The sequence below is a fragment of the Ferroplasma sp. Type II genome, assembly GCF_000496155.1.
This window is the reverse complement of sequence record NZ_KI542709.1, coordinates 1-57,671: the sequence shown is the minus strand read 5'-3', so window position 1 is coordinate 57,671 and position 57,671 is coordinate 1. Positions and strand designations below refer to the sequence as shown.

The window sequence follows — 57,671 nt, the reverse complement described above, 5'->3', positions numbered from 1 at the left end:
CTCATGTGTTTTAAAGTAGAATTTTCTTTATAACCCTTTCGGATTATTCGCTGTCATCAGAAACGAAATTGAATAATTTCAATATACTGAACGTGTCCGGTCGGGCCCATTTATAGGTATACATAAGCCCTGTTTTTAATGGAAAAGATACTAAACTCTCTGAAAATGGTTAAAATTGATAGAATAGAGAAATCCTACTGACACCAAAAAGTATTTTTCCAGATTTTATATGTTCTCGCAGTGAGCCACCTCCTGTCAAAGCATGGAGACTTCCTGTTCCACTGGCAGAACTTGCACTTGCATAGGGACTTATACTAAATCCTTTGAGTGTAGAGGTTTCATCTCTCTCAGACCTGAATCCCCGGTGTTTAACAGGTATTTATAGGAGTTAAAGCCTTATTCAAATACCTCTGCTATTCCTCTTATTACCTTTTCTAAGAATAGTATTTAAATATTTCTTCTAGAAATTCGTCCACATCGTAAATTCAATAGCTTTCCCGTAGATTGATATGTGAATCAATATATCGGCTGAATAATTTTCAATAAAAATTAATACAATCAATAGATACCAATACAGAATGCAATGGGAAAACACACTATGAAGGGATTTGACAGTTTATTATCATACAGGGATGCTATTTCATCATTTTCTACTGAAAAATGGAAATTTCCCGGTACAGTTAAAATTCCTATTGATAGGGCATTGGGAAAAATATCATCTGATAATGTTTTATCAGTAAAAAACATACCATGCCATGACAAGTCTGCAATGGACGGATATGCAGTATTATCAAAGGACACAATAAACGCATCATCCTCCAACCCTGCAAAACTCATATTGAAAGGATACACAGCCGCAGGTGATCCCCCTGGAAACGTTATATCCAGCGGTGAATGCATGGAAGTATATACAGGGTCTATTATGCCAAACGGTGCCGATGCCGTTGCAAGGGCTGAAAATGGTGAAACCATTGGAAAATATGTCTATGTTTATTCTCCTGTAAGCCATGGAAAAAATGTTTCTTATACCGGAGAGGATATAAAAAATGGCGACATAATAGTAAACAAAAACAGCATCATATACCCGCAGAATATTGCAGCCATGAAAGCCACGGGAATTCAAAGTGTAAACGTATATAAGAAAATATCAATAGGTATTATAAACACCGGAAAAGAGCTTGTGAACGGACAGATAGAAAACTCAACGGGAATGCTTTTAAGAACATTTTATGAAACTGGATATACTGAAACCATTGACGGAGGAATAGTCGATGATGACATGCCCTCCATAATTGCACAGGTTAAATCCATAATAGAAAAATGCCATATTATCATAATCACGGGAGGAAGCAGCCTTGGACGGAGGGACATGACCACAGAGGCACTTTCAAGTCAGGGCAAAATCATCTTTTCAGGCGTATCCATAAAACCCGGTCGCACAATAGCTTTGTTCAACATAAAGGATAGACCTGTGCTGTCTGTTTCCGGGCTTCCTGTCGCTGCTCTGATATCCTCCATGGTTTTTGTTAACCAGTATATAAAGAATATATATGGAATAGGATACATTCATAAAACGGTTTCAATAATGGATGAGAGCATACACAACAGGGTGGGCGTTACCACATTCCAGATTGCAGAGACATCTGGAAAAAATGGTGAATTGCATTCAGTTCCAGTAAAAACAACGGTTTCGGGCATGATTTCCGCCATGATAAGGGGGAACTCAATAATCAAAATTGATGAGGATATGGAAGGGCTGCCACAGGGTTCAACGGCCACTATTTATATTATGGGTGATATAAAATGGGATTGATATTTCATAATCTGATAAAATTTCATGATGCGGATGACATAATCAGAAAAAATATGAAAGTTCTGGAAGACTATGAGGAAATAAGGCTTTCTGAAGCATCTGGCAGAATCTCTGCTGAGGATGTATACAGCAGGAATAACCTCCCTCTGTTCTCAAGGTCTCAGGTGGACGGATACGCCATCCTTGCATCTGACATCACTGGTGCATCCTATGATCTGCCTGTAAGGCTGGAACTTGCCGGGGAAACAAACATAGGTGAGAAGGCTGTGAACTTCCCCGGACACGGAAAATGCATAAAGGTCCCCACTGGCGGTGTAATACCTGTAGGGGCAGATGCAATGGTACCATTCGAGGATACGAAGGCGGATGGCAATGAAATACTCTTTTTCAGTTCAGTAAACCGCTTCAATGAACTTTCCAATGCCGGGATAGATGTGATAAGGGGAGAAAAGATTCTTAACGCACATTCAATGGTTGATTCAAGAAATATAGCAGTACTTGCATCCACGGGAATAGGTACAATAAATGTGATAAGAAAAATTAGGATAGGCATTATTTCGACGGGAAACGAACTGTTGTATCCAGGTGATCCATACCAGGAGGGAAAAATATACGATTCAAACAGCCTTTCAATCAGTGCTGAACTCTTAAAGTATCCTGCCTTTAATGTGAAAGATTATGGCATAATTGTTGATGATCTCACCAAAATAAGGAATGCCATTGACAAATCAATAGATGAGAACGATGTTACCATTACCATAGGAAGCACATCTGCAGGAGACCATGATATGGTATATAAATTACTTGGGGAAAAAAGACCCGGAATCATTTTCCATGGTATAAGAGTGAAACCCGGAAAACCTGCAATTTTTGCCATGTCAGGGGAAAAAATAGTTTTTGGACTGCCTGGATTTCCTGTTTCATCTATGATGATTCTTCATTCACTTCTAATACCCAATCTGTTCAGGAAAACAGGTTTTGAATTTTCGGAAGTGGTAGTTGATGCAATAACTGGCGGGCGTTTTGAACTTCACGAGGGAAATACAGACCTTCTGCTGATAAAGCTTGTGAGAAATGGCAATGGCTATATGGCATACCAGGTTTTAGGGAATTCAGGTTCAATATCCAGAATAAGCAAAGCAACAGGATATTCCATTATAGATTCCAGGACATCATTCATGGACAGGGTTCAAATATTAAGGTAAGGCTATTTACTCCCAGCATACCATCCATATTGATTTTTGGGCAGTATCTTCCTGCAATGGAGAAACTTCCACATTATATTTCTTCCATTTCTACCTTTGTTGAAGGAGGGTATAATGAAATCCAGCGTTCCATGGAAAATGGAGATGCAGATGCCTATGTCTGGAACTATGAGGAAATTCCGGAATCAACTTCATATGATTCATCAATATGCATAAAAGTGCCATATGGCATTGCATACTCAAAGGAAAATTACCGCACCATGGCAATTTCTTACCGTGGCTCTGGACTCTATGAAGAATCTTTGGAGATTTCAAAGGGTAAAGACATCACATATCTTGATCACCCCGAAATAATATGCGATTATGTAAAAAATGGAAGATGCGATGCAGGAATCACCTATAAACAATATGCAGATATGTATTCTCTGAAATTTATTGAAATGGGAAAAATAATTTTCAGGATTTACATAAACAAAAAAAGCATGAAATTTTCTGATCTTGAGAATTCGTTTAAATCAATAGCAGGTTCACAATGATTGCAATATTATTTGCCAAGGAGAGCAGAAGGCTCAAAAACAAACACAGTATGGAACTGTGCGGGGAAACCATGGTTGACCGTATAGCCAGAATACTTGTTGAATCAGGATATTTTGAAAATATCATTCTTTTCACCAGGGACTATTCACTGAAATCCAGATATGCGGTAACAGACTTTGACAGGACTGATGGCATACTCATAGACTCAATCCTATATTGCATTGGAAAATATCATGAATTTCTTGCTGTGGGTGGTGATATGCCATATATAGACAGAGATATCACAGGCAAAATTGTCAATGGATATGAAAAACACAGCATAGCATATGATTCAGAGGGTTTTTGCCAGCCTCTCTTTGCCATATATTCTATGGATATATATGAGCCATTGAAGGAATACCGTAGGGCTGGAGGAGAAAGCATAAGCAACTTCATTAGGAAATCAGATATGAAATGCATTGTAGGTCTGTCAGGAAAGCTGAAAAGCGTAAATACCGTTGAAGACCTCATGGAAGCAAGGGAAAAACTATGCATCCATTAATATACCAATGATTTTGCTAAACTCCTCCGGATATTTTATACACTCTCCAGTATAAGTTTTATTGTTTGCCTTTATTATATAATCATGGTGAATCGTTAAATAGTCTTCATTTCCCAGAACAAGAAACCCTGTAGATTTTGAATAATCCCTGAATCCCTCTATGAGGTAAATATCCACATCATTATCATTTGTTATTATGTCATCAATATCTGTTTTTCTCCTTAACATGCTGTATGTCCTGCCTGGAGCAAGACCGTATATCCTGTATGCCCCGGAATTTTCCATCTGCCACGTATCCTTATGTTCTGTGTCCAGTGATATGTTGTCATGGGGTATATTCTTGACATAGCCTATTGTCATGCTTCCAGAGAGTTGAGAAATGATGTTCGATATAATCGTGGTCTTGCCAGAAGAGGAAGATCCAAAAAAAGAAAAAATTTTCATGTTTCCTTATATTAAAGTTATATAAAATATTTTTAAAGGAACAGATGGAATCCCAGTGCAAAATTAAGTGTTGCTGCAAATGTAAGGTACATTAGCCATGTTCCAGTTACGAGTTGGAAAAATGCTTTTCCCCTTGCCCATGCGGGAGAATGGAAAAGGCTTGCCGGAATATCGTTTATGTAGACGACTGCAAGGAGGATGAATAATATCATTACTGGTATGTCATGCGCAAAACCAAAGACCACCGCACCAATTATGGAAATCCACAGAAATCCAACTGCCATATATCCATCTACTGTTGTATCAGCATTCTTGTATTTGTTGTATCCAAGTGCAAACCAGTGTACACCATAAGAGGTGAATGCAAGTCCTGCCATGTACAAAATAGGGGTAGATCTAAATGCAGGAAATATTGTAAGTCCCAGGAATATATATGTTCCTGCTAGAAATTGCATAAATCCTGGCATGAATATTCCCCATAGTCCCATTGCGTGGTTTATGTTTTCGTTGCTTTCTTTTGGAAATTTAAAAAAAACGGAACCACCAAAGACAAAATAGCCAATTCCCAGGCCGAAGAAACCAACTGCCAGCGGTGGCAAAGCTGCAGGTATCATAATTAATCACTCTATGAGACGATATAATATTATTGTTGCCTACAAAACTACATTATATCTATATACTTACATTTTGTATTTTATGCATGAATCCAAGTAAAATTCTCATTGACGGAACGCTATTCGATGTCGATAAAGATAAAACAATATTGCAGGCAATGATGGAAAATGGCATTGATATACCCCATGTATGCTATAATCCTGCTCTCGGTGCAATAGAATCATGCGATACGTGCATAGTCAAGGCAGATGGCAAATATGTCCGTGCATGTTCCACCAGGATAGAAAATAATATGAAAATTATTTTCAATGAAGAGGATGTAAAAACTAAGGAAACGGAAGCAGTAAACAGAATACTACACAACCATGACCTTTACTGCACTGTATGTGAAAACAACAACGGTGACTGTGCACTCCACAGTGCAGTGGACACACTTCAGGTCACCAGGCAGAAGTACCCTTTTTCCGGAAAGGGATACGAAGCTGATTATTCAAATCCATTTTACCGATACGACCCCGACCAGTGCATACTGTGTGGAAGATGCGTTGAGGCATGCCAGGATGTGGAGGTCAATGAAACACTTCATATTGACTGGTCATTAGAAAGGCCCAGGGTTGTGTGGGATGATAACAAGGCTATAAATGATTCGTCCTGCGTTTCATGCGGGCATTGTGTCACAGTGTGCCCTGTCAATGCACTCATGGAGAATTCTATGCTGGGGGAGGCAGGTTATTTTACATCACTCACAAAGAAGGCAAAATATAATCTTATAGAATTTGGAAAAGATCTTGAAAAACCTGTTGGCAATGGTCTTATAATGAAGATAAGCAATATTGAGGCAAAGATGAGGGAGGAACAGATAAAGAAGACAAAAACTGTATGTACATACTGTGGTGTGGGCTGTTCCTTTACCATGTGGACAAAGGGCAGAAAGATACTTAAGGTCCAGCCTGAGGTTGAATCGCCTGCCAATGGCATATCAACATGCATTAAGGGAAAATTCGGCTGGGGTTTTGTCAACAGCGATGAAAGGTTGAAATACCCGCTAATTAGAAAAAACGGAAAATTTGTCCAGGTATCATGGGATGAGGCAATTGATTTTGCCGCAAATGGACTAAAAAAAATATCAGAGAAATACGGAAACGAATCTATTATGTTCATTGCATCGTCAAAGGGCACCAATGAAGAATCCTACCTTGTCCAGAAAATGGCAAGGCAGATATTCCACAGCGACAATGTTGATAACTCATCCAGATTCTGCCAGGCACCGGCAACAACCGGTCTATGGAGAACAGTTGGATACGGTGGAGATGCAGGATCCATAGAGGATATATACAAATCTGAACTTGTGATGATAGTTGGAGCAAACACTGCAGAATCACATCCGGTTCTTGCAACAAGGGTGAAGAGGGCGCACAAGCTAAACCACCAGAAGCTCATAGTATCCGATTTGAGAAAAAATGAGATGGCTGAGAGGGCCGACATTTACATACATCCTGCTCCTGGAACGGATATAGTGTTACTATCTTCGATCACAAAGTATATCATTGACAAAGGGTGGCATGACAAAAAATTCATCGATGAAAGAGTGAACAATTTTGATGAGTACTATAAAAGCCTGAATACATTCACACTAGAAAATACGTCAAAAATTACTGGAGTTCCAGAGAAACAGATAATAGAAACTGCAGAGATGATTCACAGCGTAAAAAATATGTGTATATTGTGGGCGATGGGTATAACCCAGCATTCAGCAGGAGCAGACGAGTCCACAGCAATATCAAATCTGCTTCTTGTCACAGGAAACTATGGCAGGCCAGGAACCGGCGCATATCCACTTAGGGGCCATAACAATGTACAGGGGGCAAGTGATTTCGGTTCCATGCCCACATATTTGCCCGGATACCAGTCCATAAATGATAAGGAAGCCGTAAAAAAATTCGAGAAGGCATGGAATACAAAATTACCAACAAAACCCGGAATAGACAATGTGTCATGCATTGAAAACATTGACAATAATAAAATTAAGGCCATGTATGTGATCGGGCAGGAGATTGCATCGACTGGCCCAGATTCAAATATGATCCGTCGCTCTTTAGAAAAACTGGATTTTCTCATAGTACAGGATGTATTTTTCTCTGAAACGGCCAAATACGCTGATGTTGTATTGCCCTCCACTGTAAGCCTTGAGAAGGAGGGCACATTTGTCAATACGGAGCGGCGGATTCAGAGGCTTTACCAGGTTATGGAACCATACGGAGAAACAAAACCTGACTGGGAAATCATACAGAACATTGCCAGGGCGCTTGGATATAACTGGAACTACAGGCATCCCTCGGAGATAATGGACGAGGCAGTTTTACTTTCACCCATATTCCATGGTGTGTCCTATGAAAGATTAGAGGGTTTTAGGAGTCTTCAGTGGCCCATGAATGAGAATGGTCAGGGGTCAGAATACCTTTATGCGGACAGGTTCAATTTCCCTGATGGGAAAGCAAGGCTTTATCCTCTGTCATACAGGCCACCACTGAAAGTTTCAGAGGAATATCCACTGCACCTGAACAACGGAAGGATGCTGGAGCATTTCCATGAAGGCAACGAAACTTTCAAGACCGAGGGCATAAAGGAAAAGGTTCCAGACACGTTCCTTGAAATGTCGGAAAAACTTGCCGGAGAATATGGCATAAAAACCGGAGATTTCGTGCGCATCACATCAAAATGGGGGAGCATAAAGGTCAGGGCACTGATAACGGAAAGAGTCAGCGGAAATGAGCTTTACATGCCCATGAATGCGGCTTCTGACGCTTCAACTGTAAACCTTCTCACTTCCTATACAATGGATCCGGATACAGATACACCGGCTTACAAGGAACTGCCTGTGAAAATTAAAAAACTAAAGGAAAATGGTGGAACTCCTCTGCCCAAAAACAACTCAAGGTATGGAAATCCACATCCACAGATAGGCATAATGGTTAGCGAGAAATGGAAGAGAGATGATTACTCAAAATTAACGGATGATTAAAATGTCGAAGCCTATAGAATTTATTGAAAATGGAAAAGAAAAGGATAGCCCGGTTATAGCTGAAGAGTTTCAGGAAGGCTTCAACAACCTGTTGAAAACAATAAAAAACCTGAACGATTCAGGCTTTCTGTCTCTTTTAAATGCAATATCAGCGAATTACAAATATATAATAGACACATTTTCGGAACAGTTCAATTCCGATTCCACAAAGAAATCACTGACAAATATAATGAGTGTCTTTGATCTGCTTTCCAAGCTTGATCCCGATATGATGGTAAACCTTATGACACGGCTCGGCGATTCAATAAACAATGCCGGAAAACCCAGTGCCAGTGGACTTATGGGTCTTGTCGGGATGATGCATAGGAGCGATGTTGCAGAACCCATATCAATATTGCTGAAAATTCTAGCAGGAATGTCAGAGAAGAAATGAACGGCTACATAAAACGACATATAACCCATTTTCAATCTGGCACAATGGGGAAAATATACGATAATGTGACCTTGGAAGAACCAGTGGAAATAATATTATATGATGGTAATGAAACATATAATGTATCAGTGATTATGCGGACACCTGTGGATGATTTTGCCCTTGCAGTGGGATTCCTGTTTACAGAGGGCATAGTAAAGCCTGAGGATATTGAAGGCATAAAATATTCTGAAAGTGCAGGAATATCCGAAAAAAATAACATTGTGACCATATCTGTAAAATCATTTGATAGGCAATTGATTGGGAACCGGAATTTCTATGTGAATTCCAGCTGTGGTGTCTGTGGGAAAACCAATATAAACGATATTTACCTCAAGGCAGGGCATCTTATAGGCCACGGCAATCCAATTGATTGCAGACAACTATTGAAATTACCTGAGATCATGAGGGCAAAGCAGTCCATATTCCAGAACACGGGGGGTGTGCATGCTGCAGCAATAATGGATTATTCAGGAAATATACTGTCCATGGGCGAGGACATCGGCAGGCACAATGCAGTCGACAAGGCAATAGGAAAAATGCTTCTCAAGGGAATAGCAAGAAGTCCTGAGGCAGTTTTGCAGGTCAGTGGTAGGGCAGGTTTTGAGATAGTGCAAAAAGCTGCAATGTACGGAATTCCGATTGTAAGCTCAGTTTCTGCTCCATCCTCCCTGGCCATAGAGCTTGCGGTTGAATTCAATATGGCGCTTGTTTCATTTGTTAGGCGAAATAGCTTCAATGTATATGCTCATCCTGAAAGGATAAAAATGTAATAAATATTATAAATTATTTGAGTAATTCAGCCAGTCTTTCGTATAATGTGTCCTCGCAGGGATAATTCAGATAGTCTTCAATGAACTTTTCGGGATTGTGCTTATAATCCAGAAATCTCCATATGTACTTTTTCAACGTTGTTTCAGAATACTTATCCGGTTTTTTGTATATTATTCCTGTGGTATTCTCATGAGTGTTTATTTTTCCCCTTATACTTATATATCCTATTGCTGTGTCTATGTTGTCAGAATTTATATTGTTTTTTATGGAGTAAAGAATCTTGTATGCCAGTAGCTGTACCCTGTGATGTGATGCCTTTTCAGTGGTTTTGTCTGTTTTGTAATCAAGTATCACATACTTTTTGCCGTCGCTGAACACAGCATCAATCTTGCCATAAAACATAATTTCATCCGGTTCACTGGAAAACTCTGTAAACATCTGGTTAACCCTGGCTATGGCTGAGACCTCCGCCTCGATCTGTTCCATATTGAAACCTGTCTTTATCTGGTTCACCACCGATTCTATGTTTGAAAGTATTTTTTTATCCCTGTCCATGAGTATTTCCCTTTTTATCTCATCCTTATAGAGCGATTCGGCAAGTTCATGGGCATTGAGACCGTAATACAGTGCATCCGTTTTTTCATTGAGTTTCAGTATATTGTTTTTCAACAGCCAGAAGGGGTTGTCAAGGCTTACCAGCGAGAAGGAAAGGACATTCTTGTTCCTGAAAAATTCATAGACTATGTCCCTGAGCCATTTTTCCTTGGTTGAAAGGGTATTCATTGCGCCATTATAGTCACCGGAAACAAACTGGAAATAAGCCTCATCATATTTTTTAGTCTCAGGAATTTCCGGCCTCTCAGAAAAAGTTTCATCTGTAGAAACCTCAGAATATTCCGGTATCTGGTAGTTCCCCGCCTCTCTGTGCGTTGTGCATACCCAAAGGTTCTTTTTCGCCCTTGTGAAGGCTACAAAATCAATTCTTATGCTCTCATTTCTCAGTTCATCATCCACATTTATTTTCTTTACCTCCTCTATTATGGATGATATAATAATATCTATGTACGTGTCTGATTTTCTTGGTTTTCTAGGCAGATATACGACATTGTCAAACTCACATCCCTTAGCCTTGTGCACAGTGGTGAGGATTATTCTGGAGTCACCCGATTTCCCAGAGTTTTCGGAATATGAAAGGTCAAGGAAGTCGAAAAAATTCTCTCTTGTATATTCATGTTCCGCATCAAAAAATTCCCCTATGGAAGACTTTACCGTGGCAGCTGTGAGAAAATATTCCTTGCTTATGGAGGATGCAATAGGGAGTATCCTTTCATCAAACAGTTTCATTATACTCTCCCTTGAAAGGTTTTTACTCTTCAATGAAAAAAATGGATTTCCCCTATCAAATGAGTCTATTGTGCTTTCTTCATTTCTTATTGATTCAGCCATACTGAATGCTTCCTTCAGGGATATGCCTGAGAAAGGTGTTACGATGGCACTTATTACATCGTCAGGTATATCATAAAGGATGCCCTTAAGAAATGCTGTTATATCCTTCTTTGCCTCGTTCACACTGTGTACGTTTGAATCACTGGAATAGCTAATATTATACCTGTCCAGCATTGCAGATATTTCGTCTATCTGTGCATTGGTTCTTGCTATTATGCCTATATTCCCATCTGATTCTGGGATGCTGTTAATAATCCCCATGACAGATTCTTCTGGAGAGCCAGATTCAATGACCTTTACCTTACTGCCCCTGTCCTTGATTCCCCTAAAATTTTCCAGTTCCGGTACATCATTTTCGAATTTAAGATAATATTGCTTTGCGTACTGTAGAATTGTATCCGTGCTCCTGTAATTGGTTTTCATGTCCTCCTTTAATATTTCACTGTTTCCAATCAGTGAGTTAAAAACTGACAGTGCCCCTCCCTGGAATCCGAATATGGATTGCTTCCTGTCTCCCACTAAAAATTTTACATTTCCAGTAGACATAGCAATTCTGGATTCTATGTCGTTGACATCCTGAAGTTCATCAACAAATACATAATCATATATATTTTTGTCTTTCATTTTATGGAATTCAAACAATAAATCATTGAAATCGGGACTATTTTTATTTTCCTCATAATATTTGAATGCCTGGTAAAAGTAATCAAACAGATATTCCTCCTCATCAAGACTGATATTTTTGACTATTCCCGAATTGTATTTATTCCTTAAGGATTCCATGATTTTGTTCTTATATTCTTCAATGTCTGCTGGGCTTATCCCGAAACTTTTGATATATCTTATTGCATTTTCAAGTTTCGGTACTATGTCGCCTATAACATAGTCCCTGCTATAATTAAATGCCCTGAGGTCTCTGAGTTTTTTGTATATTAGATATCTTGCCAGGTTGTATGATACTATATCCCCGGTGGGCTTAGATGAAAAGATTTCCTGATATGCAAGTGCATGGAATGTATAAATGTTCACATCATATGCAGTTATATTTTTGTTTCCAGCATCTCTAAGTTTTTTGTCTATGCTTTCCTGAAGCTGTGCCACTGCATTATTTGTGAAAGTGATGCATAATATTTTTTCTGGCCTTATTCCCTCACTTATGAGATTAACAACCTCACTTGAAATTCTGGTGGTTTTTCCAGTTCCTGGATTGGATATAACTAATGTATCCCTGCTGATCATTTGGAATATGATTGTGTTTTATTTAATAAAGTATAAGGTTTTTGGCTTTTTTGTGGATAATATAATTAAAGTTAATATATCTAAAAATAATACCCAAGGGCAGAGGTTACCGAGTTAGGACAAAGGCGCTAGATTAAGGGTCTAGTCTCGAAGGAGTTCGCGGGTTCAAATCCCGTCCTCTGCATGATGATAAAAGTTTAATGAAATAGACAAATTCAATTTTTACCAGGTATTTTATTTATGCCAGTGATGCGTCTAAAGTTCAATAATGAGAAAGGAAAGGAAAGGAAAGAAATTAATTATCCTTAAGGAACAATATTTGGGTTCATGGACTAATAGATACATTTCGATAATTTGTTAATCATAACTCTAGATATCTCTTTTACAAGATAGTTAACAAATACATTATTATAGAACAGTTTATTGAAACTTTTAAAATCAATCGAACTAAAGTTATATTTTTATATAACTCTGGTATATTAGGTTATGAAGCTTCCCATTATTAAGCAATTAAAAAAAAGAGATCAAATAGAAACTGCCAAATTACAAGACGAATTAATATTATTACTCTATAATACAGATAATTCATTAGTAATTCATGGAGGAACATCTATCTGGAGATGTTACTCTGGTTATAGATTCTCGGAAGATATTGATTTATATTCAACAGTTTTTCCCAAACATTTAAATTATTTTAGAGACGCATTAAAATCACATGAATTGAAATTACTTAAATTAAAGGATACCGGAAATATACTATTTTCAAATATTTCCGAAAATAATACAAATGTAAAAATAGAGATAAATCATAAATGTTATCCAGAAAATCCTGTTGAAATTGAGTATGAACTTATTGACGGGAATACCCTAAATGTTCTAAGCCTATCCCCAGAAAATCTTATTATAGAAAAAATAGCAGCATATAAAAATAGAAGATTTATAAGAGATTTGTATGATATTTATATACTGATCAAACATGTTAAAGATCAGGAATTAATCAAATCAGATTTATCCAATTTTTTGAATCACCTAGAAAAACCCGTAGATGAAGATGTATTAAAAACTATAGTGTATCTGGGTCTGCCTCCGTCATATAATAAAATAGTTGAATACATCCGACAATATGTAAATTTAAGGGAGTGATATAATGAAATATGTAATGGAATTTTTCCAAAGATTTAATGATAAATACATATTTTCTGCGAATGATGTTAATAGATTTTTATCCCATAAAGGGGCAAATAAAAACTATTATAAGATATTTTTATATAATTTATCTAAATCAAATAAAATTAAGAAGATAAGATATAACTATTACAGTATGCACGATGATATTATGATAACAGGTTATTCATATTATCCGTTTTATTATGGCCTTGAAAATGCATTATCATTGTTAAAACTCTGGGAACAGGAAACAAATCCCGTAATCATTACACCATTGCATGTCAGGACAGGATTAATGCAGTTTGATGGTAGAAATTACATCGTAAGGAAAATTTCTAGGGAAATGTTTTTTGGATATGGATATGTTAAATACTTTGATTTTTATATTCCTGTATCAGACATGGAAAAAACCTTAATAGATTTCATTTATTATAATGAAAAGATTCCTGATGACATATTCAATTATTTAAGAGAAAATGCAAACAAAAAGATATTAAAATCCTACATTTCCAGGATTAATATAAAAGAAACTAAAGATAAAATTTTGAAGGTATTAAAATCTTAATATTATATTGCGTGATTTTGTTTGTGTGAGCGTAATTATCTGTAAATAGTAGTACTAATTATGCATAAGTGGCAGGGCTTGTAAGAAAAGTGGGAGTCAGAATAGTTTCTATGTTTATATACCCATTTTGAGTGATCTTATTAGTTATGGTTTCGGCGGAGAGGCGGTGTACTTCATTTACGAGGTATTAACTTATGGGCTTATGATGAAGATGGTCATAGCCATTGCGGGAAAAAATCTCTTTGCATTGTAAATAAAATTTTCATCAACGTTCCCAGTAAAATCAAGGTCATCCGAAAATCTAGCCAAATCATAAAGTTTGAAAAGGCAAATGCCACCTTTGAATACTATTCTGGAGGATTCCTAATAACCCAAAAATGGGATCTTTTAATTCATTGACTCTTGATTGAAAAAGCCGTATCCATCTGTGTTAGCGGAGACCTATCAAGTTAGAGTTCTCTAAGAAACCGAGGTTTTTAGAAATCGTCTCTGTTATTATTTCTGGATATAAACAATAGTAATAAATCCTGAAAATAATCTTTCTCCATAAACCCTATATTTTTTAGGCCTTTGGAAATACCCCCTCTTTTTAGTTCTTCTACTGAAATCGTTGTCTCACCATCCAATTATTTTTTTTAACTTCATAATATGTATATGCAATATTCCGGTCATTTCCTAGAAAATCCCTTAAAATTTCTGATTCAATTTCATTCATTTCAAGTAGATAGCCAGTTATCCTGGATACCTTTTTTCCCGATCTAACCGCATATCTCTCAAGTTTACTGATATCACAAATTTTTATTGCATTGTTTAATTCATCTAATGGAGTATTTCCTTTTATTATGGAATCTATAACAGCCTTTTCAGGCTCAGCAATGAATATATCGAAGCCGTTATACCTGTCCCTTTTATATCCATATAAATCACTTATTTTTATAAGTTCTATGTCATTTAGTGACCTGTTTTTAAATGTGGCCACCATAATCCTGAATGGTAACTGTGTTGTTATACCATAATATTGGAATGCAGAGGAAAATGACAAATAGGATGGATAGTAAATATTAGTTGCATATATCATTGGGTCATTATAAAAACTATATATTCCATTGGCTATTTCAAATAAAGTATTGTTTTTTCTTAATCGGTGCACAAATAATTTCGCATAACTATATGAATTGAAATATTTAGACACAATATTAAGATTGAACGCAGGTAATTTTTTAAGATCATTTATTACATTAGTTATCTTGTATATATTTTATAATGTTATCATCATTGATAACATTTTCTATTTATTTAATCGCATTGATATTGGATTGATATCGAGTAAAACAAATAATTTTTATGAAATCTAAAAATTAGATCAGATATTAATTAATATCTATAATATCTGTAAAGCAATGCTTTTCCAGCATAAACCTACTTCTTATAAAATAATTAATATGTTATCATTCCTTTTAAATCAATTTATTTTGCAATTTTCCTTAAATTTATTATTGACTGCGGCAATAACATTTATTGATTTATCCTGAACTCTCTACTTTTACCACCATGATGCAGAGTTCAGAATATAATATAAATCGAACACATTTCGGAATTTTATTCAAGAATAAAAAGGATATTGGCAACATGAATATCTATGATTATTGTTGATTATAAACTAAAGGTTTTTCTTTCAATATTATTATTTTTGATAGGTCTTTTTGTTTTATCTAAGATTTGAAACATCTTCAGAACGTTTTCATTCTCGTTTACTTCTTTTACAATTTTATTGCATAAGGATTTGTTTTTTTTATATTGGGAAGCAAAAGAATGTGTTATGCCAATTACATTAGCAAAATCAATTTGTATATTATTATTATCATTACTATTTATAATTTTGAATAAATTATCAGCACTCGTTCTATAGGCAGGATACTTGGAAATTAAATCACATAATTTAATTATCTTCATATTCTTCATAGAATAGAATAACAATTTAACATATAAATATATTTTATATATTAGTTAACAAGCACCTGTTAATTATGTCATTATATGTAATAATTTATTGAAATTGATGTAGGATATCATTTTATAACCATCAATTTTCTTATTTTTCCATATACTCTATCTGATGCTGACACCAGTATCTGTTTATTTTCCATTTCACCAGATAGTGCCATTGCCATGGATGATACATTGTTTATGTTTTCCATTCTGCCTCTGTAATGTACCTTCGCATAATTTTTTATCCTGGTGCTGCCAGCAAAATATAATGGGGGGACAATATCCACAATATATTCATGTTCCGGTAAATCACCCAAAAGAGATTTTATTTCCACTATTCTTTCTACAGTATAATTCCCCCTGTATGCCACCTTGAACAGGTTCCTGTTCATAACCCTTTTAACCAGTTCTGATGATTTTCCATTTAGGAGTTTTTCAATGAACTGGAAATCGGTCATTTTCATGTCATCCACGTTCTTTTTATCGTTGTCTAGATATGCATATCCCAGCATTCTCTGTGCTATCCTGCAGGTTTTATGGAAGTAAACCGTATTATACATCAATATTCTTGTAATAATTATGGACTCTATGGTTGGTATGGATTTTTCAACTCCCACAAGGTCTGAACCATTTACCATTAGTGTGTTGAAAAGCCTCTTATAGTCGATTTGCCCCATTGTAACACCACAGAATAATGCATCTCTTCTGAGATAATCAATCTCATCCACATCAATTGGTCCGCTTATCATCGTGGAAAATAATGGATATTTTTTCGACGAACCAGTAGCCACATCAGCTATGTCAGATGGACTGTAACCGTATTTTTCCAATATATCTGGAATAGTACTATCATCATATGGATTCTCTCCCAGTATAATCTTTCTCGTCAAATCCTCGTGGACAACTTTGTAAAGGCCGTAAAACTCATTTTCGAGTCCATGGCTGAATGGCATATGCCCTATATCGTGCAGAAGCGCTGCAATGGATGGTATCTCATCTTTTATCTCCAGTGCCTCGGAAAGTTCGTGTGCCATAAACATGGTGCCTAAGGAATGCTCGAATCTTGAATGGTTTGCACCGGGAAATACAAGGTTGCAGAGCCCAAGTTGCTTTATATATCTAAGTCTTTGAAAATACTGTGAATCCACAATTTCGCTGAACAGCCCGTCAATTTTTACTGGTCCGTTAACCGGATCCTGAATGATTTTATACATAAATAATCATAATACTGGACACATCTGGTTCGGTCCAGGTGTTTTGGTAGCGTCCTCCACTTCCTCTCCTCCCCGCACCCTCTCAGCATCGATGGTTCGGAATACCAGTGTTCCCTTCCGGGCCTAGTGGGGTTTTCCCGACAAATTGCATATATATCATCCTTTGAGGTTATATATGCAAACCCCCGATCCAAAAGGACAGAGACTCTACGATTCCATGGAGACTGCCAAAGGCCTGGTTGCCCTCGCCAGACAGTCGCCCCCGCATTTCGGCACGGGTCACAGGGAGTGCCTAGCTCCCCGGTCTAGTCCAGTACTACTCAAATGTACACATGTTAAAAAAATTTTGCTATTTTTCTAAATATTCTATTGCTCTTCTATAGTCTTCCGAAAAATTAAGGTTAAAGAAATCTTCTCTTTCGATTTTTATATTCCTGTAAGGAAGGTTTTCATTGCCCGGATTTTTGAAGAATATGGATATTCCGGATAATTTATTATTTACCATCAGGGTCACTATCCCAGTTTCCAGAGAAATACTTTGTTCTATGAAATTTTCAATCATTTCTGGAGAAAATATAACATCAGCTGGAACTACAAGAACGGGTAATGAGCACATACCTACGGCAAAACTAAGATCCTCAGCATAACTCCCCTTTCCCATGACAATTCGTACCTCTGGGTATTCATGGAGAAATAATGTATTTTCACTTATACAGAGGCTAATCCTAAAATTCTGGCTATGGAGTATCCTTACAACCCTGTCTATAATTTTTTCTCCATTTATTTCAAGGAGCATTTTTTTACTTGTACCCATCCTACTCCCCGTTCCTCCTGCCATTATAACTGTATCCACGACCTTACATTATATGTACATAATTTAATTTTTTCATGGCTCAATTAGAAATACAGTTACAAAAATTTCCTGTAAAATCAGTCATGATATAGAATATTAAATATCCAGAGAAAATTATACTGATTGTAAAAATCGGTAAATTTTACCTGCATGAAAATCCATTGAATCCCATATTAAAAGATAGCACAAATATTATAACCAATTTATCCATCAATTATCATAGAAAATTTATAATCCATATTCATTATAAGGTTGCATGAAAGAATATTATCTAGAGGGTGAAGAAAAGTTTGGATTTTTTACAGCATCATTTTACAATCTTATGGCCTGGAGGTTTATTAAGAAACTCTATAATTATGCTCTTGAAGAAATGAATGATATGAAACCTTCATCAATACTGGATCTAGGTGCTGGCCCCGGGAGGCTCTCTGTAATGGTTTCCCAGAAATTTCCAGATGCCAAATTTTTTGCAATCGACCCTTCCAGGTATATGGTGAAGGCAGAACAAAAGAACTTTGCAAAGGCAAATATAAAGGCCCAGTGCCAGCTTGGAAGCAGCAGGGATATACCCTTCGGAAACAATTTTGACCTCATATATACAACACTATCATTCCACCACTGGCAGGACAGGGACAATAATATTAAATACATACTTTCAAAACTAAATACCAACGGGGCATTCCTTATAATAGAATTCATGCAGGAATATTACAAATCTCCAGTATCACAGCATAGAAAGCATTCTATTTCAAAGCAGTATGCAGAATCCCTTAATTTCGATGGATATGAAAGAAAAATAAACATTTCTGGAGAACTTATTTCCCTTAAATTCAGAAAAATATCCTGATCAGCTGTGTGCTTGCTCCAGCTTTTTTATTAATTCATCAGCTTTTCTCTCTATATCAGGTGTCATTGATAATGTATCGGGCCATGGCCTGTTGTAATTTTCTGCTGGAGATTTTTTCGTTGCATCTATACCCATCTTTGAACCTAAATTAAAAAGCCTCGCAGGGTGGTCCAGGGAATCTGTTGGTGTATTGGGAATCATGAAAACATCGTTAACCGGATCAATGCGTGTGGTCATTGCCCACATAACTTGTTTCATATCATGGACATCAATATCATCATCTACAACTACCACAATTTTTGTGAACATCATCTGCCCTGTTCCCCATATGGCAAACATTACCTTCTTTGCCTGCCCTGGATACCTTTTCTTTATGGAAACTACAATCATATTGCTTACTACTGTTTCCTCCGGTATGTTCATATCCACTATTTCGGGTATCTGTATCTGTATTAATGGAAGAAACATCTTTTCTATGGCTTTTCCTATCCTTACATCCTCATGCCACAGTTTTCCCACTATGGTCGTAGCATAAATGGGATTGATTTTCTGTATAACTTTCTTGATATGAAATACCGGAAAAGCTTCCTCAAGGGAATAATATCCTGTATGGTCTCCGAAGGGGCCTTCAATTCTGGTTTCCGAGGGGTCAATGTATCCCTCAAGAACTATCTGTGAGCTTCTTGGGTACTCAAGGTTAACTGTTTCACCCTTGATGAGTTCAAGATGTTTCTTTGCAAGAATTCCCCTGAATGAAAATTCATCAATGCCATTTGGCAATGGAGCTATGGATGAAAAAAAGGTCAGTGGGTCCACACCAATGGCCACAGCAACATCCATTATTTTTCCTTCCTGTTTGTATTTATCCATATGCTCAGCGCCACCTTTGTGTATATGCCAGTGCATTCCCACTGTTTCATCATCATATACCTGCATCCTGTATGTTCCTACATTTCTGGTACCTGTATCAGGATCCTTTGTTATGACAACGGGCATTGTAATATACCTCCCTCCATCCGCAGGCCAGTTCTTTGTTATGGGGTAGCTAGACAGATGGGGTTCCACAACCTCAAATTCAGAGTTTTTCCTGCTGTACACCTTTGGCTTTATCCCGCTCATTTCCTTGAGCATTTCCAGGCCCCGGGATATCATGGATTCTGTGTCATCTGGAATGCGTACTATATTCTTCAATTTAAGCCCTATATTGTATGGAGTATCACCAAGAATAGCCTCTATTTTTTTGTCCGAAGAAAATATATTGCCTATTACCGGCATGCTTGACCCTTTCACATTATTGAACAGCATGGTTCTTTTCTTTCCTATACGCTCCTCTTCGCTAAGTATGTATGTTAATTCCAGTTCCGGATCAACTTCCTCGTTAATTCTTACCAGGTCGTTATTGTTTTCCTGGTATTTTATAAACTCGTTCAGGTCCTCAAAAGTCATAGCTAATAATAACCTGATTAAATATAATTTTTATCTAATGAAATGAATTCTTGGTTCTATTACAGATTCATAGAATTCCATTATTGACATTATTATAAACAGTATGCCTGTTATTAGAGCGAATATCCCTGCTATTATAAGTAAGCCGGATATGGAATCTCCCAGTGCAGCTGGCATGTGGGCCACATTGAAGGAAGCCATGGATGCCCCTGTTATAAGCAATCCTATGCCGAAGATAAATATTCCAAAAGGCTTTGCTGAACTTGATATAAAGTCCGATATCATTGCAGTTGGCTTGAATATGAACGTCAGGACAAGAAGGATTTCCATGGCTACGAATGCCTGTGCCCATAGGGCGGAGTTAAGGTATGACGTTCCAAAAACGTAGATATATGGTGCAAGTGGATAACCCACCATGCCTATATATACAAGCATTGCTGCTATTATTATCATTATCCTTGAAAGAAGTTCATCATTCTTGAAGAAATAGTACATATAACCGAATGCGAGACCAACAAAGCCTATTATAGCAGGAAAAATATTGGAACCTGTGCTTATTTCCAGTATGATCTCGGAAAAAAAGAGAAGGAAAAAAAGGACAAGTGACATGAATATAAATCGATCAGTAATATCAAACTTACCAGACTGGTAAATGCTGAATATTATTGATCCATAGAAAATGTCGAACATGATTACTAATAAAATTCCTATTTTGTATAAAACACTGAAATGTGCCGTTATTGTATATATGCTATTTACAAGGGAAGCAGCGATGAAGAATACCACTGAAACGATTAAAAGGAGTCTTGATATGCCATTTATTCGATCCCTGGAATTGCCGCCGTAATATGAACGTTCTGACATGTAAGGATTAACCAAAATTAGCTATTTAGTTTTTTCTGCTTTCCATTCAGTGATTCAATAGCGTCCAGTGGAGCCATCATGGCTTTTCCCTTTTCAGTTAAGGTATATATGACACGTAGAGGCTTCATTGATACAAAATTCTTATTGATTATCCCGTCCTCAGAGAGAATCCGTAATGCCTCTGTGAGAGCCTTGGGCGTAATATTTTCTATGGAATTGTATATTTCGTTGTATCCCGAACTCCCATTCATGGAGAGATACTTTATTATCAGGGGTTCCCATTTTCCCCTGAGTGGTTTTAAGGCAATGCTTAGCGGGCAATCATCTGTCCTCATGTTTTTCCCTCTGCTGATATCTTGTTACCATCCCATCTTCCAGTATATCCATGCTTGCCCTATAGTCTTTGCCAGCAATGGCAAAAGCTACTCTGGCAGTCCATTTTTTCAAACCTGAATAATAGAAAATATCTTCTGTCTCTATCGTCTCAGGAGAAATATTTTCCATTTTTGTGATCTGGTCTGTGATGATCTGCTTTAAATCTTCCATTTTGTCAATGGTTAATTTAAATTGTATGCTCAATAATGCATACTCTTATTATAATACTTTTTGAACGATTAAGCAACAATATGGATAAGTGTTTTATATTTTTCACTCATCTATAAAGATGGAAGACCGTGAAAAAGCTGCTGCTTTTGTCAGGAAATACATATCCGGCAACTATTCCGGTGTGGAAAATATGCACATAAGGGAAATGAAATATGATACATATACCGGAAACTGGACTGTACATACAAGTTTTAATGATATAAACAGGAGCTACGAGATCGCAATATTGTTCAAGGATAATAAAATTATATTTGTTAAAGAATTTGTGTAGAATAATTTTTAGCAGGTTTTTTCCTCAGAGCTTCAACAAAGATTCTTCTGATAGTACATTTTCTTGCCAGAATTAATTGAAATATTGATCAGGATTTCTCTATCATCTTCACATTTCAACTGAAGAAAATAGTAGTGTTGTGTCTCAACGCTTTGGCATGATGTATTTAGCTCACATCTAGAACTATGTAGTTATCAATAATTTGTATTAATTTTATATATTCAACAGCAAGCCATCGGCGAGATTTGAACTCGCGACCTGCTGATTACGAATCAGCCACTCTTCCTGCTGAGCTACGATGGCTTAAGGTAAATAGCAATTCCTGATGGGATTTTTGGATAAAAATATGTTGATTTCTGTGGGAATATTACTCCCTCGAGGGTCATTTTCAGAAATACATCCTTCTGCCATGGTGGAATTATTATAGCAAAGTCACATTCATGCATATCCACTGCATTTATGGCGTCTGTGGTGTTGTATATATATCCTACTTTAGTCTCAATGTCATTTTTGTTTATACCCAGTGCATCCACAAACAAAATCTGGTTTATTATTTCTGTTGAAATTGGATATTTAGTACCAAATGTCTCATCTATTACGAATTTCTTGGGAACTAACCTGTAAAATACGCCCTTGCTATATACCCTTAAATCATTGTCTTCCACAATTGCCCGTTCTACTGTGACATCAAACAGATTCCTGATTTTTGGAAGATTTTCCTCAAAGTTTATTCTGTATACAAGTCTGTCAACACCACCGATCATTAACCCGTTATCGTAGATTGATGTTATATAGGACATTGCATAATTCCAGAAACTGTCTCCAGTTTCTTGTTTTATATCCTTTATTGCCTGTGTCCGGTGATGTCCGTCTGCAACTATTCCCTGGTCATTCCTTACAGCTTCCCGCAATTTAGCTATCTTATCAGGGTCTTCGAGAAAATACACATGGTTTTCTACTCCACTTGGTTCCTCAAATTTGAATCTTTCTTCAAGGCTGTTAGCATATCTTCTTACAATTTTGTCAAACCCATTGTTAGGTACAACAATAAATATAGGCTCAGGTTCTCCGTTGAGTTCTCTCATTACCGTTTTTCTTTCCATAACCTGTTTTTCAAATGTGTTTTCATGAACCTTTAACATGCTGTCAATTTCTGTGAGGGATATGATTCCATATCTTGTGGTTGCCTCTTTGTTAATATAAAATACCTGTTTCAATATAATTATAATATCCTTATTATACTGGTAAATGACATTTTCAGCGATCCATTTCTGAATTAGCTTTTCCTGGCTCATGCCATTATTCCTGTATTCTGGAAGACTAAGTGCAGTGATATTAAATTTTGAAGAACGTAATTTCTTTTCCTGCTCAACCGTTATTGTATCAAAGGGTGGTGAAACATAATCACTTATGTCACCGGTAAATAAATATGGTTTGAATTCTTTTATATTCATCTAACTCCCCTCCAAGGAGACCATATGCGATAGCGTGGGAAAGAATTGGGTAGTGAACCCCAGTCCCTTGCCGTATTTTACCAACTTTACCTTCTTTATGTTAACATCCATCTTCTTTTCACCATTCCTTATTATTACATAATTTCCATAACTATGAACCCCAACAACGCCGTATCTGCTCTCCCCGAATTCCACTACATCACCGGGTTGTAAGGGGTATCTTCTCCTTCTTATTGATGGCCTGAATCCCTTTCTGTTTATTTGAAGGGAACGGTTATTTCTCCTTCTCTGTGTTACATTAAAAACAGTGGATCTTGCCTGCGTGGTTCCTCCAGCAATCACAAATGCATCGTTGGCATGGCTCTTATCCAGCCCAGGGGAAATACGGTTCTTCTTTGTGATGTACCCGAATGTATGTATTGCTTCCGTAAGCTGAGTGAGCTTCCACCTTACGGTGTTCATGAATGCTGCATCTCTCAATGGCATCGATGCCGTTTTTCTCACTTCAGGATATCCAAACTCTTCTGCGGTAAGGTTGTTCTTCTTCTGGTTGCATTCATGGCATGAGATGGCAAGGTTGTCTACTGTATTGGAACCGCCTCTGGATTTAGGTGTGAGATGCTCAATCTCCAGGGGTACATTGGTCTTTCCACAGTACACACACTTTCTATGGAACTTTTCAAGGAGGTATTCCCTGATTTCATATCCCTGAAGTTCTCCCTGCTGGTATTCTATCCCACTTATCTCAGGATTCTTCATCTTCTGCTGATCGAATGAAGCAACCTCAATAATAACCTTGGATACGGGAAGGATCCTCTTCAGTTTCTCAATCAGTCTTATGTGCGTCTGTAGTTTGTGATCTATGCTGGGCGCAAACCATCCCTCCCTGTTGTTCCCCCGGTTCATAAACCGTGGTTGCCTGTACCACAGCCTGTTTCTCCTGTTCCTGCGGTACATGGATTTCTCCACGTTCAGTTTCGGTATATCCGTTCTCATGACAGCTTCTCCAGAGATCAATTCTCTTTTTTCTGTGACTGCAGAGAATCCAATGTGCTTATATCCTGCATCTATACCTAATGTTACTGGCTGCTTTGTCTCTCCAGTTGCATAGAGGAGCTGAATAGTGAATGGATTGGAACTGATCACTCTTGTCTTATCCCATTTTAAAAGTCTTCTCGCCTTTCCTGGTGATGTTGGCATTAATGATTCATTGCGCATGTTTATGACGGGAACCCTCAGGTCCTGTCCAGTCATGCCTGACTGTAGGTCCACATCGGGGTTGTTAGAAGGGGTTTTTAAACCATGCACACTGAGAGTTTCCTCTCTGTTTAATGCATGATCACAGTTGCCACGGACTTGTGGAGCATCCGCAGGTGTGTATGTATCTCTCCTATCTAACTTCTGCTTCTCTTTCATATGTTTCTCCATGTTTTTAAAGCCCCCTAATCAACTCTTGCGTTGTCCCTCACGGGACATGCCCCCTGCGTGAGCTAGGGTAGTTGACCAGCAGACTTTTCAGTTTTTCAAGGTTTTCAGCATAGTGCTCATCTCCACCTGGAGTTTCCATAATCATGGGTATATTATTGAATAACCTGTCATTTATTATATTTGCAAATCCCGTATCTCCTATATACCCCATACCAATGTTTTCATGTCTGTCCTTCTTGGTTCCCAAACCGAACATTGAGTCATTTATATGCATAGCACCTATATGATCAATAATACCATTTGACTTCATTGTTTCAATGTTTTCTTCATATTTATCCTTTATATCGTAACCTTTAGCAAACAAATGGCATGTATCCAGGCATAAACCGATTTTGTTTTTTGACAAATCCATCATTTTAGCCATTTCTTCTATTGTTGCTGGAACAGTACTTCCCTTGCCGGATGAATTTTCTATGAGTAACGTCACATTTCCCGTTTCAATGGAATTCATTAATTCCATTATGGAATCCATGGCCCTTTCTCTGTCTTGGTTAGAACCAGGATGCAGTACAAGTTTTTCAATTCCCAGACTGTTGCATGCCCGTACTTCATATTTCAGGTCCTCGATGGACTTTTGCACAAGTTCCCGGTTATCTGATCCCAAATTCAAAAGGTACGTTGCATGCACAACCGGAGTTTTCAGATTAAACTTTTCAACCTCTCCTCTGAAATTTTTAGATTCCTCCTCAGTGATTTCCTTATACTTCCACTGTAGGTTACTTTTTACAAATATCTGGAATGTGTTGAACCCAAAACTGGCAGCGCGTTTCGGGGCAAGATCAACGCCTCCTGCAATGGAGACATGTCCTCCAACCAGTTTGTTGGTTTCACTGAAATCACATTTTGATATCATCATTCATCATCATATTGATAAATTGCAGTACATGCAATGAAAGTATTGGATTATCAGTGTAGCCGCATGCATCAAGGTCAGCGCCTGCAAGCATTGCACGTGAATCGTCGCTTGCCACATCTGTTGCTATAAGCCCCTCTTTTCTGTATACTATTGTATTGTGTGGCACCCTTTTGTTGGGTGGTGTAATAAAAACTACCTTTACACCTCTTTTCAGAGCATTGTCAATATTCTTCTTCAGTTCGCTTCTGATTTCCCTGATTCTTGGTGTTGCTATAAGAATTTCCCTTTCCGTCAAATCGAACATTTCAGCCATTTTATTCATTACCTTGGATCGTCCATAAATAGTGAATACAAGCTGCGGGTCTCCTTTGGATGGAAGTACATCCTGGAGTTCCCTTAAATCATCAAATAACTTATTTACATCGTTGATAAAATTCTCCCTTATCTTGCCCATATCCTCCGGTTTGAACATTCTGGGCCTACCCTCAGTTTCTCTTGCAAATCCCCTGGAAACAAGGGATTCCATAACCTTGTAGGCTGATGTTCTCGGGATCCCGGCCGTGTCCGCAATAGTATCAGCGTTTGCCACACCATGATACACTAGTGAGGCAAAAGCCTGGGCTTCATATGACGAAAGTCCAAGGATTTTAAGCATATTTGCAGTTTTCATAATATGTTCTGGATTAGCTTCCATAACTAATAAATGCATTATTAATTTAAAACATTTTCCTTTTTCCACTAACTTACAGCAAAATTTGTTAAAAAAATTAATAATGAAATTCAATTCCTAAACTGAAAATCAACGGTGCCGTATTCTAAACATGCAGGAGATATTCAGTAGATTCCAGCATGTACTGCAGGAGATATATATCAGTTCAGTAGTTGTTGCTTTGACATGAACCATCGTGTCCATTTTATTATGAACTTGTAAAATATTGTATCTAAAGCAATTTGTATATAATTTGCATGTAATTTGTATATAATCTACCAGAAGAAATTAATAATATGACCTATTTATTAAAAATATGGCAAACAAGGTAATTGATGTACTAAGATGGCTTGGTATATTTGGTGCTTCAATATGGGCCGGAATACACATGACATTGCTAGGATTAACACTACCCTATATAGTTAAAGCTTTTTTCGGCTTTGTAATTGCAATTTCAATAGTTGTGGCAATGATATATGTTAGTAATAAAAGGGAATTCTATCTGCCTGCCTTTATTTTTTATATACTGAATACAATACTATTGCTTGAATCCAGGTTAGCTCCAGCACCACTTTTCAATAAGAAACTTCCGTGGACAGCATCTGCTGTAGATGCTATAATACTGGATTTTATAATGATAATAATATCAGGAATATTATATATCAAAATAAAACAATCAAAATAATTATAAATTATACCATGACTGTTCAAGGAATAAAGATACGTTGATTATATGAACACTTTCACCTGTTAACTTTTGTTAGGCTGGACTTAATTATCGTTAATAGCTTCCTGTAGACTGGGGCTCTTGGGTTAACCTTAATGGCCTGCTCGGCAGATTTTTGAGCCTCATCTAGGTTTCCCACTAAAAAAAATGCTTTTGCTTTAGAATAAAATAGAAAAGCGTCTCGGCAGCCCATGCTCTCAGCTTTTTGGAAAGCAACTAAAGCTTCCGTTGGATTACCGGTCTTCCTAAGGGAACTTCCCAGGAATAAATAGGCATTTATTAGTAGTGGCCGTTCAATTTCAAGGCTAATAGCCTTCTTATAACAAGGAATCGCATCACCTTCTTTTGATCTGTTATCGAGTGTTATTGCGAGGTAGTACCAGCCAAATGGATCTTTTGGATTCTTATCCACATAGGAAGAAAAAACACGTGTGGCCTGTCCAAGTTTCCCCTCTTTTCTTAGTTCAATGCCTGTTCTTAATTCTGGAGTATCCATTTCACCTATTATCGCCTTTAATTTAGCATTCTCTTTTAGTAGGGTTTTATCAGGGGCCTTTCCAGCAAGCCCATTTCTTCCACCCTCAAGAAACTGTTTTTTCCATCTATAAAACATTGATACTGCTATTCCATGTTCCCTGCATATTGATTCTATTGTAATACTAGGGTTCTGGAATGATTCCATTATTATATTGTATTTCTCCTCTCCAGTGTATTTTTTTCCTGACATTTATATCCCTCACTTGAATGTTTATATAAATCATATGTTATATATATCTTTCCCGTTTTTAACCTTAAACTATTCATAACCAGCAAATATCGCATTCTTTTCCATGGTGGATAAATGTTCATACATCCGCTCCTGGTTGATTTCAAGTGATTGCAACGGTATCTTTCATTAACGTTTCTGAATTAATACAATTTCAGGGTTTCTCTGGAATCGGAATCATCCGAATCCATGATTTAATAGATAAAAAATTTAAGTCATGAAAGACTATTATAAATATGAACTACATAGAATCACATTTCGAGAACATGCTGTCAGGTAAAAAGGTTATAGTAGCAAGTTCTGCAAGTATATCAATATACAGGATTCCCGACCTGATCCGGGATCTTAAGCGTGAGGGGGCATCAGTGATATCCGCAATGAGCCCGTCCGCTGTGTCCATGATCGGGAAAACTATTATGGAATGGGCAACTGGAAATCCTGTGCTAACAGAAATAACAGGAAACATAGAGCATATATCAATGTTTGATGACAATACAATACTTCTGGTTGCTCCTGCATCCTATAATACCATAGGGAAGATGGCAAATGGGATATCAGATAATATTCCATCATTATTCTTTTCCTATGCACTGGGCCATGGGAACAGCATAGTTGTTGTACCTGCCATGCACCGGGATATGATGGAGAATCCAGTAAATAAGGAGAATATTGAAAAATTGAAAAAGCATGGTGTACTGGTTGTTGATCCTGAATATGATGATACCAAAGCGAAGATAGCCGACAACGATAGGATAATAGACTATCTATGCAGATCGGTTTTTGGTAATGAGCTCAGGGGAAAGAATGTATTGATAATTGCAGGTAGAAGTGAATTGCCCATAGATCCCGTCAGGGTTATAACCAACAGGTCATCAGGATACACCGGCTACTGGCTGGCAAGAAACGCATTTAGACTGGGAGCCTCAATAATTACATATGTGGGAAATTCAGAATATGATATTCCGGGTTATGTGACATATATGGAAAAATACAATTTAAGGGAGATAATTATAGAAATAAATACATACATTACTGTAAACAAATATGATTACATAATAATGCCCATGGCATTGATGGATTTTGATCTCAAAGAAAGCAAAAAAAAGCTTGATAGTAATTCTGAACACGATCTCACTTTAACACCCAGGCCAAAGGTCAGAGACAGGATAAGGCAGATGGCACCTGGTGCAGTACTGGTACTGTTCAATCTGGAAAGCGGGAAAACCTACAACAGCAAGAAATTTGAAAAATCAGATCCGGACATGGTATTGCTCAACAGCTTTGATAAAACACCATTTGGCGACACAAAAAACGATTATACAATAATTTCAAGGAATAAAACGGATGAAATCAAAAAGATTGACAAGGCAGGAATATCCCTTGAAATTTACCGCAGGATAAAGGATATAAAAAGAGACCCGGGGGAACTGGGGATGAACTCCCTCACACTCTAAATTTTAAAATTATATGGGAAAAATTAAATTAGAAGTGTTGATATTATACCATGCCTTTCATTATATTCATAGATTTTGATTATTTTTATGCACAGGTAGAGGAGATAATGAATCCTGCCATTAAGGACAAACCTGTTGTGGTTTGTGTTTACTCTGGAAGAACTGAAAACAGTGGGGCTGTTGCAACATCAAATTACCTGGCCAGGTCCATAGGAATTAAATCAGGCATGCCGCTACCACAGGCAATGAAAATAGGAAAGGATCGAGCTGTATTTATACCCATAAGAAAGGATTTTTACAAGGAATTCTCCGACAGGGTTATGAATACCATATCAACATATTCGGATAAAATAGAAATCGCAAGCATTGATGAAGCATACATAGATGTTACAGAAGAATGCAGTACATTTCAGAAGGCAGTTGAACTTGGTAAGGAAATTAAGGAGGCAATTTTCAGGGAACACGGAATGAAGGCTTCCCTGGGCATATCAATCAATAAGGTTATAGCAAAGATATTGGGCGATATGGCAAAGCCGGATGGAATAAAATACATAGACGAATTCCAGGTGGATGGGTTTCTGAATAACTTAGAGGTAAAGAAAATACCTGGTGTCGGGACTGTTCTTTCAACCAAACTTAAGGATGCCGGAATAGTATACATAAAAGATATTCTGAATAGGGATCCCAGGGCAATGATTGACATTTTAGGGAATGCGAAATATACTTATCTGGTTGAAATAGCAGAAAACCGGTACAATAAGCCTGTGGAAGAAAGGATAAGGAAAAACTTTGGGCGTTATATAACATTGCCAGAAAATACACGAGACAAATTCATAATTATGCCCATTGTCAGGAAAGCCGTGGATTCAGCATATGGGAAGGCTCCCGGAATTCCTGGTGAAATATCTGCCATAGGAATAATGGAAGATCTTGATATTGTTTCCAGATCAATTACCGGAGGCAGGATAAATAAAAACAGCGCATATGAAATTGCTGAAAGCCTCATGGAAAAAATTCTGGATTCCGATCAGAGAAAATTAAGGCGGATAGGAATAAGAATCGGCAAGATTACTTCAAATGAAAGCCTTGATGATTTTTTTGGCACATAATGGTGAGTCAGATGCAGGAAAACTGGAGTCCGGGAAGGTACATAAACATATATAAAATGGATTTGGACAGGCACAACAGGGACTGCCTGTTCAGGCGTTTGAAATCACTTGATCCCTCTGTATACGACCTAAGAATAGAGGAACACGGTGTAGAACTCTCCTATTTTATACGAATAAACAGCATTACGGCATCAATTATGGGAAAAAATTTCTTTACATTCAGCATAAATTATATACAAAATGTACAGTCATTTCCATATGCCATATATCTCATAAAAGAGAATCGTTACTGGGAGGCCCATGAAGTACTGGAAAATAACTGGAGAAACAGCACTGGAATAGAAAAAACAACGTATCAGTACATAATACTCATGTGTGCAGCGGGAGTCCACATGCAGCGTGGTCATGATACCGTATGCAAAAACATAGTTACAAGGGCAGATGGAATGAAAACGCTGGACCTCATTGAAAACCTGAATATTTCTAGAATAAAAAGTGAAAAAAATAAGAATCCATATTCTGAATTAAGCACCATAATTTCCAGTGAGCTACCTCATGCTAAAGGATAGGATCTTCCGGTTTCACTGACAGAACTTACATATGCACATATATTAAATTCTTTGAGCGTAGAGGCTTCATCTCCACCAGTTCTGAATTCCCATTGCTCAACTGGTATTTGTAAGATTTTACCTCTGATTCAAGTACCCCGGCAATTCCTATTGTTAATATTATCATATAAAAATAGTATTTAGACGTTCTATTTCCAATATTTATGCACATTGTAAACCCAGTGGTTTTTCCTGTAAATTGATGTGTAAAACAATACAAAACTTTTAAATTTAATTTATTAATTAACTATTGTTTCACCGAAACTCTTTGAAACATGGGAGTACTTTTCCCGCTGCAGTGACCCGACTGCCAAAGTGATTAAAAATGATGCAATCGGAAGATAAAAAAAATATGTACATTCTTGTCAGTGTTTTAATAGGTATGTTGATGTCTGCAATAGACACCACAATTGTGATACTTGCCTTGCCAACACTGACCGTTGACTTCCATGCCCCTTTCATAAGTACCATATGGGTTATATTAGTGTATCTCCTTGTTCTTGCTACTTTGACAACACAGATGGGCAAGCTTGGAGACATCTTCGGCAGGGGCAGGATATTCAACACTGGATTTATAATTTTCATAATAGGTTCGGCAATGTCCGGTGCATCACCAACAATTAATTTTCTTATAATATCAAGGGTAGTGCAGGGCTTCGGTGCAGTACTGCTACAGGCAAACAGTAACGCCATTATAGCTGATTATTTCCCTGCACGTATAAGAGGCAGGGCATTCGGAATCACGAGTATGGGCTGGAGCATAGGTGGGGTACTTGGTATAGTTCTCGGTGGAATAATAACCACATTTATAGGATGGCGCTACATATTTTATATAAACGTACCAATAGGGCTAATAGGATTCTACATTGCATCAAAATACATAAGAGACAACAAAAAATCCGGCGCAAAGATAGATTATACAGGAACAACGTTTATGGTAGCAATGCTAGGTCTCATATCATATGGTGCAATAGAAGTCGCATCGGTGGGTGCTAACTATTTCAACCTTGTTTTAGTTGTCATAGGGCTAATCCTAATAATCCCATTTGCCATACTTGAGAAAAGGTCAAAAAGTCCAGTCATAGACACCAGGGCATTCAAAAACAGAAAACTTTCCATGTCCCTATTGGCTGCAACATTTCAGGCAATCGGCTTCCTCTCTGTAATATTCATTCTTATAATGTATCTTCAGGGTGTACGTGGGTTATCCCCATTTTATGCATCACTTGTCCTGGTTCCAGGGTATCTGCTTTCCAGTTTCCTATCGCCAAAGATGGGGAAATTATCTGACAGGGTTGCACCGGGAATACTTGCAGGCACTGGTATACTTCTAATGGCAGCTGGCATAGTAGTTTATCTGTTCCTCGGTGTCACTACACCTTTATATGTTGTAATAGTAGGATCAATTATAACTGGGTTTGGCGGATCAATGTTCTGGCCATCAAACACAAGCTCTGTGATGGCTAATTCTCCCAAGGAATTGTATGGTTCATCTTCCGGCTTATTGAGAACACTAACAAACATAGGAACACTGTTGAGTTATGTCATAGCCATAACTGTAGCAGCTTCCACTGTACCAAGATACGTAACTTTTGAGGTGTTCCTGGGTGTTGACAGGCTCCAGGGCGGATTATCCACAAAGTTTATAGTAGGGTTACATTATGCTCTTCTGGTTTCTATGATAGTCCTGGTAATAGGATCGATGATGTCCTATATTACAGTTGTCGGGAAGAAAAATGCAGTGGCAAATGAATCTGGTTCAGGCAGCAAATAATTTTCTTTTCCTCTCGATTCCTGAAGTTTTATCCAGTTATTATTGCAATACGATATCAAGTTCTGTATCCAAAATCCCTGAAAGCCTTCTCCACCAGTTTTGAATTTTTGTAATTTGCATTTTCCTTTTAATTTCAATTTATGGATATTATCATTGTTTTTTCTTCCACCTAATTGCATCATTCATTGCCGTATAAAATGAAGAAAGAATACTAAGTTAATTATGTTCTCAAATATTGGCATCCGGCAACCTTTTTATATTTTATAATACTAAGTTATATAATGAAAAAGTATGCTGTTATTGCCATCTCCATTTCCATGATTTTATCAATTGCCGGAGGAAGTGCATTCGTAATGGATCATACAGCTGGTACAAATAACAGTGTGGCAGTTAATAGCAATGTTGTTCAACCTCATGATTATTATTCTAAAGAACCCGCTCCCATGGGCATAGTTGATTATGGAATTGGCCCCAATGGAACTGGACTCTATTTCAATTCAACGTCATTTACCGGAATTGTGAACATTACACATTTAAAAACCTACAACGCCTCTATTGCAAGTTGTCCACATAATATGGGAATTCAGCTTAACCTTATACTTAGCTTTGACAATGCAGGTACAAATTACAGTTACTGGGTTCAGAATGTGGCAATACTGAACACATCAAGCCACAATGTAGCTATTATAGACAATGTATGGAATTTTACATCCTCGAACTCTGAGATGCATAATAGCACCATATGTGGCAATGGCACTGTACATTCATTCGGCTCAGAAAAATTTTATTACGATGCTGCTAACAATGGGACGTTTTTTCCATTTAATTACAGTCATCTGGAACTCAGGAGTATATCATATGCCAGTGGTGGATATCCACATGTCCATATGCAATATAATAATGGCAGTGGCTGGGTAACATATGATAAACTGAATTTTACCTTTGCCACAAATGTTTCCAGTAATTATAACTTTATAGTAAATGGAAGTGAGTGTAACCCGAATCACCTTCCAATAGATGCAGGGTTTATTCTGGGTGGCCCAGGAAATGGCACGAAAACGAAAATTATGGATGCAAATCTCACCATGGCACTGGAGTACTGGAATGGAAATAATTACCAGGCAGTCTCTGATACTTACAACCATGGCAGTGACACAGCAGAGGGAGTCTACAATGCATCAATAGGTTATAATTCTGCATCAGGGATTCCCATGGCAACTGTTAAAACAGGAAATACCAGCCTCGGGGAATTATATAACTCAGGAAATGTTTCAGATATGAATTTTACAGCCTACCTTAAAAATGGTTATATTACGTTGAATGGAATGAGATATAATTACACAGGTGAATCCATAAATCTTACGCTTAACCCCGGTATTTACAATCTCACACTGTACTCTAAATCTGGGCAGGCTGTTTATAACCACACCTACAGCCTTTCAGCAGGGCAATCTTACAGTTTCAGTACAAGGCATTCATATAATGTTACCTTTACTGAAACAGGCCTGTCTGCGGGTACTGAATGGTCTGTGGATGTCAATGGAAATATTTTGCACTCAGATAAAGGCAATATAACCTTCACCCTGTATAATGGAACATATAACTACAGTGTAACACCCGTTTCAGGCTATTCTGTTTCCAGTGGAAATGGTACTTTCAATGTGAACGGCAATGCAAAAAATATCACAGTGGCATTTACAAGGGATAATGCGAACCACATCCCTGCGCCCATAAACAATAAAATAGATTATAAAATGGGCCATAACCTTAGGTATACTGGCTATTGTTGCGTCACTGGCAATATATGCCCTAATGCCAAGAAAGAGGAAAAATTAAAAATTTTATAAATTATATTATTTTCTATGAGCTCTCAATTTCTATCAGGTCATCTCCAGGGACTATTTCCGCATTTATATCCTGCAAAAGTTTCTTGACTTTGCCTCTGACATTGGTATTTACCTCAATAGTGACCTTTGCCGCCATAATCTGGCACACCGGCATATCCTCCTTTATAATATCTCCAACGCCTACATACCACTGGGTAACTATTGCCTTTCCAAGATCGTTAACATTCCACAATTCGGGGACTTTCACAATCATCTCTTCAGCATCTCCTTTACTGCATCTATGATTTTTTTGCTGTCGGGAAGTGAATATTTTTCCATTCTCTGGCTGTATGGTACCGGAATATCTGGAGACGATACCCTTGCAGGAGCCGTTTTCATTTTTCCAAATAGTTTCTGGCTGACTGTCGATATTATTTCAGATGTGAGTCCAAATGCCCGGTAATCCTCATCTGCCACAATCAAAGACCCTGTTTTGCTGACTGAATTGATAACGGTGTCAGTATCCAGCGGCTTTATGCTCCTCAGGTCTATCACCTCTGCGCTAATTTTTCCCTCTTCCAGTTTTTCAGCCGCTTCCAGTGCCATATGCACAGTAGAACCGATTCCAACTATAGTTACATCAGTTCCCTTCCTTACAATATTTGCTTTTCCTATGGGTATGGTATATTCTTCTTCAGGCACTTCGGTTACCGTTGATTGTGGATAAGGCATCCATGGCAAACCAAGCAGGCCCTTGTGGAACATATAAACAACAGGATTATTGTCCTTTATTGCAGATATCATTAGGCCTTTTGCATCATAGCTGTTTGAGGGAACTACCACTTTCAGACCTGGAATGTGTCCAAATAGTGCATACAATGTCTGTGAATGCTGTGCTGCATCGCCGTAACCTCCTCCAACGGCAGTGGTTATTACAACCGGCATTTTCACTGAACCTCCTGACATATAATGGTTTTTTGCAATATGATTCATTATTGGGTCAAGAGTAACTCCCACGAAATCCGAAAACATCAATTCAACTATTGGCCTCTTGCCCGCAGCCGCCAGCCCTGCAGCAGATCCGATGAATGCGGATTCACTAATTGGCGTGTCCCTTATCCTCTCAGGCCCGAACTTTGCAAGCAGTCCGGTTGTTGCACCAAATATTCCACCGTATTTTCCCACATCTTCACCCATGTAAAGCACATTGGCGTTTCCCTCCATTTCCTGTGAAATGGCCTCAGAAATTGCAATATACATGGGTATTTTTCTTCCCTTAGTTGTAGGATTTATGGAATAATTTACAGGGGCGTATACATCATCCATTGCATCGTCCCCAATAGGTAATGGGCTGTTTTCGGCGAATGCGAATGCCTGGTTTATCTCCTCCATGGCCGAGTTGTTGATTCTGTCATCTTCATCTTTTGTGATAATTCCCTTTTCAATGAGTTCCGCTCCCATTATTTTTATTGGATCCTTTGCAAGAAGTTCCTTTACCTGGTTCTTTGGGCGGTATACTTCCGGGTCTCCCTCAAAATGCCCGTAATACCTGTATGTATCTATACTTATAAGTGTTGGCCCCTCTCCACTCCTGGCACGTTTTACGGCCTTTTCTGCTGCCTCATACATTTTTACCGGGTCGTTGTCCTTTATATGCACCCCAGGCATGCCAAATCCCTTTGCCCTGATAGCGTCATTTTCAAGTGGTGTGGAATCCTTAGTTTCCACTGAAATTGCCCAGTCATTGTTTTCTATTACAAAAATTACCGGCAATTTCCAGAGTGATGCAAGATTCAATGATTCAAGGAACATGCCCTGGTTTAAAGATCCATCTCCTCCATATGCCACGGCTATGCTGTCATTTCCATCCAGTTTTGATGCCAGTGCAGCCCCCAGTGCAGGAGGGAATGATGAGCCCACAATGCCTGCACAGGCAAAATTTACCTTTGTGTCAAAAATATGCATATGACCTCCCTTTCCCTTGCTTAATCCACCATGCTTTCCCATTATCTCCGCTGTCATCCTGTTCAAATCCACACCCTTGGATATGGCGGTATGATGTGGCCTGTGTGTGCTGTAAACAAAATCATTATCCCTGAGAAGCACGGACATCCATGCTGCGGAAGGCTCCTGACCTGCAGAGAGATGCATTTCTCCTGGAATCTTTCCAGCTGCAATGCTGAAAAGGGGCTTCTTATCACTGAGATAGATATCCCTGAGCTTTTCTTCATATTTCCGGCTTTTTATCATTGTAGAATAAATTGTTACTAAATCCTCTCTATTGTCTATATTTTTCATAAAAATCCTCAAAATATAAACTGTGTTTTATATATAAGCATTGGTATTGAAACAAATATATTCATAAAAATTGATATATACTATACACATAGGTATCCATGGAATTTCAAAAAGAAATAGATGTCAATTCCAGCAAAAAGGATATCTGGGAACTGGTAAAGGATTACAAAAAAATACCCGAATTCTGGCATGGAACCAGGAGCATAGAGAAAGAAGGCAATTATTATATGGTTCAGTTCGCCTTTCCTGGAAAGGGGAAAATGGAACTGGAATCAAATGAGGACAATTTCACACTCAATGAAAAGTATATAAAAGGGCCCTTTACAGGAGAAAAAATAACCCGGTTGGAGGGTGATAATCCTGTGAAAATAGTATCTTACTGGAATATCAAACTTTCACCCATGTTGAGAGCCTTTTCAAAAAAATTACAGGGTCACTTCGAGCAGGGAACCGAGGATGCACTGAAACGTATAAAGGATTATTTCGAATCCTGATTCAGCTTAAAATCAATATCATATTTATGTTTAATAAAACCCTGGCAGCAGTCAAGAAATACTGTATGCCCGCATATGGGGCACGCAGAATAATGTCTATAATTGTAGCAGTTATCGCATTTGCAGCTTTCATCTATGCAGTCCCCGCACATATAGTAATGATTCGAAACTATTATTAAATTTTTTTTGATCAGTTATCGCTAATTTGCAAAAATCGATAGTTTGATTTATGAAGGAATACTATTGAGTTATATGGCCTCCTATGGATTAAAAAGAATTCTCGGATTGCGTTCTGCGGTAATTATCAATCTGGGAGCAATAATAGGCGCAGGAATTTTTGTTATTATAGGTATAGCGGCCGGGATGGCAGGTCCTGCCATTATAATCTCAATTTTTGTTTCTGCAGTCATAGCCATATTCACAGGGCTAAGCTTCTCAGAGATAGCACAGCATATATCAAAGGAAGGAGGTGTTTACGAATACGCAAAGGAATCATTTGCACCATCTGCAGGATTTGTGGGCGGAACTATGTGGACATTCTCCAACATGATTGCCATTTCTGCTGTTTCACTGAGCATGGGGAGCTATATAAATGCCCTTTTTCATCTCCATATAAACCTGATAGTTTTTGGAATTCCGGTAATCATAATGTTTGCAATATTAAATATGCTGGGAATAAAAAACTCTGCCAAGACATTGTCCATTCTTGTTGGAGTTAATGTGATAATTCTAATTATTTTCGTTGTCTCTGGATTATTTTATTTCAAATTCGCCGATTTTTCAAACTTTGCACCACACGGATTTACCGGGGTAATGGAAGGCTCGGCTCTTATATTCTTCGCATTTACAGGGTTTTCACGTATCACAACCGTTGGCGACGAAGTAAAAAATCCCGAGAAAAATATACCTAAAGCAATCATAATTTCCATAATAATATCCTCTGCCCTCTATGCTGTCGTTGCTAGTTGTAGCTATAGGACTCATTCCTGCTTCTGGTCTTGCATCGGCTTCAGCGCCACTATCAGCTGCAATAGGGGTTTTGCACAATCCATACCTGCTTATAATTATCGCCATTGGGGGAATTACTGCCACTGCGGGAGTGGTGCTCACCGGCATACTGGGGACAAGCAGGGTTCTCTATGCCATGGGAAGGGACAATGAGATTCCCGGTACATTTGGAAAAATAGACAAATTCGGTACTCCTGTATATTCAATTCTATTGTCAATGGCTATCAGCCTGTTATTCGTATATTTCGTTGGTTTTTCAACAATAATAGAGGCATCAAACGTGTCAGTCCTCATTGCATATTCTATAATTGATTTTTCAGCTATAATGCTATGGAGACGGGTGAAAAATGACAATCCCAAACATCTCAGGGAACAGAAATATTTCTTTATTATACCCCTGATAGGAATGGCCACAATATTTATCACAATAAGCTATTTAGGGCTGCCTGCTATAGAGATCAGCCTTTCCGTCTTGGCACTGGTTTCCGGAGTTTATGCCCTTAAGTATATTATGGGATCTAAGGGTTACATCAAAATTGTGAAAAAGAAAATTCCCAGAGTCAGCCTTGTAAGGGTCTTCGGGAAAAGCAGGAAAAGAATAAAAGATGAAGAACATTAATCCAACTTCCATTAAATTGTACCAAGAGAAATATTAATAATTTATATGCCAATAACATATAGGTTTTCATGGGAAAAATAACATTTGAAAATGGAAAGTGGAAAGTGCCGGACAACCCGACAATTCTGTATACAGACGGTGATGGCATAGGTCCTGAAATTATGGATGTGACAAGAAAGGTTTTAGATGCTGCAGTCAAAAAAGCTTATAAAGACAAAAAAATAACATGGAAAGAAATACTTGTGGGTGATAAAGCCTTAAAAGAGAAAAACGACCGCTTCCCACAGGAATCGCAGGACGCAATAAAAGAGTACCGTGTACTTCTTAAGGCTCCGCTGGGTACCCCGATCGGAACTGGCTTTAAATCCATAAATGTGAGAATAAGGCTTATGCTTGATTTATATTCCAATATAAGGCCAGTCAGCTACATGAAAGGACTTGAGAGCCCGCTTAAACATCCAGAAAACGTTAATTTAACTATATTCAGGGAAAATACCGATGATCTTTACACCGGGATTGAATATAAATATGACAGCAAGGAAGCTGGTGAAATCAGGAAATTTTTCAAGGAAAAATTAAACGTGGACATTAGTGACGATTCCGGAATAGGAGTAAAACCCATGAGCAAATATAAAACACAGAGAATCACAAGGGCAGCGGCGAAATTTGCAATTGAGAATAATAAAAAGAAGATCACAATAATGCATAAGGGAAATGTAATGAAGTATACAGAGGGGGCATTCAGGGAATGGGCATATGAAACCCTTGAAAATGAGTTCGGTGATTACACATCAAGGGATGATTCCAGTAAAATCCTGGTAAACGACATGATAGCGGACAATATGTTCCAGCAGATAATAACAAGGCCCGAAAATTATGAAGTGATAATAGCACCCAATATAGACGGGGATTATATTTCCGATGCAGCAGGCGCACTTATTGGGAATATAGGTACACTTGGGGGAGCCAACGTTGGCGATGATGGCGGAATGTTCGAAGCAGTCCATGGAACGGCACCAAAGTATGCCGGGCAAAATATTGCAGATCCCATGGGATTGATAAGGGGTTCACAGCTTATGATGAAGTATATGAACTGGCATGAAGCCTATGATGTGATAGAAAAAGCCATTGGAGAAGCTATAGAAAGTAAGAAAGTTACAAAGGACCTGGCAAAATTCTTCGATGTTCCAGCACTTGGCACAAAGGAATTCGGCGACAGCCTTGTGGAAATCATAGAGAATTTATAAATAACTTCTATAAGTTTTTCTCCATTTTTTCAATTGATTTTTTGTAATTTTGCAATATGAGAAGTTCTGCCAGAAATAGGAATCCCGCTATAGCCAGTATGGTTAAGGCATCATTTAATATTATTTCCAGTTTCATATGGGAATATTCTGTAGCTATCCTTACTGTTACAGTGGAAATTCCGAATAAAAATAATATTTTTCTATGTTTCCATGTAAATCGCTCATAATCCGCCTGACTTAATATTGTCATCACTATTGATATATATTCACAATATAAAAATTATAATATATAATACAGTAAGTGGTGTTCATTAAAATTATGCATGGTTTCTATATTAAATATACTATTGGATATTGTATAGAAAAATCTGGTATTAAATTGCAAAAGTTTTTAGTATTTAATTATATTTTTATTGAATTCCAACTAAAATTGTTATTGTTTTTCAAATTTAATAATTATTCATGATTTTAAGGAAAAATATTATATATCCTTCCATTATCCATATTTATGCAAGAAATAGATAATAGAGTTTTGGGTAAGCGTACCAAAACTGGAATGAGACGGGGAATGAGCACACACGAAGCCATTATGTTTGGGGTCGGTGGTGCTGTAGGTTCGGGTATACTGTTTGCAGCTGCAGGCGGGACTGCGTATGCCGGGCCAGCAGTTATAGTATCATGGGTTCTTGCCGCAATTTTTATTGTACTGGTTACACTTCCATTTGCTGAATACGCAGCTATGTTCCCAAGATCGGGAATCAGTGCAAGGGTAGCATATTACTCCTATGGTTCCTATGGTGGATTTATGTCAGGTTGGGGATTGCTTATATGGGCTGCAACTATACCAGCTATAGAAGCTGTTGCTGTATCCACATATGCCTCACTTTATTTTCCATTCCTTTACAACTCCACAACAGGAGTACTTACAGGTTATGGGATATTGCTTTCAATACTCCTCCTTCTCGGATTCTTTGCCCTTAATATGGTAGGAATAGCCAGATTCGGTAAATTCAATAAAGTACTTACGTGGATAAAAATTGGTGTTGTGGTGGCTTTTATTGTTATACTTCCAATGTTCATATGGCACTGGGGTAATTTCACATCCGGGTTTGCAGGAGCAAGCGGCTCCGGTGGATTTGCCGGATTTATGCCTTCTGTAGGTGGATTGTTTATCGCCATACCTGCATCGGGCATTCTATTCGCCTTTGGCGGTTACAGGCAGGTAGCCGATATGGCTGGAGAAGTTAAAAATCCTGCAAAAACAATGCCAAAAATTATAGGTACTGTACTGGCTGTTCAATCTCTTTTATACATCGGCATGGCCTTCGTTATAGTAGGAACAGTTAGCTGGGCAGGCTTTGGCATCCAGACAGGAGACTGGAATTTTGTCGCCGGCCTTGGATCTCCACTTTCCTCTATAATTAGGGCAAATGTAGTTCCTGGAATGACAATAGGCGAGACGGATCTGCTTGGTGGCATGGTTGTTGCATTCTTCCTCTTTGCCATATTCTCACCCGGAGGAACTCTTGGAATTTATCTTACCGGTGCCAGCAGGATTATATTTGGGTATTCTGAGGAAGATGCACTTCCTGCAGCATTGAAAAGAACAACAAAACATGGTGCCCCTTATCTAGCACTGATACTGGCCCTTATACTGGCTATAATATTCCTTCTACCCCTTCCATCGTGGTATGCACTTGTAGATTTTGTGGTTGTGGCCGCCGTTGCAAATTTTGCAGTGGCATCTATATCGCTCCCGGTTCTCAGAAGGCTATATCCCAACGTTGAACGACCTTTTAAAATACCCCATCCAATGGTATGGTCGTTTGTATCATTCGAAGTTGCAACGTTTCTTATCTACTGGGCAACATTTCCAACAACCCTTTATGCCCTTGGAGCTGTTCTTGCGGGATCCATCATATTCATATACCAGGCAAACAAGAAGCATTTCAAGGGACTGAATCTCCGCAATTCTGTTTGGATACCTGTATATATAGTTGGAATGATATTATTATCCTATCTGGGAGGAACACCTACAGGCGGAACAAATCTTATCGCATATCCGTTTGATTATGTAGTTCTGGGTATATATGCAGCAATATTCTTTGTAATCGGGTTGAACAGTGCGCCCAAGGAACCACTCACATCCGCAGAAGCATTGTTAGACCCAACAAAGGAAGTCGATTTTGAGGCTGAATACTAAAAATTTATTTTTAAATAGGAATTTTTTTATATTTTTGTCAATATTCATTTTTTATAATTTCAATGGATATCTGTATTTTATTTTCTATAATTTTATTTATATTTTTCAGGGATTTGTCCTTTAGTAAATTAAGGAATACAGTATCATATTTTATCAATTCCATAACTTCCAGTACAGTGTTAGCATGGCGAATTCCTGAAACAATATTATGATCATAGCCCAGATATTCTCCCATGGAGGCAAGAAAATCAAAATTTACGCTACTTTTAGATGAATGTAAGTCCATATTGCCATCCGCTAGCTTTGATATTTTTCCTGGCATTCCCGCAATAATCACCTTTTCAATACCAGCATCCACAGCCCTTTTTACAGCAAAACCAAGAAAATCCCCTATCTCTATAAACTGCTCCTCCCTGAAATCAGGAAATATTTTCTTTACTGCAGTGTCGCTCCTGCCGCCTGTGCTGAAAACCAGTGAATTGATGCCTAATTTAGAGGCAACCCGAATTCCCAGTACTATTGAAGCCTTCCAGGAAGAATCGGAAAATGGTATTACTATGCCCCTGGTTCCAAGAATTGAAATACCACCTACAATGCCAAGTTTGGGGTTGCATGTTTTTTTTGCCACATCCTCGCCTCCCGGAGCGGAAATTGTTATTTTTATTCCTTTTGAAATTCCTTCGGATTCCAGTAAATTCTGTACTGTGGATTTTATCATTTTAAGCGGGACTGGATTTATTGCCGGATTTCCAGGCTTTATTGGCAACCCCTCCTTCGTGACCGTACCTATGCCCTCACCACCGGCAATTTCTATCCCTGGATTTTTTGAGTATTCTACCCGCGAATAGATGTACAGCCCTGTTGTAACATCGGGATCATCGCCACCATCTTTTTTTACTGCGGCCATACAGTAATTTTTTTCTATTTTCTGGTGTTCGATCAAAAATCTGGCCGTTTTCTTTACTGGCAGGTTTATTTTCACTTCATTTACTGTTTTTCCCCCAATCATCATAATAAGAGCTGCCTTTGTGGCTGCCGTTGCACATGCCCCGGTGGTATAGCCGTAACGCAGGTTTGTTGTGTCAGGATTTTCAATGTACATTTAAATACGCTACCATTGCATTGAATATTGCAGCCGCAACCGCTGACCCTCCCTTATTGCTCAGGTTAGTAATAAAATTACCATTGAATCCTAATAATCTTGATTTCATCTCAAGAGCCGATACAAATCCAACGGGGACACCTACAATAAGTCCAGGAAAGCATATTCCTTTATCTACCGATTCAAGCAAAGCGTCCAGTGCAGTAGGTGCATCGCCTACAATAAATATTGACTCAGGATTTTCCAGGCATGCCTTTCTCATAGAAATATACGACCGTGAAATTCCTGTATTTCTGGATTCTGTTACAACATCAGCGTTTCTTATGTAGCATTTTTTATTCGGATAGTTTGATATGCCTGACAGTACCATGTTTATATCAGTTATTGCTGTTACCCCGGTTTCAATATAATGTAAAGCATCCTCAAAGGAAGCAGAGAAGACAAGGGATTTTCCAATTTCAAAGTCGGCGGTGGCGTGGACAACACGGGTTATTATGCTGGATTTAAGTGAATTGTCCAGTCCCATCTTTTCTTTTATGAAGTTGAAACTCTGCCTGTAAATCTCTCCAGGGTTTAGGGTACCAGTCATGTTTTATTTTATCCTGTAATCCCTTAAAATCTTTTTTATCTCAGTTGAATTGTGACCAATGTTTTTCCTGGATAATCCTTTCTTGAGATAACAATGGTATTTATCCCCAATGACAGTGCCGCCATGATTTTGGGATTAGCATTGAAACCACTGTCCTTGGTAATAAGCGTATCAATATTATAATATTCCATTATAGCCCTGTCCAGGCCTTCGGTGAAATTTCCCTCCATTGCAATAATATTACTTTTACTGACACCAATTTCCAGGAGAGATTTAATACTGTCAGGATCAGGAAGGACTCTGAAGAAAACCTTATGGTTTTTTATGACGGTTTTATAGTATTCAATATTTCTTATTCCGGTTGTCACAAAAATATTCTTTCCAGTGTTTCCAGCCAATTCCACAGCTTTTTCGTAGCTCTCAGCATATACTATACTTTTATCATTTATTTTTATTTTCTCCCTTTCAAAACGGATAAGTGGTATCCCCAGCTCCTTTGAGGCTTTTATGGCGTTTTCATGTATTGAATCTGCATAGGGGTGTGTCCCGTCTATTATAACATCTATAGAGAGTTCTCTGCATTTTGAAACCAGGGTTTTATAGTCCATTTTTCCCTGAATAGCCCTTATATTTTTATCTTCCAGTTTTTTTACCCCATCGTATGTAACAGCTGTGGCTATAATGGAATAACCCGAGGCCATAAGTTCGGAGGCCAGATCTCTGGAATCTGAAGTCCCATCAAAAACCAATATCATTGGAATCCCCTATTTTTTTCCTTCCCTTATTTCCTTCTGGAATTTTTCAAGATCTTTAAACTTAACTTCCAGAACAAATACTCCAACATAATTGCAGTCTTCGCATTTATATATGGGTCCTGCTATGCCTCCTGCAATCCAGTTGATCTTTAATGATCCACACTGAGGGCATATTTTAACGGTCCTGTAATCATCCATCATATTGCCATATGAAAACCCTATTTAATTATTGTCAACTGATAAAATAGCTATAGATGTTTTAGTTCCAGATAAATGTTCATTATTGTTTATATTCCATCTCACTGACACAATATACAGGAAAGTGGGAACAGCCAGAAGTATTAAATTAAGTATATAGTGCACTCATTACATAGGAAAAATAATATTCATTCTGCAATAAATTTAGATATCTTTAATTAAATCTCTATAATATATATTCATGTCATATGCAACCATAGAAACTGAGGAAAAAGGCGGTACAGGCTTTATCTATTTCAACAGGGAAGAGCATTTGAACACAGTAACTGTTGAAATGGTTGATGAAATTATGAAAGCCCTGTCAAATATGGAAGAAAACTGCAAATCTATTGTGATCGGTGGCAGAAAGAACTTCTCTGCCGGTGCAGATATAATGCAGTTTAAGGATATGAATACAATGAAAGCCTATGAGTTCCACAGAAAGTTAAACGATCTTGCCCTGTATTTCAGGGAGTTCAAAAGGCCAATAATATCATTTTTGAATGGTTATGTTCTTGGTGGTGGCCTTGAACTTTCCCTTTCCACTGATATAAGGGTATGTAGCAGAGACGCTCTTCTAGGACAACCTGAAATAAACTTGGGAATAAATGCAGGTGCGGGTGGCAACGTCATACTTCCGGATGTTATAGGAAGAAACAGGGCTCTGTATATGATACTCACAGGGGAAAAAATACCTGCAGTTACGGCATATGATTTTGGCCTGGTAGATATAATAGCTGCTAATCCCCTGGATGAGGCGATACGGATAGCAACGACGATAAACAACAAACCTGAAAATACAGTAATGCTGGCAAAGCGTGCAGTCAATAGCACAGAAAACAAGGTTAAAAAGGATCTTGATTATGAGGCTGCCCTATTCGGAATCTTATTTTCAGAAAAAGATACACAAGACAGAATAAATAACTTTATAAAAAGGAAGGGAACATAATATTATTCCTCAATTTCAATAAAATTTCCTTCTTCCCTGAGATTGTATGTTTCAAGAGTGTATTTTTCCATTGGTGTCTGGGGTGCTATGAATGGAGGTTCTACCATTTTGCCTGTTTCCAGTTCGAACTCAGCATTATGGCATGGGCATCTTACTCTTTTCTCATCATCAACAACGTTTCCTAAAACACATTTAAGATGGGAACATATGGCATTTATCGCATACAGCTTTCCCTTTTGCTTTGTTATAAACACCACCTTTCCATTACCAAGGTTAATAGATACATGATTGCCTGAATTCTCCAGAGCCTTTATTCCCAGAATTTTTCTCCATGTCATAGTTTATTATTGCAGTATAAAATTTATATCTTTTGAAGGTATTGCTTTATGACCATTAAAAATTTAGAAAGAAAAATATTCATGGCAAGTATATTATATCTTATATTAATAAAGCAATATGTTGATTAAATGCCAGAGTGCTCACGGATTTGAAGACACTGTCAATTTAGTGGTTGATTTTCTTAAGTCAAAGGGAGTTACAGTGTTTTCAATTATAGACCACAGGAAGAATGCAAAAGAGGTCGGTTTAAATATGGAAAATGAAACCGTAATTGTCTTCGGTTCTCCCGTAACAGGAACACTACTCATGAAGGAAAACCCAGAAATTGGAATAGAACTTCCATCGAAACTTCTAATATACTCAACGAACAGTGATGTATATCTTCTATACAAAGACCCAGATGAGATGCTGGAGTTGTACGGTATACGGGAATCTAGGGATGCAATTCAAAAATTAAAAATGCTTTACAGACTCATAGCAAATCAGGTGATATGATCCTGGAATAATTTTATCTTTTAATAGGATTGAAAACTTTTCCCCGGTTTAACGGATATTAATCACGTTTCATAATTTCCTGACCCACGGGGAATTCTAAGCCCAGCCCCTGATCGGATGGTCATTGCAATGTGACTCGCAATATGCTATATCCGGAGCCCATTAAAGGCCGGGTTGTTTATAGTCTTACGTCGTCATATATATTCATGAATCGTATATACTTATTAATAAGACATATGATAATGATTTCATCGGTTTAAAGATTTTGCAAAATAGTTAATTAATACTAAATTGTACCAACAGCCACTGAATAATTGAATTGCCTGAGAAATGTTATTCCATGAACATCGGGGCTATTTTCCAATAAATTGAAACTTCTAAAATATATTTTATAGAAATATCAACGAATTATTGTTACATAAACTTTGATATTTTACCTGATACAGACGCAGGAACTTTCCCCATTGCAGCCTGGAGCATCTTCATGTCTCTTGCCTTAAGATCTGGCGGAAGCTCAGAATTTGCCTTCATACGGATTCCTACAAAAGCTTTTAATTCATTTTCGCCCATTCCAGCTGCTAAGTCGAGATTCGTGGTGCACAGTCCGATATATGTACTGTCATCAACCGCTCTAATTCCGGTTATGAAGTTTTTGATTAAGTCAACTTTCTCCTCATCACTGTGTTTGAACATTTCATTAAACACTTCCTGCATTGCCTTTTTTCTATTTTCACTATCCATTTTTGCAATTTTCACTGGGTCATCCATTTTAATCATAACTCTATTGTTTTTTCCAATAAAAATATTTCTGTTACATATATTTCACAGGTATGAAATATGACTATAAAGGCTTTAAATCATGTAGAAATGAGTGATTCCAACTAACAGGAAATTAAACCTTGTCCAATGCCCTGTACATACAAATGTTTCCGGCATATTTTTCTTCAATTATTCCTAAATTTTTCATATGAATCAAATGAGCAATTGTTTCCATTATTGCAAAATTTTTTTCCATAGAATTCATATCCTTTAGTTTTCTACCCTTGCTCCATTCTATGGAGGAGGCTATTTCAAAGGCATTACGCCACTGGTTTAGGGGTAAAGTCATATTCTCTATTCTTATCCGATGATGTTCCAGTATCTGGTCTATTCTGTCAGAAAAATTTGTAAAATTATCTCTGTGCCCGGGATATGCAATACTGACATCGTAACTTCTTACTTTGTTCAGACTCTCCATATACATACCTAAATAATCAGTGTTATTTCTGTAAACACTGATATTTGGTGATATATTTTTTAATATATGGTCTCCTGTTATCATGGCATGTGTATCATTAAAATATATGCACACGGAACCGGGAGAATGGCCGGGGACATCTATTATTTCCGTATCCCTCATATGCATATCTCTGATGATATTGAGATTTAACGAGGAATAATAATCTATAAATTTCATCACGGGATTGCCTCCAGTTATATCGTGAAATAATTCTTCTGGCACACCGTTTGAAATCATCAAATTTTTGTAGTCAGTAAAATACTCCTGTCTATTATCTGTGATATATTTAATTGTGTCATAATCGTTTTTAGAGATATATATGGGGATTTTATTGTATTTCTCCAGATAAAGTGCACCACCTATATGGTCTATATGGAGATGAGTGATTATGCACATATCAATCTTTGAAAGGTCTATTGCATTTTTTATCTGGCTGTATCCATTTTCAGACATTCCAGTATCTACAATATAATTATAATCTCCAGAAATATGGTATATATTGGCAGTTTTCAGTGCTCTGATCTCTATAGGGACTGAAATTTTTTCAACGGAATTCATTATGGATAATTCTTCAATGCCTAATTAATCATTTCTGATGAAGGGAAAATATCGTTCTTTTGTACCGGTGCATATGATAATTTGGTTTATCCAGGTATTTAAAACAGAGTTAATTGCCAACTTATATAACATACTTTCAATTATCTTGATTTTTCGATAAATTTGTAACAGGATACAAATAAAAATTAATTTGTAACAGGATACATAAAATTTGATGTACACGTTTTGATGAATACTAAATTTGGTGACATCCTCCCCAAGCTAACGCATGGGGCTTCCCGCTTCAACAACTCAACTTGCATTGCAGAGGTTGAGCCTCTACGGGCATAAAATCGGCGACAGTCCGTGCCTACTCTTTTTTTTATGTTTTATTATAAACATTTTAAATATCTTATCTATAGCATCATTTAATATGTTTATTGCCGCATTTAAATCCCTATCAATGGTAATACCACATACATCACAATGATATGTTCTATCATCCAATGTTAAATCATTTTTTATATTTCCACATTTTGAGCATTTCATTGATGTGTATTTAGGATTAACCTTAAGATATGATTTACCGGCACTCTCAGCCTTGTAAATTATATCTTTTATAAGGCTACCCCATGATGCATCCTCTATGCTCTTTGCCAATTTATGGTTTTTAACCATATTGTTTATATTTAAGTCCTCAAATGCTATAAAATTATATTCTTTTATTAATTTATTTGATAATTTCTGTGCAAAGTCATTCCTCTGATTTGAAATATGATTATCCATCCCTGCTAATTGTATTCTTGCTTCCTCCCTGTTTTTTGATCCTTTATTTTTCCTTGATAAACTCCTATGCAATTTTTTTAATTTCTTTTCCGATTTTCTTAAATATTTTGGTGGTTCTATATCTTCATCATTGCTTGTTTTTATTAATGATAACAATCCTAAATCGAAACCTATTGGTTTATCAGGAATTAGTGAATAATTTATATTATTATTTTCATTAACAGTGAATATAGCATAGTATTTTCCTGTATTCTCCCTTTTTATTGTTAATCCCTTTATTTCTCCATTGATTTCTCTATGCCTGAACATTCTTATTTTTCCTATTTTTGATAATTTTAAATGTGTTTTATCTAATATTTCAAATCCAGATTGTGTATATGTAAATGATTTGTATACTTTCTTTGATTTAAATCTTGGAAAACCTGCTTTTATTTTTTTACCTTTTTCTTTTTCATTTATTCTTCTAAAGAAATTATCATATGCTTTGTCTAACCTATTTGCAACATCCTGAAGTACCTGTGAATATATATATTTTATATTCAGGGAATTCATTTTTTAACTCTGGCAATTGATTCTGCTGGTATGTATAATTAACATTTATATTATAATAAAAATCCTTCTTTAATTCATATGCCATCTTTCTCTGTTCTAACATTGCATTGTATAAATTATGGGATAAATCAAGAATATAATCTATCTTTTGATTTGCTCTTTATTCGGGTATATTCTGAATTTATAAGCCCTCATGCTCTTTTGCCTCCTGTGAGTCTACATATTTTTTTAAAATATCCAATGTAACCTGGCCTGATGTTGCCAATAAATAAGAAGGAGACCAGAATTTATTATTATATAATTCATTTTTAACATCGGGAAAGTTTCTCTGTATTTCCCTTGATGTTATTGTCTTTATTGCATTTATATATTTTGTGATATTTAATAATGGCGTTGCCTTGAATAGCATATGGAAATGATCCTTATCGCATTCTATATCCAGCACATCAACATTGAATGTTTCTGATATTTCCCTTATCTTCATTTTTAGAAAATCAACTATTGCATCATTTAAAAATACTTTCTTTCTGTATTTTACAACCTGAATAAAGTGGTAATACAAAGAGTACACTGAATGCTGACCCTTATCCAGATTATATGATGACATAGTTGTATAATAACTTAATAAACTATAAAATTTGCGCTTTCATCCCCTCTCTAACGAAAGGGGACTTCCCACTTATATGTTAAAAATAACGTACCGGCACAATCTTGCTATTGTTTATTGGTAAAATATTAATTACTTTACATATATTATCTGTTGAATGCCAGAAGATAACACTTCACGGGGCAAAAGAAAATATTCGGGTATTCTCAGTGCTTCCATAGTTTCATTTTCTATGAATTCCACATTGAGATTCTTTATTCCGGTGCTTATACCGCTCCTTGTGTCAACACTGCACATCACAGTATACATGGGTTCTTTGTTGATAACCGCCTACTGGGTGGGATATACCATTTTCCAGATTCCTGCTGGGATAATATCTGACCGTGTAGGAGTATCTAAGGTTGCAAAAATCTCATTTATCCTCATGGCTTTTTCATTCTCCCTTTTTTATTTCTTCAGGAATTCATATATTGCCATTTTTATCATACAGGTTATGCTTGGAAGTTTTTCTGCAACTGTATACGTATCTGATACATCAGTGGTCCAAAAATGGCTTCCAGTATCCACCAGGGCAACATTTGTAGGCATATACCAGACAGGATTCTTCATAGGTGCTTCACTGGGAGAATATTTAATCCTTAGAACACTTTCTATCAGTTTCTGGTTTACCTTCATATCAATTATGTCCATACTTGTCTTTTCAGGCATTCTGAATTTCATATTCATAAGGGAACCACAACAGATTATAAAGGAAAGGCATGGAAATATAGACAGGAGAATAATTTATGTTGCCATGATAAGATTTTCCGCCGGTTTCACGTATATTGGATTTGTGACGCTTTTCACCACATTTATTGTATTCGATCATATTGTGCCCTATTCTAACGCATATTTATATGCATGGATTCCTGCAGCCGGGGGGCTTATCACATCTCCTATTGGTGGCCTCATATCCAGGAAAATGAAAAACGGAAAACCTCTGGTGTCTATATTGCCTGTAATTGCTCTGGCAGGCATGATAATTTATATTAATTTCGCACCTCTGGCTGCAATATTCATCATATCATTTATGACAGGTGTGCTCTATGGCCTTTACGCAGGTCCCTCCATGGGAATGGCTTCTGATTTCAGTGGAAGTGACAGAAATCTTGCTTCCTCAAGCAGTATCCTGAATTTCAGCTCACAGGTAGGTGGAACCGTTTCTCCATTATTGATAGGATTCATGTTTTCCATTTACGGAAATTTTCAACTGGCATTCATCATTGTTGCCATAATTTCTATTCTCACCTTAATAATTCCCTTAATACGGCTCACAGTCTGAAATTATTTCCGCCTCTCTTTGAGCCTTGCCTTATCTATTTTTCCCACACTGGTCATGGGCATCTCATCTATGATGATAAACTCAACCGGTATCCACCATTTATTTATATTTCCACTGGAAGCATGTGATTCCATGAACTGCCTCAGGCTTTCTATTTCTATTGAGCCGGATGGTTTGACCCAGGCTATGGGGCGCTCTCCCCATTTCTCATCCTCTATAGCCGTAACTGCGGCAATTTCTATGCCAGGATACTCAGATATTATGGATTCTATTATAGATGTGGGAATCCATTCTCCACCGCTCTTTACCACATCCTTGACGCGGTCCAGTATTTTTATTCCACCATCCATTGTCATTGCCGCAACATCCCCAGTTTTGAACCAGCCATTTTCATATTCTTTTCCGACAGGTTTGTTAAGATATTTTCCCGGAAGCCAGGGTGCATTTACCCATAACTCGCCTATCTTCTCCCTCTCAAGTATATTACCCTCACTGTCTCTAACTGTTGCATTAACCATGGGAACAGGATGTGTAACCATTCTTAAGGATTCATATTCATCTGCACGACCAAGAGAAATTGATGTGGCAAGCATGTCTGTGCCGCCGTATATGGTTGAAAATTTTATACCTCTTGAGGTGAGATTCTTGGCAAGTCCCTTGCTGATTGGCGAACCTCCTATAAGCATTTTTATACCCCTGAGCCTGTTATCCTTATCATGTGCAAGAAGATCATAAACCATAGTCGGAACAGCGTTTATCCATGTTACATTGTTTTTCTCTATTGCATCTAAAACCTTTTCTGCTTCGTATTTTCCGGTCAGAACATAGTCTGTGCCAAGATAGGTAGCATGAAAAGCCGATCCCCATGACCATATGTGATAGAATGGGATAAGTGAGAGTATGTTATCCTTTGAATCCAGTGATGCCGGGGTCTCAAACAATCCTAGCTGATAAAGGATACTCAGAGCCCCATTGACTGACTTTTCATTTGAATATAATACCTCCTTTGGTTTTCCCGTAGTGCCTGATGTAAACAATATGGAATAATTATCATTACCCTCAGTTCTTTCCTCCCTATGAATGTCACTGTTTAAAAGGTCATGGAATTTTATGTAATTTCCACCCTCTGACAGTGATACCACATGGTCTTCGCTGAATCCCTTCCATATGCCAGCATTAATGAATTCCTTGGATGCAAATACATATTCTGCACCAGATTCTTTTAATGTTTCCATTGCCATATTCCACGGTAATTTTATATTTACAGGATATATTATTGACCCGGTCATGCTGGATGCAAAAAGAAGTTCCATAAACTCTATGGAATTATAGTCAGCAACACCTATTACTGTACCCTTGGATATTCCCATTTTGTTCAGTGATGTAGCCAGCCTTGAGACCCTGTCAAAAAGCTGCCTGTATGTTATGCTTTTTTTACCATCTATTACTTTACTTTCAGGAAACAGGTAAGATGCCCTCCTTAAAATGTTTATCACAGTAAATCCATTTTCCATTTTACCACCTAATTTTTTATGGATCTCTCTGCCCTGCCCACATGTATAAGCAGGTTAGCATCATCCATGGCTTTGCTGTCGTAATCCTCCTTTTTCACGAATCTTCTGGCATACAATGACCCAACTTTTATAAAATCACGGTTTCCGGTACTGTTACCAATATGAATAAGAAGGATGGCTGCCATTGAATGCCCCATGACCTCCATGCTGTATTTTGCATGAAATTGAGACTCGATGGCTCCCATTGATAACAATTTTTCTATGCTTTCCTTAAGGGACTGGTAGCAGAATTCAGCAGTTTCCCTTTCTTCCCTGATTTCAGATATAATATCACTGAAATCCAAAAGCAGTTTAATATGTGCATTCTTTCTCATTATTGCCTCAAGCATATCTAAGGCCTGTATATTGCTTGCACCTTCCCATATGGGTGTTATCAATGCCTCACGATGCCATCTTTCTATGGGAAATTCCGATAAGAATCCAATTCCTCCATGGAGTTCCGTTGCCATCTGTGTTATTTTTGCTGAGGATTCGGCTGTTATGTTCTTTACTATATGTGTCATTAGTCTTGCATAATTGTATCCTTCATCGTATGGTGGCCTGGAATCGATGGAATTGTTGAAAAGTTGAATAGATTTGAATGTAAGGGCAATGGATCCTTCAAGAAGAACCTCCATATCCAGTAAATCTTTCTTTATTCCCGGGTGTTCTATAAGCAGATTTCCAAAGCTTTTTCTTTTCATGGTATAGTAGTATGCTTCAAGATAGGCTTTTCTTGCAATTCCACATGCTGCTGCACCATTGTCCAGCCTTGAAACCATTAAGTCCTCAGTTATATAGTATATTGCCTTTCCTGCATCACCTATCATCTGTGCCTCTGAGCTGTCCAGTTCTACCTCTCCAGATGGAACACTCTTTGTGGCACTTTTTTCCTTGAGTCTCCTGAGCCTGTAATTAAGATCCCCTGCGTGATTCTTCCTTGGTAAAAGGAATAGCGAAAGCCCCTTTGCACCATGATTTTCACCATGGAATGCAGATGTCAGTGCCACATCGGCGAGACCGGCATTGCTTGCAAAGTATTTGTCGCCGGTGAGATACCACACATTCTTGCCTGATTCTGCCCTTGTTTTATTGGATCCCAAATCGCTGCCACCCTGAATCTCTGTAAACCATGTCGCTCCCAGCAATGTTTCTTTTCCGTCTCCTATTAATCCAGGAACATAGTCCTTCTGATTATCCGGTGCGTATTTGTGTAATGCATATGCAGTCTGGTGCGTTAATGTCAGTATGCAGTATATACCAGGATCCGCAACAAGGTATCCCATGGCATAATGCTCCATTATAGATTTTCCGTGAAAATACGGGCGGCTGATTCCATATTCATGTATAAGCTTCTCAAGGACATGTTTTTCCATTGGGCTAATAAGAACACTATCTATTCTCTCACCATCTATGCTCCACATTTTCTGCAATGGTGGGGATACCTTATCTATGTAATCCGTTGTTTCATAAAGATCCTTACCTGCATAGGCACCCAGTGGACTGAGATTTAAGTGCTTCCCAAGATAAAAATCAAGGATTTCCTGAAATGGTCTGTCTATATCATAATGGTTTTTTCCGTATATACTGGATATATAGGAATATGTGTCATCCATAATAATATAACGTCAATCTGTATATAAAAATATGTCACTGGAATATTATTAATCAACTCCACTTCTGGTCAAATTAATGGACAATAGACTTTATCTCACTGTATATTATGATTTCCGTTGACCGTGTTAATACCTACCTCTGGAAGTTATCATCTCTCTGCTGCTTAAACTTCGTGGGTTTAACCCCCAAACCTCTATCCATTCCTTTCTGGTTCTACGATTACTATTTAGCCGATCTCGAACAATCATTCCCCGTTTTGCCTGTGTTTAAGGCAGGTTCCCCTATACACATATCAGAACACTCATTACTGGAGAGACCTCATCTTTGTTCACCGCTTTCATGCACCTTTGTCCAATTGACTTATGCAGTTATGCAGAAAAGTTCGCAAACATCCATGATTTTAGGATAATATAAACATTTTCACGAGGATTCATTAAAGAGAATTGATAACACCGGGAACGGTAGTTAACCCCCTTAACAGAAAACTTGACCATACATTAAATATTATATTGGCATAGCAATAAACTGTATATGTTGAGAATGATCAAGTATCCAGGTTCAAAAATCACAATTGTGGGTGAAATTCAGCGTGTATACGATTTATCTCAATGTTCAAGATTCGTTGATGTATTTTCCGGATCAGCTTCGGTGCTTATTAACATACGTGCCGGAATGGAGATTTATAATGATATTAACAGGGAACTTTATACATTATTTAAAGTGCTGAAAAATAACTTCGAACCATTCTATAAGGCTGCTGATGCCCTTGCAAGAGACCGCAACATGTTTTTTGATTATTATGATGGTAGAATAGTAATGGATACAGGCAATCCCGAGGTGGAAAAGGCTTTTTCCATTTTCTTTAATTTTAACACAGGATTTGGAGGCATGGGAGAAACATATGGCAAAAAGGACAAATCCCTCTATGGCACATACCGCAAAAATGTGTCCAATCTTCTGAAGGCTGAGCCCAAGATACGGAGAATGAAAATAGAAAATATGGACTTCAGGGAACTCATTGATAAATACGACGATCACGACACCTTTTTTTATCTGGACCCGCCATATCCAGGAAAGGACTGGTATGTGCATAATTTCCTCGAAAGCGATTTCATTGATTTAAAAAAAGTAATAGGTAGCATAGAAGGCACATACCTCATGAACTTCAATTCCATTGACAGCCTTCCGGTAAAAGTATTTGGAAAACCATCATTTGTAAAGGAATATAGGAATGAAAACGGGAAACCAGGAGTAACAAGTTCCAGGAAAGTTTCATTCTATACTAACAGTGGCATAAAACTATAATCCTGGAATTCCAAATTACCGTCTCACCTTTCAGGAAGTAAAAAAATGAATTAGAATGGATAACAATTATTATACATCATTAAATTACATTATTAATGATTTACCGTACAGGCTGTTCGGGCTGGAGTTATGAATTCTGGCGAGGCAAGATTTATAATTATTCAGAGCCCCCATCAAATTTTCTGAATGTTTATTCCAGAATATTTGACACTGTTGAAATAGATTCTACATTCTATGCGGCTCAGGGCCAGGAAACAGTTAAAAAATGGTATAATTCTGTTCCAGATGATTTTTTGTTTTCACCAAAAATGCCCAGAAAGATAACACATGAGGAAAAACTTGTAAAATGCGAAGATGACCTTGTTTACTTTATAAAAAATATTTCAATTCTTGGTGAGAAACTGGGAATAATACTGGTTCAGCTCCCACCTGATTTTACATTTAATTTAACGGTGCTGGAGAATTTTCTTGAAGTGCTCCCAAGTGGAATAAAATATGCAGTTGAGTTCAGACACATTTCATGGTTCAGGAAAGAAGTTTATGATATACTTAAAAAATACAATGTTATAATGGTATGGTCTGTTATTGATTATCTTAAAACCCCGGAAATAAAAACTACCGAAAATCTATATGTGCGTTTTCTAGGCAATAAATCGCTCACAAAAAAGGAACTTGGTGAATTAAGAATAAACCGGCACAGTGAGATGATACCGTGGATAGAAAGAATAAAAAACCATGATTCAGGACACGGTACGGCTTTCATATACGCAAATAACCATTATGAAGGACTCTCACCGGATACTATAAAATTTGTAAGGTACCGTCTCGGAATGCCAGCACCTCCTCCCATGGTTGTGGACAGGCAGAAGAAACTTTTCTAATGTTCTAGAATTTTAGGCGTTAATATTTTATATCTTCGTATTATCATCAAAAATGTTAATTGACTATGCTATTGCATCAATAAATGCTATGATGGGCAGAGTGGATGATATAGTAATATCGGTGTCTGCAGTTTTGATAACACTTTTATGGATACCAATAGCGCTAAATTTTTTCAGCACTGATGAGAAAAAAAGAA

The 57,671-nt window shown here is 37.5% G+C and carries 60 protein-coding genes, 2 tRNA genes, 1 other RNA gene and 1 pseudogene (1 of these 64 running past the window's edge); 29 read left to right on the top strand and 35 right to left on the bottom strand.

Annotated elements, in window-relative coordinates; genetic code table 11:
* On the bottom strand, nt 1-5 hold the start of the coding sequence (locus AMDU4_RS05615; protein ID WP_021787012.1) for a type II toxin-antitoxin system HicB family antitoxin. Its footprint begins 211 nt before the window's first position; 5 of the gene's 216 nt are visible here — the first part of the coding sequence; it begins with the start codon at nt 3-5; its stop codon lies beyond the left edge, outside the window.
* A 578-nt stretch (nt 6-583) separates the two neighbouring features.
* Here AMDU4_RS05615 and AMDU4_RS05610 point away from each other — a divergent pair.
* From AMDU4_RS05610 to AMDU4_RS05595, 4 genes are read left to right on the top strand one after another with little or no spacing between them, the layout of a single operon-like run.
* Nucleotides 584-1,813, top strand: a complete 1,230-nt coding sequence (locus AMDU4_RS05610) for a molybdopterin molybdotransferase MoeA (protein ID WP_021787011.1) — start codon at nt 584-586, stop codon at nt 1,811-1,813.
* Complete coding sequence (locus AMDU4_RS05605; protein ID WP_021787010.1) at nt 1,804-3,018, top strand: molybdopterin molybdotransferase MoeA; 1,215 nt, start codon at nt 1,804-1,806, stop codon at nt 3,016-3,018. The genes AMDU4_RS05610 and AMDU4_RS05605 overlap by 10 nt, the downstream gene beginning before the upstream one ends.
* Nucleotides 3,019-3,047: 29 nt before the next feature.
* A complete protein-coding gene (locus tag AMDU4_RS05600; RefSeq protein WP_290704300.1) occupies nt 3,048-3,554 on the top strand; it encodes a hypothetical protein in 507 nt (168 codons plus the stop codon).
* The gene (locus AMDU4_RS05595) at nt 3,551-4,096 is read left to right on the top strand and encodes a molybdenum cofactor guanylyltransferase (RefSeq protein ID WP_021787008.1); all 546 of its coding nucleotides are present in this window, start codon (nt 3,551-3,553) and stop codon (nt 4,094-4,096) included. Before AMDU4_RS05600 ends, AMDU4_RS05595 begins: the two co-directional genes overlap by 4 nt.
* Here AMDU4_RS05595 and AMDU4_RS05590 read toward each other — a convergent pair.
* On the bottom strand, nt 4,082-4,540 hold the full coding sequence (locus tag AMDU4_RS05590; RefSeq protein ID WP_021787007.1) for a molybdopterin-guanine dinucleotide biosynthesis protein B: 459 nt from the start codon (nt 4,538-4,540) through the stop codon (nt 4,082-4,084). The genes AMDU4_RS05595 and AMDU4_RS05590 overlap by 15 nt on opposite strands.
* A gap of 32 nt (nt 4,541-4,572) precedes the next feature.
* Nucleotides 4,573-5,154, bottom strand: a complete 582-nt coding sequence (locus AMDU4_RS05585) for a hypothetical protein (RefSeq protein WP_021787006.1) — start codon at nt 5,152-5,154, stop codon at nt 4,573-4,575.
* 86 nt (nt 5,155-5,240) lie between these two features.
* On the opposite strand from AMDU4_RS05585, the gene fdhF reads away from it, so the two are divergent.
* Genes fdhF through fdhD form a run of 3 tightly spaced genes read left to right on the top strand, consistent with a single transcriptional unit; the run spans nt 5,241 to nt 9,422 of the window.
* Entirely contained in the window at nt 5,241-8,177 is a 2,937-nt protein-coding gene (gene fdhF, locus AMDU4_RS05580) for a formate dehydrogenase subunit alpha (RefSeq protein ID WP_021787005.1), read from the top strand.
* A 1-nt stretch (nt 8,178) separates the two neighbouring features.
* A complete protein-coding gene (locus AMDU4_RS05575) occupies nt 8,179-8,610 on the top strand; it encodes a DUF1641 domain-containing protein (RefSeq protein WP_021787004.1) in 432 nt (143 codons plus the stop codon).
* 44 nt (nt 8,611-8,654) lie between these two features.
* The gene (gene fdhD / locus AMDU4_RS05570; RefSeq protein ID WP_290704297.1) at nt 8,655-9,422 is read left to right on the top strand and encodes a formate dehydrogenase accessory sulfurtransferase FdhD; all 768 of its coding nucleotides are present in this window, start codon (nt 8,655-8,657) and stop codon (nt 9,420-9,422) included.
* A gap of 13 nt (nt 9,423-9,435) precedes the next feature.
* Here the strand turns inward: fdhD and AMDU4_RS05565 are convergent, their stop codons facing one another.
* Nucleotides 9,436-12,108 (bottom strand): UvrD-helicase domain-containing protein, encoded by a 2,673-nt coding sequence (locus tag AMDU4_RS05565; RefSeq protein ID WP_021787002.1) that lies wholly within the window; start codon nt 12,106-12,108, stop codon nt 9,436-9,438.
* A gap of 99 nt (nt 12,109-12,207) precedes the next feature.
* Between AMDU4_RS05565 and AMDU4_RS05560 the strand changes: the two genes are divergently transcribed.
* The 4 genes from AMDU4_RS05560 to AMDU4_RS05545 all read left to right on the top strand — a co-directional run bounded on the left by AMDU4_RS05560 (nt 12,208) and on the right by AMDU4_RS05545 (nt 14,093).
* Nucleotides 12,208-12,292 (top strand) — tRNA-Leu (locus AMDU4_RS05560).
* 302 nt (nt 12,293-12,594) lie between these two features.
* Nucleotides 12,595-13,251 carry a nucleotidyl transferase AbiEii/AbiGii toxin family protein gene (locus AMDU4_RS05555; protein WP_021787001.1) on the top strand — a complete coding sequence of 219 codons (657 nt, stop codon included), beginning with the start codon at nt 12,595-12,597 and terminating at the stop codon, nt 13,249-13,251.
* 4 nt (nt 13,252-13,255) lie between these two features.
* Nucleotides 13,256-13,840, top strand: coding sequence for a transcriptional regulator (locus AMDU4_RS05550; protein ID WP_021787000.1), 585 nt, complete (start codon nt 13,256-13,258; stop codon nt 13,838-13,840).
* A 127-nt stretch (nt 13,841-13,967) separates the two neighbouring features.
* On the top strand, nt 13,968-14,093 hold the full coding sequence (locus tag AMDU4_RS05545) for a hypothetical protein (protein WP_290704294.1): 126 nt from the start codon (nt 13,968-13,970) through the stop codon (nt 14,091-14,093).
* 345 nt (nt 14,094-14,438) lie between these two features.
* Here AMDU4_RS05545 and AMDU4_RS05540 read toward each other — a convergent pair whose 3' ends face one another.
* The 5 genes from AMDU4_RS05540 to AMDU4_RS05520 all read right to left on the bottom strand — a co-directional run bounded on the left by AMDU4_RS05540 (nt 14,439) and on the right by AMDU4_RS05520 (nt 17,896).
* Nucleotides 14,439-14,822, bottom strand: coding sequence for a hypothetical protein (locus AMDU4_RS05540; RefSeq protein ID WP_290704291.1), 384 nt, complete (start codon nt 14,820-14,822; stop codon nt 14,439-14,441).
* A 671-nt stretch (nt 14,823-15,493) separates the two neighbouring features.
* Complete coding sequence (locus tag AMDU4_RS05535) at nt 15,494-15,802, bottom strand: hypothetical protein (protein ID WP_021786998.1); 309 nt, start codon at nt 15,800-15,802, stop codon at nt 15,494-15,496.
* 107 nt (nt 15,803-15,909) lie between these two features.
* Nucleotides 15,910-17,043, bottom strand: coding sequence for an HD domain-containing protein (locus AMDU4_RS05530; RefSeq protein ID WP_021786997.1), 1,134 nt, complete (start codon nt 17,041-17,043; stop codon nt 15,910-15,912).
* Nucleotides 17,044-17,055: 12 nt separating this feature from the next.
* An RNA gene (ffs, locus tag AMDU4_RS05525) (signal recognition particle sRNA) lies at nt 17,056-17,359 on the bottom strand.
* A 33-nt stretch (nt 17,360-17,392) separates the two neighbouring features.
* On the bottom strand, nt 17,393-17,896 hold the full coding sequence (locus AMDU4_RS05520) for an NTP transferase domain-containing protein (RefSeq protein WP_290704287.1): 504 nt from the start codon (nt 17,894-17,896) through the stop codon (nt 17,393-17,395).
* A 256-nt stretch (nt 17,897-18,152) separates the two neighbouring features.
* On the opposite strand from AMDU4_RS05520, the gene AMDU4_RS05515 reads away from it, so the two are divergent.
* Complete coding sequence (locus AMDU4_RS05515; RefSeq protein WP_021786995.1) at nt 18,153-18,743, top strand: class I SAM-dependent methyltransferase; 591 nt, start codon at nt 18,153-18,155, stop codon at nt 18,741-18,743.
* Here AMDU4_RS05515 and AMDU4_RS05510 read toward each other — a convergent pair whose 3' ends face one another.
* Genes AMDU4_RS05510 through AMDU4_RS05495 form a run of 4 tightly spaced genes read right to left on the bottom strand, consistent with a single transcriptional unit; the run spans nt 18,744 to nt 21,599 of the window.
* On the bottom strand, nt 18,744-20,189 hold the full coding sequence (locus AMDU4_RS05510) for a menaquinone biosynthesis decarboxylase (RefSeq protein ID WP_021786994.1): 1,446 nt from the start codon (nt 20,187-20,189) through the stop codon (nt 18,744-18,746).
* A gap of 30 nt (nt 20,190-20,219) precedes the next feature.
* Nucleotides 20,220-21,053: a hypothetical protein gene (locus AMDU4_RS05505; protein WP_021786993.1), complete on the bottom strand. Its 834-nt coding sequence runs from the start codon at nt 21,051-21,053 to the stop codon at nt 20,220-20,222.
* Between the two features lie 17 nt (nt 21,054-21,070).
* Complete coding sequence (locus AMDU4_RS05500) at nt 21,071-21,388, bottom strand: helix-turn-helix domain-containing protein (RefSeq protein ID WP_021786992.1); 318 nt, start codon at nt 21,386-21,388, stop codon at nt 21,071-21,073.
* Nucleotides 21,375-21,599: a hypothetical protein gene (locus tag AMDU4_RS05495; protein WP_021786991.1), complete on the bottom strand. Its 225-nt coding sequence runs from the start codon at nt 21,597-21,599 to the stop codon at nt 21,375-21,377. The genes AMDU4_RS05500 and AMDU4_RS05495 overlap by 14 nt, the downstream gene beginning before the upstream one ends.
* A gap of 118 nt (nt 21,600-21,717) precedes the next feature.
* On the opposite strand from AMDU4_RS05495, the gene AMDU4_RS05490 reads away from it, so the two are divergent.
* Nucleotides 21,718-21,930, top strand: coding sequence for a hypothetical protein (locus AMDU4_RS05490; RefSeq protein WP_021786990.1), 213 nt, complete (start codon nt 21,718-21,720; stop codon nt 21,928-21,930).
* Between the two features lie 230 nt (nt 21,931-22,160).
* Here the strand turns inward: AMDU4_RS05490 and AMDU4_RS05485 are convergent.
* From AMDU4_RS05485 to AMDU4_RS05465, 5 genes are all read right to left on the bottom strand, one after another.
* Nucleotides 22,161-22,233: transfer RNA gene (locus AMDU4_RS05485), tRNA-Thr, on the bottom strand.
* On the bottom strand, nt 22,224-23,384 hold the full coding sequence (locus tag AMDU4_RS05480; protein WP_021786989.1) for a DUF1015 family protein: 1,161 nt from the start codon (nt 23,382-23,384) through the stop codon (nt 22,224-22,226). Before AMDU4_RS05480 ends, AMDU4_RS05485 begins: the two co-directional genes overlap by 10 nt.
* Nucleotides 23,385-24,800 (bottom strand): RNA-guided endonuclease IscB, encoded by a 1,416-nt coding sequence (gene iscB, locus AMDU4_RS05475; protein WP_021786988.1) that lies wholly within the window; start codon nt 24,798-24,800, stop codon nt 23,385-23,387.
* Between the two features lie 49 nt (nt 24,801-24,849).
* Nucleotides 24,850-25,728 carry a deoxyribonuclease IV gene (locus AMDU4_RS05470; protein ID WP_021786987.1) on the bottom strand — a complete coding sequence of 293 codons (879 nt, stop codon included), beginning with the start codon at nt 25,726-25,728 and terminating at the stop codon, nt 24,850-24,852.
* Entirely contained in the window at nt 25,709-26,422 is a 714-nt protein-coding gene (locus AMDU4_RS05465) for a TrmB family transcriptional regulator (RefSeq protein ID WP_290704284.1), read from the bottom strand. Before AMDU4_RS05465 ends, AMDU4_RS05470 begins: the two co-directional genes overlap by 20 nt.
* Nucleotides 26,423-26,753: 331 nt before the next feature.
* Between AMDU4_RS05465 and AMDU4_RS05460 the strand changes: the two genes are divergently transcribed.
* On the top strand, nt 26,754-27,122 hold the full coding sequence (locus AMDU4_RS05460; RefSeq protein WP_021786985.1) for a hypothetical protein: 369 nt from the start codon (nt 26,754-26,756) through the stop codon (nt 27,120-27,122).
* 58 nt (nt 27,123-27,180) lie between these two features.
* Here the strand turns inward: AMDU4_RS05460 and AMDU4_RS05455 are convergent, their stop codons facing one another.
* Complete coding sequence (locus AMDU4_RS05455) at nt 27,181-27,891, bottom strand: transposase (protein WP_021786984.1); 711 nt, start codon at nt 27,889-27,891, stop codon at nt 27,181-27,183.
* A gap of 275 nt (nt 27,892-28,166) precedes the next feature.
* Between AMDU4_RS05455 and coaBC the strand changes: the two genes are divergently transcribed.
* Genes coaBC through AMDU4_RS05440 form a run of 3 tightly spaced genes read left to right on the top strand, consistent with a single transcriptional unit; the run spans nt 28,167 to nt 31,062 of the window.
* On the top strand, nt 28,167-29,384 hold the full coding sequence (gene coaBC / locus AMDU4_RS05450) for a bifunctional phosphopantothenoylcysteine decarboxylase/phosphopantothenate--cysteine ligase CoaBC (RefSeq protein WP_021786983.1): 1,218 nt from the start codon (nt 28,167-28,169) through the stop codon (nt 29,382-29,384).
* A 50-nt stretch (nt 29,385-29,434) separates the two neighbouring features.
* On the top strand, nt 29,435-30,493 hold the full coding sequence (locus AMDU4_RS05445) for a DNA polymerase IV (RefSeq protein ID WP_021786982.1): 1,059 nt from the start codon (nt 29,435-29,437) through the stop codon (nt 30,491-30,493).
* Nucleotides 30,494-30,504: 11 nt separating this feature from the next.
* Nucleotides 30,505-31,062 (top strand): DUF309 domain-containing protein, encoded by a 558-nt coding sequence (locus tag AMDU4_RS05440; protein WP_021786981.1) that lies wholly within the window; start codon nt 30,505-30,507, stop codon nt 31,060-31,062.
* A gap of 25 nt (nt 31,063-31,087) precedes the next feature.
* Here the strand turns inward: AMDU4_RS05440 and AMDU4_RS05435 are convergent, their stop codons facing one another.
* Nucleotides 31,088-31,228: a hypothetical protein gene (locus AMDU4_RS05435; RefSeq protein WP_290704281.1), complete on the bottom strand. Its 141-nt coding sequence runs from the start codon at nt 31,226-31,228 to the stop codon at nt 31,088-31,090.
* Between the two features lie 198 nt (nt 31,229-31,426).
* On the opposite strand from AMDU4_RS05435, the gene AMDU4_RS05430 reads away from it, so the two are divergent.
* Nucleotides 31,427-32,875, top strand: coding sequence for an MFS transporter (locus AMDU4_RS05430; protein WP_021786980.1), 1,449 nt, complete (start codon nt 31,427-31,429; stop codon nt 32,873-32,875).
* A 281-nt stretch (nt 32,876-33,156) separates the two neighbouring features.
* Complete coding sequence (locus tag AMDU4_RS05425; protein ID WP_021786978.1) at nt 33,157-34,722, top strand: thermopsin; 1,566 nt, start codon at nt 33,157-33,159, stop codon at nt 34,720-34,722.
* A gap of 13 nt (nt 34,723-34,735) precedes the next feature.
* Here AMDU4_RS05425 and AMDU4_RS05420 read toward each other — a convergent pair whose 3' ends face one another.
* Both AMDU4_RS05420 and AMDU4_RS05415 read right to left on the bottom strand, forming a co-directional pair.
* Complete coding sequence (locus tag AMDU4_RS05420) at nt 34,736-34,969, bottom strand: biotin/lipoyl-containing protein (protein ID WP_290704278.1); 234 nt, start codon at nt 34,967-34,969, stop codon at nt 34,736-34,738.
* Nucleotides 34,970-34,971: 2 nt separating this feature from the next.
* Entirely contained in the window at nt 34,972-36,999 is a 2,028-nt protein-coding gene (locus AMDU4_RS05415; RefSeq protein ID WP_021786976.1) for a pyruvate dehydrogenase complex E1 component subunit beta, read from the bottom strand.
* 98 nt (nt 37,000-37,097) lie between these two features.
* Between AMDU4_RS05415 and AMDU4_RS05410 the strand changes: the two genes are divergently transcribed.
* The 4 genes and pseudogenes from AMDU4_RS05410 to AMDU4_RS05395 all read left to right on the top strand — a co-directional run bounded on the left by AMDU4_RS05410 (nt 37,098) and on the right by AMDU4_RS05395 (nt 40,367).
* Nucleotides 37,098-37,493, top strand: coding sequence for a hypothetical protein (locus tag AMDU4_RS05410; protein ID WP_021786975.1), 396 nt, complete (start codon nt 37,098-37,100; stop codon nt 37,491-37,493).
* Nucleotides 37,494-37,745: 252 nt separating this feature from the next.
* Nucleotides 37,746-38,396, top strand: a pseudogene (locus tag AMDU4_RS05405) (APC family permease); the annotation flags it as partial.
* 46 nt (nt 38,397-38,442) lie between these two features.
* Nucleotides 38,443-39,120, top strand: coding sequence for an amino acid permease (locus tag AMDU4_RS05400; RefSeq protein WP_021786972.1), 678 nt, complete (start codon nt 38,443-38,445; stop codon nt 39,118-39,120).
* A gap of 68 nt (nt 39,121-39,188) precedes the next feature.
* Complete coding sequence (locus tag AMDU4_RS05395; RefSeq protein WP_021786971.1) at nt 39,189-40,367, top strand: NADP-dependent isocitrate dehydrogenase; 1,179 nt, start codon at nt 39,189-39,191, stop codon at nt 40,365-40,367.
* A 7-nt stretch (nt 40,368-40,374) separates the two neighbouring features.
* Here the strand turns inward: AMDU4_RS05395 and AMDU4_RS05390 are convergent, their stop codons facing one another.
* A complete protein-coding gene (locus tag AMDU4_RS05390) occupies nt 40,375-40,617 on the bottom strand; it encodes a hypothetical protein (RefSeq protein ID WP_021786970.1) in 243 nt (80 codons plus the stop codon).
* Between the two features lie 258 nt (nt 40,618-40,875).
* Here AMDU4_RS05390 and AMDU4_RS05385 point away from each other — a divergent pair, with 258 nt between their 5' ends.
* The gene (locus tag AMDU4_RS05385) at nt 40,876-42,570 is read left to right on the top strand and encodes an APC family permease (RefSeq protein ID WP_021786969.1); all 1,695 of its coding nucleotides are present in this window, start codon (nt 40,876-40,878) and stop codon (nt 42,568-42,570) included.
* A 37-nt stretch (nt 42,571-42,607) separates the two neighbouring features.
* Here the strand turns inward: AMDU4_RS05385 and AMDU4_RS05380 are convergent, their stop codons facing one another.
* The 4 genes from AMDU4_RS05380 to AMDU4_RS05365 are packed head-to-tail and all read right to left on the bottom strand — an operon-like array spanning nt 42,608 to nt 45,217.
* A complete protein-coding gene (locus AMDU4_RS05380) occupies nt 42,608-43,672 on the bottom strand; it encodes a cobalt-precorrin-5B (C(1))-methyltransferase (protein WP_021786968.1) in 1,065 nt (354 codons plus the stop codon).
* Entirely contained in the window at nt 43,662-44,261 is a 600-nt protein-coding gene (locus AMDU4_RS05375) for a precorrin-8X methylmutase (protein WP_021786967.1), read from the bottom strand. The genes AMDU4_RS05380 and AMDU4_RS05375 overlap by 11 nt, the downstream gene beginning before the upstream one ends.
* A 35-nt stretch (nt 44,262-44,296) precedes the next feature.
* On the bottom strand, nt 44,297-45,016 hold the full coding sequence (cobK, locus tag AMDU4_RS05370) for a precorrin-6A reductase (RefSeq protein ID WP_021786966.1): 720 nt from the start codon (nt 45,014-45,016) through the stop codon (nt 44,297-44,299).
* A 9-nt stretch (nt 45,017-45,025) separates the two neighbouring features.
* Entirely contained in the window at nt 45,026-45,217 is a 192-nt protein-coding gene (locus AMDU4_RS05365; RefSeq protein ID WP_021786965.1) for a hypothetical protein, read from the bottom strand.
* 238 nt (nt 45,218-45,455) lie between these two features.
* On the opposite strand from AMDU4_RS05365, the gene AMDU4_RS05360 reads away from it, so the two are divergent.
* A complete protein-coding gene (locus tag AMDU4_RS05360; protein ID WP_021786964.1) occupies nt 45,456-46,202 on the top strand; it encodes an enoyl-CoA hydratase/isomerase family protein in 747 nt (248 codons plus the stop codon).
* Nucleotides 46,203-46,204: 2 nt separating this feature from the next.
* On the opposite strand, the gene sdx is transcribed toward AMDU4_RS05360, so the two are convergent.
* On the bottom strand, nt 46,205-46,540 hold the full coding sequence (gene sdx / locus AMDU4_RS05355; protein WP_021786963.1) for a sulredoxin: 336 nt from the start codon (nt 46,538-46,540) through the stop codon (nt 46,205-46,207).
* A 118-nt stretch (nt 46,541-46,658) separates the two neighbouring features.
* Between sdx and AMDU4_RS05350 the strand changes: the two genes are divergently transcribed.
* Nucleotides 46,659-47,036, top strand: a complete 378-nt coding sequence (locus AMDU4_RS05350) for a DUF302 domain-containing protein (RefSeq protein ID WP_021786962.1) — start codon at nt 46,659-46,661, stop codon at nt 47,034-47,036.
* Nucleotides 47,037-47,450: 414 nt separating this feature from the next.
* Here the strand turns inward: AMDU4_RS05350 and AMDU4_RS05345 are convergent, their stop codons facing one another.
* The 5 genes from AMDU4_RS05345 to tnpA all read right to left on the bottom strand — a co-directional run bounded on the left by AMDU4_RS05345 (nt 47,451) and on the right by tnpA (nt 50,797).
* Nucleotides 47,451-47,813, bottom strand: a complete 363-nt coding sequence (locus AMDU4_RS05345; RefSeq protein WP_021786961.1) for a hypothetical protein — start codon at nt 47,811-47,813, stop codon at nt 47,451-47,453.
* A gap of 115 nt (nt 47,814-47,928) precedes the next feature.
* Entirely contained in the window at nt 47,929-48,873 is a 945-nt protein-coding gene (locus tag AMDU4_RS05340) for an MBL fold metallo-hydrolase (protein WP_021786960.1), read from the bottom strand.
* Nucleotides 48,874-49,191: 318 nt separating this feature from the next.
* Nucleotides 49,192-50,190, bottom strand: a complete 999-nt coding sequence (locus tag AMDU4_RS05335) for an RNA-guided endonuclease TnpB family protein (protein WP_021786959.1) — start codon at nt 50,188-50,190, stop codon at nt 49,192-49,194.
* A gap of 141 nt (nt 50,191-50,331) precedes the next feature.
* Nucleotides 50,332-50,385, bottom strand: a complete 54-nt coding sequence (locus AMDU4_RS14150; RefSeq protein WP_394324942.1) for a helix-turn-helix domain-containing protein — start codon at nt 50,383-50,385, stop codon at nt 50,332-50,334.
* Nucleotides 50,372-50,797, bottom strand: coding sequence for an IS200/IS605 family transposase (tnpA, locus tag AMDU4_RS05330; RefSeq protein WP_021786957.1), 426 nt, complete (start codon nt 50,795-50,797; stop codon nt 50,372-50,374). The genes AMDU4_RS14150 and tnpA overlap by 14 nt, the downstream gene beginning before the upstream one ends.
* A 157-nt stretch (nt 50,798-50,954) precedes the next feature.
* Between tnpA and AMDU4_RS05325 the strand changes: the two genes are divergently transcribed.
* On the top strand, nt 50,955-52,118 hold the full coding sequence (locus AMDU4_RS05325; RefSeq protein ID WP_021786956.1) for a nitrate/nitrite transporter: 1,164 nt from the start codon (nt 50,955-50,957) through the stop codon (nt 52,116-52,118).
* A gap of 2 nt (nt 52,119-52,120) precedes the next feature.
* On the opposite strand, the gene AMDU4_RS05320 is transcribed toward AMDU4_RS05325, so the two are convergent.
* Complete coding sequence (locus AMDU4_RS05320; RefSeq protein WP_021786955.1) at nt 52,121-53,632, bottom strand: AMP-binding protein; 1,512 nt, start codon at nt 53,630-53,632, stop codon at nt 52,121-52,123.
* A gap of 8 nt (nt 53,633-53,640) precedes the next feature.
* Nucleotides 53,641-55,287, bottom strand: a complete 1,647-nt coding sequence (locus AMDU4_RS05315; protein WP_021786954.1) for an acyl-CoA dehydrogenase family protein — start codon at nt 55,285-55,287, stop codon at nt 53,641-53,643.
* 532 nt (nt 55,288-55,819) lie between these two features.
* Between AMDU4_RS05315 and AMDU4_RS05310 the strand changes: the two genes are divergently transcribed.
* Both AMDU4_RS05310 and AMDU4_RS05305 read left to right on the top strand, forming a co-directional pair.
* Nucleotides 55,820-56,593, top strand: a complete 774-nt coding sequence (locus tag AMDU4_RS05310; RefSeq protein WP_021786953.1) for a DNA adenine methylase — start codon at nt 55,820-55,822, stop codon at nt 56,591-56,593.
* Nucleotides 56,594-56,688: 95 nt separating this feature from the next.
* A complete protein-coding gene (locus AMDU4_RS05305) occupies nt 56,689-57,474 on the top strand; it encodes a DUF72 domain-containing protein (RefSeq protein WP_021786952.1) in 786 nt (261 codons plus the stop codon).
* The last annotated feature ends 197 nt before the right edge of the window (nt 57,475-57,671 follow it).

Excerpts from the sequence above, each read along its gene's own strand:
- AMDU4_RS05610 (WP_021787011.1), top strand. The coding sequence starts at position 584 with ATGGGAAAACACACTATGAAGGGATTTGACAGTTTATTATCATACAGG.
- AMDU4_RS05605 (WP_021787010.1), top strand. The coding sequence starts at position 1,804 with ATGGGATTGATATTTCATAATCTGATAAAATTTCATGATGCGGATGAC.
- AMDU4_RS05595 (WP_021787008.1), top strand. The coding sequence starts at position 3,551 with ATGATTGCAATATTATTTGCCAAGGAGAGCAGAAGGCTCAAAAACAAA.
- AMDU4_RS05590 (WP_021787007.1), bottom strand. The coding sequence starts at position 4,540 with ATGAAAATTTTTTCTTTTTTTGGATCTTCCTCTTCTGGCAAGACCACG.
- AMDU4_RS05585 (WP_021787006.1), bottom strand. The coding sequence starts at position 5,154 with ATGATACCTGCAGCTTTGCCACCGCTGGCAGTTGGTTTCTTCGGCCTG.
- fdhF (WP_021787005.1), top strand. The coding sequence starts at position 5,241 with ATGAATCCAAGTAAAATTCTCATTGACGGAACGCTATTCGATGTCGAT.
- AMDU4_RS05575 (WP_021787004.1), top strand. The coding sequence starts at position 8,179 with ATGTCGAAGCCTATAGAATTTATTGAAAATGGAAAAGAAAAGGATAGC.
- fdhD (WP_290704297.1), top strand. The coding sequence starts at position 8,655 with ATGGGGAAAATATACGATAATGTGACCTTGGAAGAACCAGTGGAAATA.
- AMDU4_RS05565 (WP_021787002.1), bottom strand. The coding sequence starts at position 12,108 with ATGATCAGCAGGGATACATTAGTTATATCCAATCCAGGAACTGGAAAA.
- AMDU4_RS05555 (WP_021787001.1), top strand. The coding sequence starts at position 12,595 with ATGAAGCTTCCCATTATTAAGCAATTAAAAAAAAGAGATCAAATAGAA.
- AMDU4_RS05550 (WP_021787000.1), top strand. The coding sequence starts at position 13,256 with ATGAAATATGTAATGGAATTTTTCCAAAGATTTAATGATAAATACATA.
- AMDU4_RS05540 (WP_290704291.1), bottom strand. The coding sequence starts at position 14,822 with ATGGTGGCCACATTTAAAAACAGGTCACTAAATGACATAGAACTTATA.
- AMDU4_RS05535 (WP_021786998.1), bottom strand. The coding sequence starts at position 15,802 with ATGAAGAATATGAAGATAATTAAATTATGTGATTTAATTTCCAAGTAT.
- AMDU4_RS05530 (WP_021786997.1), bottom strand. The coding sequence starts at position 17,043 with ATGTATAAAATCATTCAGGATCCGGTTAACGGACCAGTAAAAATTGAC.
- AMDU4_RS05515 (WP_021786995.1), top strand. The coding sequence starts at position 18,153 with ATGAAAGAATATTATCTAGAGGGTGAAGAAAAGTTTGGATTTTTTACA.
- AMDU4_RS05510 (WP_021786994.1), bottom strand. The coding sequence starts at position 20,189 with ATGACTTTTGAGGACCTGAACGAGTTTATAAAATACCAGGAAAACAAT.
- AMDU4_RS05505 (WP_021786993.1), bottom strand. The coding sequence starts at position 21,053 with ATGTCAGAACGTTCATATTACGGCGGCAATTCCAGGGATCGAATAAAT.
- AMDU4_RS05500 (WP_021786992.1), bottom strand. The coding sequence starts at position 21,388 with ATGAGGACAGATGATTGCCCGCTAAGCATTGCCTTAAAACCACTCAGG.
- AMDU4_RS05495 (WP_021786991.1), bottom strand. The coding sequence starts at position 21,599 with ATGGAAGATTTAAAGCAGATCATCACAGACCAGATCACAAAAATGGAA.
- AMDU4_RS05490 (WP_021786990.1), top strand. The coding sequence starts at position 21,718 with ATGGAAGACCGTGAAAAAGCTGCTGCTTTTGTCAGGAAATACATATCC.
- AMDU4_RS05480 (WP_021786989.1), bottom strand. The coding sequence starts at position 23,384 with ATGAATATAAAAGAATTCAAACCATATTTATTTACCGGTGACATAAGT.
- iscB (WP_021786988.1), bottom strand. The coding sequence starts at position 24,800 with ATGAAAGAGAAGCAGAAGTTAGATAGGAGAGATACATACACACCTGCG.
- AMDU4_RS05470 (WP_021786987.1), bottom strand. The coding sequence starts at position 25,728 with ATGATGATATCAAAATGTGATTTCAGTGAAACCAACAAACTGGTTGGA.
- AMDU4_RS05465 (WP_290704284.1), bottom strand. The coding sequence starts at position 26,422 with ATGGAAGCTAATCCAGAACATATTATGAAAACTGCAAATATGCTTAAA.
- AMDU4_RS05460 (WP_021786985.1), top strand. The coding sequence starts at position 26,754 with ATGGCAAACAAGGTAATTGATGTACTAAGATGGCTTGGTATATTTGGT.
- AMDU4_RS05455 (WP_021786984.1), bottom strand. The coding sequence starts at position 27,891 with ATGTCAGGAAAAAAATACACTGGAGAGGAGAAATACAATATAATAATG.
- coaBC (WP_021786983.1), top strand. The coding sequence starts at position 28,167 with ATGAACTACATAGAATCACATTTCGAGAACATGCTGTCAGGTAAAAAG.
- AMDU4_RS05445 (WP_021786982.1), top strand. The coding sequence starts at position 29,435 with ATGCCTTTCATTATATTCATAGATTTTGATTATTTTTATGCACAGGTA.
- AMDU4_RS05440 (WP_021786981.1), top strand. The coding sequence starts at position 30,505 with ATGCAGGAAAACTGGAGTCCGGGAAGGTACATAAACATATATAAAATG.
- AMDU4_RS05435 (WP_290704281.1), bottom strand. The coding sequence starts at position 31,228 with ATGATAATATTAACAATAGGAATTGCCGGGGTACTTGAATCAGAGGTA.
- AMDU4_RS05430 (WP_021786980.1), top strand. The coding sequence starts at position 31,427 with ATGATGCAATCGGAAGATAAAAAAAATATGTACATTCTTGTCAGTGTT.
- AMDU4_RS05425 (WP_021786978.1), top strand. The coding sequence starts at position 33,157 with ATGAAAAAGTATGCTGTTATTGCCATCTCCATTTCCATGATTTTATCA.
- AMDU4_RS05415 (WP_021786976.1), bottom strand. The coding sequence starts at position 36,999 with ATGAAAAATATAGACAATAGAGAGGATTTAGTAACAATTTATTCTACA.
- AMDU4_RS05410 (WP_021786975.1), top strand. The coding sequence starts at position 37,098 with ATGGAATTTCAAAAAGAAATAGATGTCAATTCCAGCAAAAAGGATATC.
- AMDU4_RS05400 (WP_021786972.1), top strand. The coding sequence starts at position 38,443 with ATGCTGTCGTTGCTAGTTGTAGCTATAGGACTCATTCCTGCTTCTGGT.
- AMDU4_RS05395 (WP_021786971.1), top strand. The coding sequence starts at position 39,189 with ATGGGAAAAATAACATTTGAAAATGGAAAGTGGAAAGTGCCGGACAAC.
- AMDU4_RS05390 (WP_021786970.1), bottom strand. The coding sequence starts at position 40,617 with ATGACAATATTAAGTCAGGCGGATTATGAGCGATTTACATGGAAACAT.
- AMDU4_RS05385 (WP_021786969.1), top strand. The coding sequence starts at position 40,876 with ATGCAAGAAATAGATAATAGAGTTTTGGGTAAGCGTACCAAAACTGGA.
- AMDU4_RS05380 (WP_021786968.1), bottom strand. The coding sequence starts at position 43,672 with ATGTACATTGAAAATCCTGACACAACAAACCTGCGTTACGGCTATACC.
- AMDU4_RS05375 (WP_021786967.1), bottom strand. The coding sequence starts at position 44,261 with ATGACTGGTACCCTAAACCCTGGAGAGATTTACAGGCAGAGTTTCAAC.
- cobK (WP_021786966.1), bottom strand. The coding sequence starts at position 45,016 with ATGATATTGGTTTTTGATGGGACTTCAGATTCCAGAGATCTGGCCTCC.
- AMDU4_RS05365 (WP_021786965.1), bottom strand. The coding sequence starts at position 45,217 with ATGATGGATGATTACAGGACCGTTAAAATATGCCCTCAGTGTGGATCA.
- AMDU4_RS05360 (WP_021786964.1), top strand. The coding sequence starts at position 45,456 with ATGTCATATGCAACCATAGAAACTGAGGAAAAAGGCGGTACAGGCTTT.
- sdx (WP_021786963.1), bottom strand. The coding sequence starts at position 46,540 with ATGACATGGAGAAAAATTCTGGGAATAAAGGCTCTGGAGAATTCAGGC.
- AMDU4_RS05350 (WP_021786962.1), top strand. The coding sequence starts at position 46,659 with ATGTTGATTAAATGCCAGAGTGCTCACGGATTTGAAGACACTGTCAAT.
- AMDU4_RS05345 (WP_021786961.1), bottom strand. The coding sequence starts at position 47,813 with ATGATTAAAATGGATGACCCAGTGAAAATTGCAAAAATGGATAGTGAA.
- AMDU4_RS05340 (WP_021786960.1), bottom strand. The coding sequence starts at position 48,873 with ATGAATTCCGTTGAAAAAATTTCAGTCCCTATAGAGATCAGAGCACTG.
- AMDU4_RS05335 (WP_021786959.1), bottom strand. The coding sequence starts at position 50,190 with ATGAATTCCCTGAATATAAAATATATATATTCACAGGTACTTCAGGAT.
- tnpA (WP_021786957.1), bottom strand. The coding sequence starts at position 50,797 with ATGTCATCATATAATCTGGATAAGGGTCAGCATTCAGTGTACTCTTTG.
- AMDU4_RS05325 (WP_021786956.1), top strand. The coding sequence starts at position 50,955 with ATGCCAGAAGATAACACTTCACGGGGCAAAAGAAAATATTCGGGTATT.
- AMDU4_RS05320 (WP_021786955.1), bottom strand. The coding sequence starts at position 53,632 with ATGGAAAATGGATTTACTGTGATAAACATTTTAAGGAGGGCATCTTAC.
- AMDU4_RS05315 (WP_021786954.1), bottom strand. The coding sequence starts at position 55,287 with ATGGATGACACATATTCCTATATATCCAGTATATACGGAAAAAACCAT.
- AMDU4_RS05310 (WP_021786953.1), top strand. The coding sequence starts at position 55,820 with ATGTTGAGAATGATCAAGTATCCAGGTTCAAAAATCACAATTGTGGGT.
- AMDU4_RS05305 (WP_021786952.1), top strand. The coding sequence starts at position 56,689 with ATGATTTACCGTACAGGCTGTTCGGGCTGGAGTTATGAATTCTGGCGA.